Below are 45606 nucleotides of genomic sequence, written 5' to 3'. Positions count from 1 at the left end.
GTGCTGACGCTCGCGCCAGTGCCCGGTCCGCGAGCGTCAGCACGCTGAGCAGCACGCCGACGCCGAGCATCACCCACGCGAGCACGTGCAGGTCCGGCGTGGTCGGGGCCTGCCCGAACACCCCGCCGATCAACGAGGACGCCGCGATCGCGCCGATGTAGATGCTCGTGCGCGAGAGCCCGGCCGCCGTGCCGATGTACTCCGAGGGCACCACCCTGTACAGCGCCGCCTGGTTCGACACCGATGCCAGCGCTTGCGGCACCCCGAACAGCGCCGGTACGACGAGCAGGAGCACGAGCGGCGACCCGGCGTGCAGCAGGAGCAGGAGCCCGGAGCCGAGCAGGGGGACGAGCGCCGCGACGACGAGCGGCCGGCGGACGGCGGTGCGTCGCGCGACCAGGAACGACACCACCCCGGCGACGACGGCGGCCGGCAGCTGCAGGTACCCGGCGACGTCGCTCGGGTAGCCCGCGACGTCCTGCACCCACTGCGAGAACCCGTACGTCATCGTGTACGCGAGCAGGTAGGTCAGGAACAGCCGGGCGTAGGTGCGGGACAGGGCGCCGTTGCGGACGAGCAGCCGGACGTCGACGAAGGGTTTCGTCGCGCGCAGCTCCCACAGCACGAGCGCCACGAGCAGCACGACGGCGACCGCGAGCAGCCACCAGAGTCCGGCGCCGAGGTCGAGCAGGAACACCAGCAGCGCCGACACCGTGCCGGTCATGAGCACCATGCCGAGCGGGTCGAGCGCGGTCAGCACCGGGACGTCCTCGTCGGCACGCGGGCGCAGCCGGTCGGACGGCAGCCAGAGTCCCGCGACGACCAGCCCGAACACGGCGAGCGGCACGTTCACCAGGAAGATCGCGTGCCAGCCGAACGCGGCGATCAGCGCGCCACCGAGCGGCGGCCCGGCAGCGGCGGACACGAGCGACGTGATCGACAGCGCCCCGAGCACGAGCGGCGGCGTCGGCTTCCCGATCCGCAGCGAGTGCTGCCGCAGCGTGGTCAGGGCCGCCGGGTAGGCCGAGGACGTCCCGATGCCGATGAGCACGCGGGCGAACACGGCGCCACCGAAGCCCGTCAGCACCTCGGGCACGACGCCCGCGATCCCGACCAGGACGAGTCCCGCCGTGAAGACCTTCTTCGGGCCGAACCGGTCCGCGAGCTTGCCCATCGTCGGCTGCGCGATCGCACTCGCGAGGTAGAGCGCTGCGACGAGCCAGATCGCCTGCGCGGCCCCGATGCCGAGGTCGCGCGAGATCGGCGCGAGTGCCACCGACACCATCGTCGTGTTGATCGGGTTGAGGAGCGGCCCGACCAGGACGGGGACGAGGAGCTTCGGGCCGAAGCCGCTCCCGCCGGTGGAGGCGGTGTCGGCGGTGGTCGGGACGGGGGAGGTCGAGCTGGACGTGGTGGGGCTTCTTCCGGGGTCAGTCGTCGGTGAGCGGCAGGAGGATCGCGAGGGCACGGGCGACCGTGGCGCGGTCGTCCTCGGGCAGGGCCGCCAGACGGTCCGTGAGCACGCGGGAACGGTTGGCCCATGCGTCCGCGCGGGCCCGGGACCCCGTCTCCGTGGCCCGGACGAGGGTGCGACGGCCGTCCGCCGGGTCCGGACGGCGTTCGACGAGCCCGAGGTCGACGAGCGCCTGCACGGTCGCGCCCATCGACTGCGGGCGGACGCCCTCGGCGCGCGCGAGGTCGGCGACGGTGCTCTCGCCGTGGCGCAGGAGCCGACCGAGCGCGGCGGTCTGGGACGCGGTGACCTCGTCGGCCTTCCCGGCGAGCAGCGTGCGGCGGATGCGACCGTGCAGGGTCAGCAGGTCGTCCGCGAGCGTGTCGATCGGTTCCACGACGGAACAGTACGACCCAGCAGGGCGACTTGCAAGGTTGCCTTCCGATCAGACGACACCGTCGACGGCGGCGGCGATGGTGCCGTCCGTCGTGAACGGCCGCAGCGCGGCCACGAGTCCGTCCACGTCGTCGCCGAACCAGGCGTTGCTCGCCTGCACGCGGGGCCAGGCCTCCGCGAGCAGCTCCCGTCCGTCACGGGTCAGGTGCAGCCGGGAGGCCCGTCCCCGACCCGGCACCGCACCCCGCTCCACGAGTCCCCGCCGCTCGAGTCCGCCCACCAGTGCAGCCATGCTCTGCGGGCGTACCCCCACGGCGCGCGCGAGTTCGGCCTGGTTGTGCTCGCCGCCGGCGGCGAGCTGCACCAGTGCGCCGAACTCGACCGGGCTCAGGTCGAGGGGTTCGAGTTCCTCGGCGAGCCGACGGGCGAGCTCCCGCGCGGCGCGGATCACCGTCCAGGCGGCGACCGCGTCGACGTCGTCGTGGTGCACCGAGAGTTCGCTGGACACGGCCCGATCCTACCGGCGTACGTTCGAGTAACAGGAAACTGATACCGAAGGAGGGGTCCCATGACCGACACGATCGCGATCACGGGCGTCACCGGCGACGTCGGCGGGAAGACGCTCGAGCTGCTGCACGACGCCGGAGCGACGGTGCGCGCCGTCGTCCGTCGACCCGACCAGGCCGAGCGGCTCCGGGCACGGGGCATCGACGCGCGGCTCGCCGACCTCGACGACCTCGACGCCCTGACCCACGCCCTCGACGGGGTCGACCGGTTCTTCCTCGTCACGCCGGTCAGCGAGCGCCAGGCGCAGCAGGGCGAGACCGGTGTCCGTGCGGCGCAGCGGGCGGGCGTCCCCCGGGTGGTGCACCTGTCCGGCGGGGACGCGGCAGAGCACTCGCCGATGCCCTGGGCCGCCGCGGCGTGGCGGACCGACCGGATCCTGCGGGGGAGCGGCCTGGCGTGGACGATCCTGCACCCGTCGGCGTTCATGACGAACCTGCTGCCCTCCGCACCGGCGATCCGTCGCGGCTGGTACCCGCACACCACCGGTCGGGGCCGAGCGGGCTGGATCGACACCGCCGACATCGCCCGGACCGCCGCCGCGGTGCTGACCGAGGACGGCCACGACGGCACCGAACCCGTGCTCACCGGCCCGGACGCCCTCGACGCGCGCGGGATCGCCGCCGGGCTCTCGTCGGGACTCGGGCGCCGGGTGCGTCCCCTGCACCAGCCGAGCCGCGTCTACCGGACCGTCGTCCGCGCCGGCGGTGTCCCGGCGTGGCAGGCGGAGGGGCTCCGGCAGCAGTTCGGTCGGGTGCTCCGCCGCGGACTCGACGGCGTCGACGTGATGAGCGACGACGTGACCCGGATCACCGGACGGCCGCCGCGGTCCCTGGCGGACTGGGCACGCGACCACCGCGAGCAGCTGACGGGCCGGGGGTGACGCGGCGGACGTCCGCGGTGCCTCCCGGCCGTGTCGTCAGCCGGTGGAGGTGAGGGTCGTGACCAGGTGTTCCTGCACGTACCCGATCCAGTCGTAGACGTCGCGCAGGCCGACGCCGGCGTCCCCGGCGTACGAGGCCTCCTCCGACGCGGCGTCGGTGATGCCGAGCCGCTCCGCGATCGTCAACCGCAGGTCGGTGAGGCACCGCAGCCAGGCCTGCTCGTCCTGCGGGGTCATGGCGCCGTCCCGCGCTCCGGTGGTCCAGTCGTGCACGACGTCGGCGTTCGCGGTCTTCTGCGTCAGCAGGTCCGCCTGCGTCCAGCGGCGGAACTCGTCGCTCGCCTCGGTGTCCGACGGGTAGGCGTCCGGGAACATCCGGGCCGTGACGGGGTCCGACGACAGGTCGCCACCGAGTACCTGCTGCAGCTGTTCGGTGAGCGACGCGAGGACGGCGCGCTCGCCCTCGGACATGGCGAGGTGCACGCCGTCGGGGCGTCGGGCGAACGGGATCACGCGTCCGGTCCCGCCGCGCGGTCGACGGTGGCCTGCAGGCCGTAGCCGTGCATCGCCTCGACGTGGCGCTCCATCGCCTCGCGGGCGCCCGTCGCGACGATCGCCCGCCCGTCGTCGTGCACCTGGCGCATGAGCCGCTCGGCGCGGGCGTGCGAGAAGCCGAAGTAGCTCTGGAAGACGTAGGTGACGTACGACATCAGGTTCACCGGGTCGTCCCAGACCACGGTGACCCACGGGACGTCGAACCGGGCGGCGAGGTCGGTGCGCTCCTCGACGTCGGGGCTGGTCAGCGTCATGCGTCGACGGTCATGCGTCGGCGGGGATGCTCGGGTGCATGTCCCCAAGGGTGACACGAACGTGCGCGCTCGGTACGATCGTGGGGTCGCGACTGGCGTTGGATGGGTCACCATCGGGGAGCGACACCTGACACGGAGCGCGGCCGTACGCCTGGGCCGCGCCCACCCGTCCACCTCGTCGCGTCCGCGCGGCGACTCAGACAACGAGGAGTCCCGTGTCCATCACCGATCTGACGCCTGCCACCGCGCAGTCCACGTTCAACGCCCCGCTCGCCGAGGTCGACCCCGAGATCGCCGCCGTGCTGCAGAACGAGCTCGGCCGCCAGCGCGACACCCTCGAGATGATCGCGTCCGAGAACTTCGTCCCGCGTGCCGTCCTCGAGTCGCAGGGCTCCGTCCTGACGAACAAGTACGCCGAGGGCTACCCGGGCAAGCGCTACTACGGCGGCTGCGAGTTCGTCGACGTCGCCGAGCAGCTCGCCATCGACCGGGCCAAGGCCCTGTTCGGCGCGGCCTACGCGAACGTGCAGCCGCACTCCGGTGCCAGCGCGAACGCCGCGGTCCTGCACGCCATCGCCTCCGCGGGTGACACGATCCTCGGCCTCGAGCTCGCCCACGGTGGTCACCTGACCCACGGCATGAAGCTCAACTTCTCCGGCCGCATCTACAACGCGGTGTCGTACGGCGTCGACCCGGAGACCTTCGAGGTCGACTACGACGACATCCGCGCGAAGGCGATCGAGCACCAGCCGAAGGTCCTCATCGCCGGCTGGTCGGCCTACCCGCGTCAGCTCGACTTCGCGAAGTTCCGCGAGATCGCGGACGAGGTCGGCGCGACGCTCTGGGTGGACATGGCGCACTTCGCCGGCCTCGTCGCCGCCGGCCTGCACCCGTCGCCGCTGCCGCACGCCCACGTCGTGTCCTCGACGGTGCACAAGACGCTCGCGGGCCCCCGCTCGGGCATCATCCTGTCCAACGAGGAGTCGCTCTTCAAGAAGCTGAACTCCGCGGTGTTCCCGGGCCAGCAGGGCGGTCCGCTCATGCACGTGATCGCCGCGAAGGCCACCGCGTTCCTGCTCGCCGGCCAGCCGGAGTTCAAGGACCGCCAGGAGCGCACCCTCCGCGGTGCTCGTCTCCTGGCGGACCGGCTCACGCAGCCCGACGCGAAGGCCGCCGGCATCGACGTCCTCACCGGTGGCACCGACGTGCACCTGGTGCTCGTCGACCTCCGTGAGTCCGAGGTCGACGGCAAGCAGGCCGAAGACCTGCTGCACGAGGTCGGCATCACCGTGAACCGCAACTCCGTGCCGTTCGACCCCCGTCCGCCGATGGTCACCTCCGGTGTCCGCATCGGCACCCCGGCGCTGGCGACCCGCGGCTTCGGTGACGCCGAGTTCACCGAGGTGGCCGACATCATCGCGCTGACGCTCATGCCGAACCCGGACATCGCAGCGCTGTCGGCACGGGTCAAGGCCCTGACCGACGCGTTCCCGCTCTACGCGTGAGCGCCGCGTCCTCGCTCGCGCCGATGCCTCGTGAGCGTTGGGTGGGCGAGGGCAGTGCCGTCCGCATCGACGGCACCGCCCTCGCCGCGCGCACGCTCGACGACCTGAAGGTCCGCATCGACCGCCTGCACGACCACGGGTTCCGGCCCGGGCTCGGCACGATCATGGTCGGACAGAACCCCGGGTCGGTGTCGTACGTCGCCGGCAAGCACAAGGACTCGGCGCAGATCGGGCTCGACTCGGTCCGCATCGACCTCCCGGAGACCGCTTCGGCTGCGGACATCCGCGCCGCGATCCTGCAGATGAACGACGACCCCCGGGTCACCGCGTTCATCGTGCAACTCCCGCTGCCGCAGGGCATCGACCCGATCCCGATGCTCGAGCTGATGAACCCGGCGAAGGACGCCGACGGGCTGCACCCGACGAACCTCGGTGAGCTCGTGCTCGCCGTGCCCGGTGGTGCCGGCACGATCGACGCCCCGCTGCCGTGCACCCCGCGCGGCATCGTCGCGATGCTCGAGGCGTACGACGTCCCGATCCGCGGGCAGCACGTCACGATCATCGGGCAGGGGCTGACGGTCGGTCGTCCGCTCGGCCTGCTCCTCACCCGGCTCGAGGCGACCGCGACGCTGACGCACTCGCTGACCGAGGACGTCGCCGCCGAGTGCCGCCGCGCCGACATCATCGTCGCCGCGGCCGGGGTCGCCGGACTCGTGCAGCCGGACTGGGTCAAGCCCGGTGCAGCGGTCATCGACGTGGGCATCAGCCGGATCGTCGACGAGACCACGGGGAAGGCGAAGCTCCGCGGCGACGTCGACCCCGCGGTGGCGTCGGTCGCCGGGTACCTGTCGCCCACGCCGGGTGGCGTCGGACCGATGACCCGCGCGATGCTCATGAAGAACGTGGTCGAGGCCGCCGAGCGCCACCTGCGGTAGCGGCCGGGCCGGCCGGCTGCCTGCCGGTCCTGCCGGGTGCCGCTCCTGCCGGTCAGTTCCGCGAACGCGACAGACCACCGCGGAACGTTCGCGGTGGTCTGTCGCCCTCGCGGAACGGACGGCGGGCCTTCAGACGGCCTGGAGGCGCGGATCGCCCCCGCCCCGCGCCTCCCGCGGTGCTACGGTCGCGTCATGGGGGATGCAGGAGAGCTGACCGAACCGGTGCTGCGGGCACGGCCGGCGCCGTCCCAGCTCACGAAGGACGCCCGCTGGCTGGTCGTCATCGTGGTGCTCTGCATCCTGTTCCAGCAGCCCGGCTCGACGTGGAGCACGACGTTCTTCCACGCCGGCCAGGAGTTCGACTTCCGGTCGTCGCCGGCCCTCGGCACGACGCTCCTGACCATCGGCATCGCCCTCGTCGGGTTCGCCGTCGCGGTCGGCCGCCGAGGCGCGAGCCGCTTCGACGAGCACACCGTGATGGGGCTCACCCTCGCCGGTGTGCTCGTCGTCACCGCGGCGGTCTGGCTGCTGATGCCCGTGCAGATGGCCTGGGTGCAGTGGGCCGTGGAGCACGGTCAGCCGCACCCGTTCGTGCTCGGGGACGTCGTCGAGACGACGCGGTACGCCGACTACCTCGGCTGATCGGTCGCCCTGACGACGGCGTACGGCTCCGAGCTGTCGAACCGGGGGACCGACATCGAACCAGCCGCGCGTGCTGGTTCGATGTCGGAGACGTGGTTCGGAGCGCGCCGCGCGTCAGTCGCGCCGGGCGCCCTGCGCCGCGTGCACCGTGAACACGGTGGGCTCGCGGTACCCGGCCGCGGCGAAGGCGGACGTGACGGCCTCCGCGATGGTGCCACGGGCCTCCCGGTCGACCAGCGCGATCGCCGCACCGCCGAAGCCGCCACCCGTCATGCGTGCGCCCACCGCGCCGTGCGCCATCGCGGTCTCGACCGCCAGGTCGAGCTCCGGCACCGAGATCTCGAAGTCGTCGCGCATGGAGGCGTGCGAGGCGACGAGCAGCTCGCCGATCGCGCGCGGGCCCTGCTCGCGGAGCGTGCGCACGGTGTCGAGGACCCGCTGGTCCTCGGTGACGATGTGCCGGACGCGGCGGAAGGTCTCGTCGTCGAGGAGTTCCTGCGCGCGGGGCAGGTCCTCGACCGCGACGTCACGGAGCGCCTCGACGCCCATGGCTGCGGCACCGCGCTCGCACGAGTCCCGACGGGCCTTGTAGCCGCCGGTGGCGTGGGCGTGCTCGACGCGGGTGTCGATGACCAGCACCTCGAGCCCGTTCGCCTCGAGCGCCAGGTCGACCACCGCGGTGTCGAGCGTGCGGCAGTCGAGGAACACGACCGCGTCCTGCTCGCCGAGCAGCGAGGCGGACTGGTCCATGATGCCGGTCGGGGCGCCGACGGCGTGGTTCTCGGAGTACTGACCGACGCGCGCCAACTGCTTGCGCGAGAGGCCGAGCTCCCACAGATCGGTGAACGCCAGCGCGACACCACACTCGATCGCCGCGCTCGACGACAGGCCCGCGCCCACCGGCACGTCCGACTCGATGAAGACGTCGAACCCGGTCTTGCCGGACAGGTCCGCGCCCGCCTGCTCGCGCAGCGCCCAGGCGATGCCGAAGACGTAGGCCGACCACCCCTGCATGTGCGACGGGTCGAGCTCGTCGAGCGAGAGCTCGTGCACCGCGTCGGGCTCGAACGCCGAGGCGACCCGGATCAGCCGGTCGTCCCGCTGCCCGATCGAGGCGACGGTGCGGCGGTCGATCGCGAAGGGCAGCACGTACCCGTCGTTGTAGTCGGTGTGCTCACCGATCAGGTTGACGCGTCCGGGTGCGGAGTACCGCACCGTCGGCTCGTACCCGTAGACCTGCTGGAACGTCATGCGCGTTCGATCCCTCCTCGGATGAACTCGGCCGCCTTCTCGGGCACGAGGTCCCCGATCCAGGCGCCCATGGCGGCCTCGCTGCCGGCCAGGAACTTGAGCTTGTCGGCCGCGCGGCGCGGCGACGTGATCTGCAGCATGAGCCGCACGGTGTCCCGCGCGGTGTGCACCGGCGCCTGGTGCCATGCGGCGATGTACGGCGTCGGGCTGTCGTAGAGCGCGTCGAGCCCGCGGGTGAGCCGCAGGTGCATGTGCGCGAGTTCGTCCTTCTCGGCGTCGGTCAGGCCGGCGAGGTCGGGGACGTGCCGGTGCGGCAGCATGTGGATCTCGATCGGCCAGCGCGCGGCGAACGGCACGAAGGCGGTGAAGTGCTCGCCCTGCAGCACGACGCGCTCGGAGGCCCGCTCGTTCGCGAGGTGCTGCTCGAACAGGTCCGGACCGAAGCGCTCGATCGACGCGAGCAGTCGCTGCGTGCGGGGGGTGACGTACGGGTACGAGTAGATCTGCCCGTGCGGGTGGTGCAGCGTGACGCCGATCGCCTCGCCGCGGTTCTCGAACGGGAACACCTGCTGGATGCCGGGCATCGCCGACAGTGCAGCGGTGCGGTCCGCCCACGCCTCGACCACGGTGCGGGCGCGCGACTCGCTGATCGAGGCGAACGAGCCGCTCGTCTCGGGGGAGAAGCACACGACCTCGCAGCGGCCGACGCTCCGGAGCTGGCGGTTGAGCCCGACGTCGGACAGGGACTCGAGCGACTCGGGGGCGTCGTCCGCCTCGAGCAGCGGGCCGAACGACGGGGACCGGTTCTCGAACACCGCCACGTCGTAGCGGCTCGGGATCTCGGACGGGTTCGCCGCGGTCTGCGGCGCGAGCGGGTCCTGGTCGGCGGGCGGCAGGAACACGCGGTTCTGCCGGCTCGAGGCGATGGACACCCACTCGCCGGTCAGGACGTCCTGCCGCATCCGGGCCGTCTCCGGCCGAGGATCGAGGACGCGCTGGTCGATGCTGCGCTCGGCGGGCAGCTGGGTGTCGGCGTCGTCGAAGTAGATGAGCTCGCGTCCGTCGGCGAGCGTCGTCACGCGCTTGGTGATCACCGCAGCAGCCTACTCGCCTGGCGAAGCGTTGCGAAAGACTCCGTAAGTGCGCGAAACTCGCCCTGTGCGCGATGACCTCTCCTTCCTCGACGGGTCGCTGCCCGCGCCGCTGCGGCAGGACCGCATCGTCTCCATCGTCGAGGGTGCCCCCGGCCTGGTCCGGACGGCCTCCCTGGCAGCGGCGCTGGGCACCAGCGAGGTGACCGTCCGCCAGGACCTCGCCCTGCTCGACCAGGAGGCCCGCATCCGTCGGGTGCGCGGTGGTGCGGTCCGCCGCGGGGCCGGTTCCCCCGAGCGCCCCTTCGAGGAGACCGCCGTCGAGCACCAGGTCGCCAAGGCCGCCATCGGCCGTGCTGCGGCGGCCATGGTCCGGTCCGGCGAGTGCGTCGTGCTCGACGTCGGCACCACGCCGGCCGCGGTGGCGACGGCACTCGTCGCGCGGGAGGACCTGACCGACCTCACCGTCGTCACCAACTCACTGACGACGGCGCTCGCGCTCGAACCGGCGGTCCCGCGGTTCACCGTGGTCGTCACCGGGGGGACCCTCCGCCCGCTCCAGCACTCCCTCGTCGCGCCCTTCCTCGGCGCGGTGCTCCCGATGATCGCTGCGGACGTGGTGTTCCTCGGCGGCACCGGGCTCGACGTCGAGCACGGCCTGACGAACGTGAACCTGCCCGAGACCGAGGCGAAGCGGATGCTGGCCGACGCAGCCCGGCGTACCGTCGTGGTGGCGGACGGCTCGAAGTTCGGCCGGACCCACCTCGGCGTCGTCCGCCCGCTCGAGGACATCGACGTCGTCGTCACCGCCGAGGTCACGGCGGACGCCGTCGCCCCGGTCCGGGCGGCAGGGGTCCGGGTGATCGTGGCCGACGAGGACGGCGGCACAGCACCAGACGGAAGGAAGTCGCACGCATGACCGCAGCAGCACCCACCGGAGCGCAGTACCACCTCCGCCACGCCGGGCCGGACGGGGTCGTCGAGGCCGTCGTCACCGAGGTCGCCGCGGGCATCCGGGAGCTCCGCGTCGCCGGGTTCGACCTGACCGAGCCGTTCCCCGTGACCTCGCTGCCGCCCGGCGCCGACGGCATCGTGCTCGTCCCGTGGCCGAACCGCGTCGCCGGTGCCGTCTGGGAGCTCGACGGCGGGCGGCAGCAGCTGGACGTCTCCGAGCCGAAGTACGGCAACGCCTCGCACGGGCTGCTGCGGTTCTCGCCGTACCGCGTGGTGACCCAGACCGAGTCGTCGATCGAGCAGCAGGCGACGATCCACCCGCAGCACGGCTGGCCGTTCACGCTCGAGACCCGCGTGCACCACGAGCTCGTCGACGACGGCGTCCGGGTGACCCACACGATCGTGAACCGCTCCGGCGTCCGCGCCCCCTTCGCCGTCGGGGCCCACCCGTACCTGCGTGCGGGTGACACCCCGGCCGAGGACCTCGTCATCACGCTCGACGCCGCCACGGCGTTCACCGTCGACGAGCACAAGATCCCGGACGGCACGGTGTCCGTCGAGGGCACGCCCTACGACCTGCGGTCGGGACAGCGCGCCGGTGACGCCGACCTCGACACCGCGTACCGGGACATCGCCGCCGACGAGCACGGTGTCCGGCACACGACGCTGCACGGCCCGGAGGGCGACGGCGTCGAGCTCTGGCAGGACGAGTCGTTCCCCTACGTGCAGGTCTTCACCTCCCGTGAGTTCCCCCGAGGCGACGGCACCGGGCTGGCCGTGGCGGTCGAACCGATGACGGCGCCCGCCAACGCCCTGAACTCCGGCGAGGGCCTGCGCTGGCTCGAGCCCGACGAGTCCTGGACCGGTACCTGGGGCATCCGCCGCGTCTGGTCCTGACCGCCGGCGGGTGTTCGGGGCCCGAGTCTCGCGTGCAGCGACGGTCCTCGCGCTCCCGGGCCTGCGATCCGTCGCTCAGCGCGAGACTCGGCCCCGCGCCCGTGAGGCACCCGGACACGACGAAGGCCGCCCCGTGTGGGGCGGCCTTCGTCGTGCGTGCTCGTGTGCGTCAGGCGCGGCGCATGCGCAGTGCCTCGACCGCGAGCGACTCGGTGCCGTAGCGGCCGATCTCCTGTGCCCAGGCCGGGTCGTCGCCGCGCAGGGCCGTGTACTCGCTGCCCTGCCGGCACACGTACCCGAGGACGGCGGTGGCGGTGGCGACCTCGACGAAGTCGGTGCGGATGTGCCGGGTCGTGACCTGCGCGTTGCGGCGCAGGGTGTCGAGGAGGAGCTGGTTGCTCATGGTGGTGTTCGTCGCTGCTGCGAGCTCGACGATGCGGCGCGCGTCACCGGTGGTGCTGGTCTGCGTGGCGTCGATGGGCTCGGTCACGGTGTACCCCGTTCGTTCTCTGGTGCTGCGGTGGTTCCGGACCCGCTGATCGGATCCGGGAACGACACTATCGGCGCTGCGCCTGCAAACCGCTGAACGAGGTCTGAACTGTGCACAGGACGCACCATGAACATGCTGAGTCCGGGTTGTACCCCGACAGATGCCTGAACAAGGCTCGGTGACGTCGGAGGTGGAGGAGGTGGGCCCCGTGGGGCTCGAACCCACGACCCTCGGATTAAAAGTCCGGTGCTCTACCAACTGAGCTAGAGGCCCTCACCCGCAAGGCTAGCGGGTGAGGGCCTCCAGTCGGGTACCAGCGCTGTCGCTCAGCTGCGGCGCCCGGTGAGCGTCCGCAGGAGCCACACGATCACCGCGATGACGAGCAGCACGATGCCGACCCACAGCAGGAACTTGAGGCTCGCGGTGAAGCCACCGACGAACAGCAGGATGACCGCGATCACGGCCAGGATGACGAGCAGGGCGTTCATGGAGTCTCCTCTTCTCAACGTCCGGGAGGAGTGCCTCCCTGCCGGAGCACGGTACCCGGGAGTGCCCGGTTGCGTTCGTGGCGAACGGGGGACGTGCACGTCGGCGGCCGCGCCTACACTCGCCGGGTGCCTCGCGATCACCACCGTCCCGTCCACTTCACCGACCAGGAGTTCGCCGCGATCCAGGGCGGTGACGACCCGGCCCTGGTCAACCGTGTGGCGCACGAGACGGCGAACGCGCTGCTCCACCGCGTCCGGCAGGACCCGGACCCGGCGGTGGTCGAGCGGCTCGTGACCTACACGGACGTGCACGGCATCGACGCGATCGCCGAGCTGTGGGCACGCGTCGGTGCGCACACGCTCCCCGGGGCGCTGTGGCGGATCTACCTCGTGCGGGTCGTCATCCGGCAGAACCCGGAGGAGATCGCGTACTTCTTCGAGCGGGGCACCGCGCAGATCGGCACGATCGACGAGGCCGTCGCGGGCGCCGAGCAGCCGACGGGTCCGGCGGAGATCCTGACCCTGGCGGACAGCATCCTGCACGGGCTGTACACGGGCGACCTCGCGGTGGCGCTCGACCGCGGCGCGGCGTTCTGCCGGCTGACCGCCGCGGGGGCGACCTCGGTCGCGGACGATGCCGACCTGACGGCAGGGGAGCGCGCGAGTGAGCTGACGCGTCGGGCGCTCCGATTGACGGAACTCGCGGCCGACCTGACCGAGGCGGCGGCGCTCTGGCGTCGCGACAGCCTGGACTGAGCGAGCGGCGGGGCGGGCCGGCAGCGCGCCTCCAGACCGACTGCCACCCGCGCCCGAGTCGCATCGCGCCCCGGTCCGGACGTCGCGCCCCTGAGCACACGGGTGCGACGTCGGCTCGGGGGCGCGTCAAGGCACCAGCCCACGACGGCGGACGACGAGCCGCGGAAGCCCCCGGACGTGCGAAGACCGGGCCGCAGAAGCGCCTCTCGGCGCGAGGCCGCTCGAAGCGGCGAATTTTGGAGCCCGGGGCTTGCTGCGGCCCGGCGACGTCGAGTCTACGAGAGTCGCCCTGTGCGCGTGACCGTGTTCACTCTCGACGGACACGGAGCGCAGCCGGGCGTGCCCTGGACACGAGCGCGACGCAGCTCTGCCCAATCCGCTCGGGCGACGGTGCCGAACAGAGGGTGTGACGCTCCTCGCGGACGTCACAGCGAGGGCCCGCTCGACCCGGTCCGGTACCCGCCGGTCAATTCCCTGCGGGCCGTGCGGCCCTCGCGCACCCGCTCCACGCCGCGAGGATCCGAACCACCCGAACCCGACCTGCGAAGTGGACGCACATGTCGGAACCGATGCCACCGAGAGGGGGGAAACCTGCAATGCTTGCGCTCGTGGAACACGACACCGAGGCCTGGAGCTCCACCGAGCCCGTACCCGTGTCGCCTGACGATCTGCTCGCTCGTGTCGCCTCCGGCGACCAGGCAGCCTTCTCCGACCTCTACGACGCCCTGTCGGGCCGTGTGCTCGGTCTGGTCACGCGACTCCTCAAGGACCGCGCCCAGTCCGAGGAGGTCACGCAGGAGGTCTTCCTCGAGGTGTGGCAGCAGGCCACCCGCTTCGATCGTTCACGCGGCACCGCCGCCAGCTGGGTCCTCACGATGGCCCACCGTCGAGCGGTCGACCGGATCCGGGCATCGCAGGCGTCGCACGACCGGGACACCAAGATCGGCATCCGCGACCTGGAGTCCGGTTTCGACCAGGTGTCCGAGTCGGTCGAGATCCGGATCGAGCACGAACGCGTCAGCCGCGCGCTCGCCAAGCTCACCGAGTTCCAGCGCCAGGCGGTGCAACTCGCGTACTACGGCGGCTACTCGCACAGCGAGATGGCCGAACGGCTCGGTGTCCCGATCGGCACCGTCAAGACCCGTCTCCGTGACGGGATGATCCGACTCCGAGACGAGATGGGGGTGACGTCATGACCGAACGCCACGACGACCCTGCCCTGCTCACCGGGTCGCACGCCCTGGACGCCCTGTCGGACGACGAGCGCGCGCTCCTCGAGCACGCCCTGACGACGTCGCCGGAGCTGCAGGCGGAGACGGATTCGCTCCGCGAGACCGCGCTGCAGCTCGCGTACGCCGTCGAGCCGATCGAGCCGTCGGCGTCGCTCAAGACGTCGCTGATGGCACAGATCGCCCGCACGCCGCAGGCTGCTCCGCTGGACGCTGCCTCGTCGGGCACCGGTCTGGAGGCTCCGCTCGCCTCCGCCCCGTCGCCCACCCCCGTCGCCGGTGCGGCTCCCGCCCCGGCGCAGGTCGCCGAGACCGAGAACGTCGTCGGGTTCGGCGCGGGTCCTGCCGTCGGCCACGACGAGGGTGCGGCCTCGGCGAAGGCCCGCCGCCGCTGGTTCCAGCGTCCCGCGGCCGCCCTGTCCGCCGCAGCCGCCGTCGCCGTGGTGTTCCTCGGTGTCGGGCTCGGTGTCGGCACGAACTTCGGTCAGACCGAGGGCACCGGCCCGGGGACCACCCAGGCCTCGGGCACGCTCGACTCCATCTACGCCGCGTCCGACTTCCAGCGCACGACCGCGAAGGTCCCCGGTGGGGGCTCGGCGACGGTGGTCTGGTCGCACGACGTCGGCAGGTCCGCGGTCATCCTCGACGGTGTCGAGCAGGCTCCCGCGGGCAAGACCTACGAGCTCTGGTACATCGGGTCCGAGGGCGGCGAGATCGTCCCCGCCGGCCTGGTCGACGGTGCCCGGAACGGCGTGCACACGGCGGTCCTCGACGGCAAGCTCACACCGGGTGCGGCGATCGGCATGACGGTCGAGCCCGAGGGCGGGTCCGACCAGCCGACCTCGACGCCGCTCATGGCCGTCCCCACGACCCAGGCGTAGCACCGACGTTCGTGGTGCGATCGGGGTCCGTCCTCGTCCGCCTCTTTCGTTGATGGAGCAGAAGACGTCGGGTCCCGTGTAGTGACCCGACGTCTTCTGCTCCATCGACGAGCCGGAACCGACGCAGCGAGGCCCGGTGCCGTCCGTGGCGGACGTGCACCGGGCCTCCAGGCCGACCGTCAGGAGACGGACCGGGCGCCGATCACCCGAAGCGACCCGAGACGTAGTCCTCGGTCGCCTGCACGGACGGGTTCGAGAAGATCGTGGCGGTGTCGTCGAACTCGATGAGCTTGCCCGGCGCACCGGTGCCCGCGATGTTGAAGAACGCGGTCTTGTCGCTGACGCGCGACGCCTGCTGCATGTTGTGCGTGACGATCACGATCGTGAAGTCCTTCTTGAGCTCCTCGATCAGGTCCTCGATCGCGAGCGTGGAGATCGGGTCGAGGGCCGAGCACGGCTCGTCCATGAGCAGGACGTCCGGCTGCACGGCGATCGCGCGGGCGATGCAGAGACGCTGCTGCTGCCCACCGGACAGGCCCATGCCCGGCTTCTCGAGGCGGTCCTTGACCTCGTTCCACAGGTTCGCGCCCTGCAGCGAGCGCTCGACGATGTCGTCGGCCTCGGACTTCGAGACGCGCTTGTTGTTGAGCTTCACGCCGGCCAGCACGTTGTCGCGGATCGACATCGTCGGGAACGGGTTCGGACGCTGGAACACCATGCCGACCTGACGGCGGACGAGCACCGGGTCGACGCCCTGGCCGTACAGGTCGTCGCCGTCGATCTTGACGGAGCCCTCGACGTACGCGCCGGGGATGACCTCGTGCATGCGGTTCAGCGTGCGGAGGAAGGTGGACTTGCCGCAGCCCGACGGGCCGATGAAGGCGGTGACGGTGCGGGGCTCGATCGTCATGTCGACGCCCTCGACGGCCTTGAACTTCGAGTAGTAGACGTTGAGGCCGTCGACCTCGATGCGCTTGGACACGTGGTTTCCTCCGGGGTGGATGGTCGTTGCCGTACGGCTGACGCGCTGCGCTGGCGGGCTGGTCGGGTGCACCGACCGGGTGCCGCTCCGCTGGCGGTCGGCGCTAGCGGGGGAGCTTGGGGGCGAAGAGGCGGGTGATGAAGCGGGCGAGCAGGTTGAGCACCATCACGATGAGGATGAGCACGAGCGCCGCGGTCCAGGCCCGGTCGACGAACGGCACCGGGTTGGCGCCCTGCTGCGAGTACTGCGTGTACGCGAAGACCGGCAGGGTCATCATCGGGTTCTTGAACAGGTCGTAGTTCATGCTCGCGGTGAAGCCGGCCGTGACCAGCAGCGGCGCGGTCTCGCCGATGACGCGGGCGATCGACAGCATGACGCCCGTCGTGATGCCGGCCAGGCTGGTCGGCAGCACCACCTTGAGGATCGTCAGGTACTTCGGCACGCCGAGCGCGTACGAGGCCTCGCGGAGCTCCATCGGGACGATCTTCAGGACCTCCTCGGTGGAGCGGACGACCACGGGGATCATCAGGACGCTCAGCGCGATCGAGCCGACGAGGCCGAAGCGGGCGCCCGGGCCGAGGAACAGCGCGAACAGCGAGTAGGCGAAGAGACCGGCGACGATCGACGGGATGCCCGTCATGACGTCCACGAAGAACGTGATGCCCTTCGCCAGCGCGCCCTTGCCGTACTCGACCAGGTAGATCGAGGTGAGCAGGCCGATCGGCACCGAGATGAGCGCGGCGAACAGCGTGATCTCGAGCGTGCCGATGAGGGCGTGCAGGGCGCCGCCGCCGTCGGAGATGACGCCGCGCATCGAGGAGTTGAAGTACTGGGCGTCGAAGCGGGCGAGACCGTCGGCCAGGACGGTCCAGAGCAGCGACACCAGCGGGAGCACCGCGATGACGAACGCCGTGATCACCAGCGAGGTGATGAGCCGGTCGACCGCCTTGCGCCCGCCCTCGACGATGCGCGACACCACGACGATGAGGACGTCGAACAGGACGGTGCCGAGGAACAGGGCGGCGACGACGTTGAAGTCCTTCACCGCACCGCCCGCGTTCAGCAGGGCGAAGACCGCGACCAGGGCGACCCAGGAGCCGACGAGGAGGAGCCACGGCACCGACTTGTGCAGCTTGCCGTTGGCGTAGACGTTGCCGGCGGTGCCGGTCTGACGGAGGGCGAGGGACATCGGGCGTGACCTCTCAGGAGACCCGCTTGCGCACGATGTAGCGCGCCAGCATGTTGATGACCAGGGTGATGACGAAGAGGATCAGGCCCGACGCGACCAGGGCGTTCAGGGCCGTGCCCGACGCCTCGGCGAACTGCAGGGCGATGTTCGCCGCGATCGTCGAGGGGTTGAGCGACGTCAGCATCTGGAAGGTGACGTTGGTCGAGACCGAGAGCACGAGGGCGATCGCCATCGTCTCGCCCAGCGCGCGACCGAGGCCGAGCATGATCGCCGAGACGATGCCGGACTTCGCGAACGGCAGGACCGACAGGCGGATCATCTCCCAGCGCGTCGCGCCGAGGGCGAGTGCGGCCTCCTCGTTGAGGGTCGGGGCCTGCAGGAAGATCTCGCGCATGACCGCGGTCATGATCGGGATCGCCATCACCGCGAGGACGATCGACGCCGTCAGGATGGTGCGGCCCGTGCCGGAGACCTGCCCCGAGAAGAGCGGGAACCAGCCGAGGTACTCGTTGAGGAAGCCGTAGAACGGCTTGAGCAGCGGCGCGAGCACCACGATGCCCCAGAGGCCGTAGACGACCGACGGCACCGCGGCCAGCAGGTCGATGACGTACCCGAGCACCGGCGCGATGCGACGCGGTGCGTAGTGCGAGATGAAGAGCGCGATGCCCAGCGAGAGCGGCACGGCGATGACGAGCGCGATGAGCGCCGAGTAGACGGTGCCGAACACGAGCGGACCGACGTAGTCCCAGAAGCTCGTGGCGTTGTTCGGCAGCTCGCCGACCTTCGCCGTGAAGGCGGGGATGCTCTGCCAGACCAGGAAGGCGGCGACGAGCACGAGCACGAAGAGGATCAGGCTGCCGGCGACCACCGAGGCGGTCGAGAACACCCGGTCGCCGACGCGGACGACGGCCTTCGGCTTGGGGGGGGAGACGGTGGCCCCTGGCTGGGCCGGTGCGGTCGTCATGGGACTCCTGTCGGAGGGGAGGCCGGGCTCCGTCGAGGAGCGGCCGGGGGAGGCGACGGGGTGGAACTGGTGGAGCTGGTGGTGCTGCTGGTGCTGCGTCCGGTCCGGCCGGTGCTGCTGGTGCTGCGTCCGGTCCGGCCGGTGCTGCGTCCGCGCTGGACGGGCGAGAACCCGGACGCCGGTCAGGATGGGTGGGACCGGCGTCCGGGCGCTCAGCGGGCCTTACTTGATGGAGGCGACGGCCTTGGCGGCCTTCTCCGACAGGTCGGAGGAGAGGGCGGCCGACTTGGCCTCCTTCGCGGCGGCCTCCTGCGCGTCCTGCGTGACGACGTAGTCGAGGTAGCCCTTCACGAGCTCACCCTTGGCGGAGTCCTTGTACTCCTGGCAGGCGATCGCGTAGGAGACGAGGACCAGCGGCCAGGCACCCTCGGCGGTGTCCTTACGGTTGATCTCGATGGCGAGATCGTTCTCCGAGCGGCCCGAGACCGTGTCGGAGTCCGCGACGACCTTGGCAGCGCCCTCGGCCGAGATCTCGGTGGCCTTGTCGCCGACCATGAGCTTCGCCTTGTCGAGGTCTCCGGCGCCGGAGTCGTCGATGTAGGTGATGGCGTTGGAGGCGCTGGCCATCGCCGAGGCGACACCCGAGGTGCCCTTGGCCGAGTCACCGACCTGGTACGGGAAGGTCTGGCTGGGGGCCTCGGTCCAGACGTCCGACGCGTTCGCCGAGACGTACTCGGAGAAGTTCTGCGTGGTGCCCGAGTCGTCCGAGCGGTGGATCACGGTGATGTTCGCGTCCGGCAGGTCGACGCCCTTGTTCAGGTCGGCGATCTCGGAGGCGTTCCACTTGGTGATCTTGCCCGAGAAGATGCCCGCGATGGTCTTCGCGTCGAGCGTCAGGTCGGAGACGCCCTCGACCTTGTAGGCGATGGCGATCGGGGAGATGTAGACCGGGATGTCGATGGCCTTGTCCGCGCACAGGCCGAACGAGCCCGAGAGCTCCTCGTCCTTGAGCGCGGCGTCGGAGCCGGCGAAGTCCGCGGCACCCGAGATGAAGTTCTTGCGGCCGGCGCCGGAGCCGTCCGGCGAGTAGTTGACCGTCACGCCGGAGGCGACGTTCTGGAAGTTCGCAGCCCAGGTGGCCTCAGCGGTCTGCTGCGCCGACGAGCCGGAGCCGGTCAGCGTGCCCGAGAGCTTCGAGTAGTCGGTGCCCGAGCTCGAGGTCGGCGCTGCGGTGTCGCCGCTGCCGCTCTCGTTCGCCGCGCAGGAGGACAGCACGACGGCGCCGGCGATCGCGATCGCTGCGATCGAACCGATTCGCTTGATGTTCACAGGGGTCCCTTCGGGAATGTCATTGCAGGCGGGACCGCTGCTGGTCCCTCGGGCCGGTGCTGACCCGGGAGCGACTGTAGGGACGCGAGGTGACGGGGATGACGCTCCTCGGTGAACGGGAGGTGAACGAGGGGTTGTCCCGGCTCGGGCGCCGGGCGCGCGGTTCCCGGAGGGTGCAGGATCGGGTCACCGTGCGCGGGGACGGACGATGCGATCGCATCGGTTCAGCGGTGCGATGCGGGGTCCGGTCTGGAGGCGCGCCACGCCGCCGCCTCGTCGCCTGCGGTCTGGTGGATGCGGACCGGACGACGCGGTGCGGCGGGCGCTGACCGGGGCGGACCGGTGCGAGCGGGCCGGAGCGCTGCGGGGGCGGGCAGGACGGGGCGTCGCGACCGCACCGTGGGTCGTGGGTCGTGGGTCGTGGGTCGTGGGTCGTGCTGGGTCGTGCTGTGCTGTGCTGTGCTGTGCTGTGCTGCGCTGCGTCCCGGTCCGACCGGGCGCCCGGGTCAGGCCGGGATCGTGTTGCGGTGGGTCTCGACGGCGACGAGCTTCTCGCCCGCGATGTGCAGCACCGCGAAGTCCCCGACCGAGAGCATCGCGGCCCGACGGAGGTCGAAGCGACGGCGGTCGTCGGCGGTGGCCGAGGCGATGCGCGCGATGATGTCCGGCAGCACGGGACCGTGGGAGCACAGCACGGCGGACTTCGCCTTCGCGATCCGCTTCTGCACGACGCCCTTGACGTCGGCGGCCCCGCGGTCGTGGGCGTCCTGGCTGATGTCCGTCGTGCTCGAGACCCCGACCTTCGTCCGCGCCGAGAGCGGCTCGACGGTCGCGAGGCACCGAGCCGCCGTGCTGCTGACGATCTTCTTCGGACCGAACGCCGCGACGGGAGCCGCGACGGCCTTGGCCTGGGACCGTCCGACCGGCAGCAGCGGACGGGTGGCATCGGGGCCGTCCCAGTCCGAACCGGGCACGGTCTTCGCGTGCCGGAGGGCGATCAGCGCGAAGGTCCGGTGCTCACCCGCAGCGACACGGTCGGCGAACCGGTCGAGGATCGCGACGTCGCGTTCGTACGTCAGCCGTGCCCGTGCCCGGTCGACGGTCACCCACTCGATCGCGGCGACCTCGTCGTTCGGTCGGAACTTCCCCGCCCGTTCGTACTCCTTCGAGCCGACGCGGGCGGACCAGTAGTGCACGACCTTGTCGCGACCGCTCGGGAGCACGTACTCCGCGGTACCGAGCGGGGCGCCGAGGTGGACGCGGTACCCGGTCTCCTCGTCGATCTCCCGCACGGCGGTCGTCGGGATGCTCTCACCGGGGTCGACCTTGCCCTTCGGCAGGGAGACGTCCTGGTGGTGGTCCCGGTGGACGAGCAGCACCAGCGGCACTCCGTCCCGTTCACGCCAGACGACCGCGCCCGCCGCGACGACGGGCCCCGTGGGGCCGCCGCTCACCGAGCCGAACGCTTCCGGGCCGAGATCTTCCGCATGAGCACATTCTGCACGTCGTCGAGCGGACGGCCGTCCGGGTCCGTGGAGTGGCGCGTCCACTCGCCGTCGGACTCGAGGTGCCACGAGCTCGTCGACTCCGCCATCGCGAGTTCGAACATCTCCTCGACCTCGGTCACGTGGGCCGGGTCGGTGAGCCGGACCAGCGCCTCGACGCGGCGGTCGAGGTTGCGGTGCATCATGTCGGCCGAACCGATGAACACCACCGGGTCGCCGTCGTTGTGGAACGTGAAGGCGCGCGAGTGCTCGAGGTACCGGCCGACGACGCTGCGCACGCGAATCGTCTCGCTGACGCCCTCGATGCCCGGCTTCAGCGAGCAGATGCCGCGCACCCAGACGTCGATCGGCACACCGGCCTGGCTCGCCAGGTAGAGCGCGTCGATGATCTGCTCGTCGACCATCGAGTTGACCTTGATCCGGATGCCGGACGGCTTTCCGGCGCGGGCGTTGGCGGCCTCGGCCTGGATCCGCTTCACGAGCCCCTTGCGCAGGTGCAGCGGCGCGACGAGCAGCCGCTTGAACTTCTTCTCGATCGCGTAGCCGGACAGCTCGTTGAACAGACGGGTGAGGTCCTTGCCCACGGTGTCGTCCGCGGTGAACAGCCCCATGTCCTCGTAGATGCGCGAGGTCTTCGGGTTGTAGTTGCCCGTGCCGATGTGGCTGTAGTGCTTGAGCGTGCCGCCCTCCTGCCGGATGACGAGCACGAGCTTCGAGTGCGTCTTCAGTCCGACCAGGCCGTAGACGACGTGCACCCCGGCCTTCTCGAGCTTGCGCGCCCAGGTGATGTTGTTCTGCTCGTCGAAGCGCGCCTTGATCTCGACGAGAGCCAGGACCTGCTTGCCCGCGGCGGCGGCGTCGATCAGCGCCTCGACGATCGGGCTGTCGCCGGACGTGCGGTAGAGCGTCTGCTTGATCGCCAGGACGTTCGGGTCGGCAGCGGCCTGCTCGAGGAACGCCTGCACGCTCGTCGCGAAGGACTCGTACGGGTGGTGCACGAGGACGTCGCGCGAGCCGATGGCGCGGAACAGGTCGGGCTTCGTGTTCGGCTCGCCCGGCTGGAACTGCACCGGGGTCGTCGGGACGTGGCGCGGGTAGTGGAGGTCCGGGCGGGCGATCTTCGCGATCTCGAACAGGCCGCCGAGGTCGAGCGGCGACGGCAGGCGGTAGACCTCCTGCTCGGTGACGTCGAGCTCGCGCACGAGCAGGTCGAGCGTCACCGGGTCCATGTCCTCGGTGATCTCGAGACGGATCGGCGGACCGAAGCGGCGACGGAGCAGCTCGCGCTCGAGCGCCTGGATGAGGTTCTCGGCCTCGTCCTCCTCGATCTCGACGTCCTCGTTGCGGGTGACGCGGAAGACGTGGTGCTCGAGGACCTCCATCCCGGGGAACAGGTCGTCGAGGTGGTTCGCGATGAGGTCCTCGAGCGGGATGAAGCGCATCCGCCCGGAGCCGTCGTCGGGCAGCGCGATGAAGCGCGAGAAGTTCTGCGGCACCTTGAGGCGCGCGAACTCCTGCCGCTGCGACTTCGGGTTCCGGACCCGGACCGCCAGGTTCAGCGACAGGCCGGAGATGTAGGGGAACGGGTGCGCCGGGTCGACCGCGAGCGGCATGAGCACCGGGAAGATCTGCTCGTTGAAGTACTCCCGCATGCGCAGGCGGTCGGCCTCGTCGAGGTCGGACCAGTGCTCGATGTGGATCCCGGCGGCGTCGAGGTCCGGCTTCAGCGACTCGATGAAGGCAGCCGCGTGCCGGTCCTGCAGCTCGTGCGCCTTCCGCGCGATGTCCCGCAGGACGTCGCTCGGCGCGCGGCCGACGTTGGTCGGGACCGCGATGCCGGTGTCGATGCGACGCTTGAGCCCCGCGACGCGCACCATGAAGAACTCGTCGAGGTTGGACGCGAAGATCGCCAGGAAGTTGGCACGCTCGAGCAGTGGCTGCGTGCGGTCCTCGCCCAGTTCGAGCACGCGCTGGTTGAAGCGCAGCCAGCTCAGCTCGCGGTCGAAGTAGCGGTCCGACGGCAGCGACTCGTGCTCGATCTCGACGACCTCGTCGAAGTCGTCGAGGTCGGGAGCGACGGATTCGCCGTCGAGCTGCGGTTCGGTGTCCATGTCGACATCCTGCCACCAGCCCCCTCTGCTCGGAGGAGCACGGGTGACCGCTGGGGAGAGCGCGCGTGAACGACCAGCCTGTGCAGGAGTGTCACCGACGAGCGCGAACGTGCCCCTCGGACTGGGGAGGAAACGTCACGATATACGGACGGTGACATTGTCGGGCTCCGCGGGTATGGTGGGCGGCGTTCAGGCCTCCGGGGGGATTCCACTGCGCGGGGGTGCAGGTACGAAGAGAATGAGGTTGACCATGTCGCGTGTCCTTTCCACCGAGCAGGCGAAGACCGCCATCCGCCAGATCCAGTCCATCGTGAACGGCGGGTTCACGGACCAGATCTCGCAGCTCGACGCCCAGGGGCGCATCCTGTCCGACTCGAACGTGTGGGACGGCCCGCTCGCCTCGACCTTCCGTGGGTCGACCTGGCCCGAGACCAAGGCGGCCCTCGACAAGGCGAAGACCGAGCTCGAGCAGCTCCGCACGCAGCTCGACAAGATCTCGCAGGACATCTTCACCGCGGGTGGCGGCGCGTAAGCACCCACCCCACACCCGGTCCACCGTCTCGTCTCGGTGGGCCGGGTGTTCGCGGTCGGGGGGCCGACCGCACCACAGCACGACGCGTGCAACTCGCGCGACCAGCACGATCAGCACCACCAGTACGTCCAGCACCAGCTCCGGGGGGAACGACCATGGCCCAGATCCACGCCAACATGGATCCGATCGAGTTCGACGACGCGACGGCCGATGCGTTGCAGAGCGCGATGAAGTCCGCGGCGGGGGCGATCGACGGCCAGCGCGGTTCCCGTCGCTCGTACGTCTCGACCGCGTCGCAGGAGTTCCGCGGCCGCTTCGCCCAGCTGTTCTCGTCGAACGCCGATGTGGCCGACTCGGACGCCGACCGGATCGCGACGGCGCTGGAGAAGGTCGCCGGCTGGGTCGGCCAGATGAAGGAAGCCGCGGCGAAGGAGCGGGACAACCGCAGGCGCGCTCGCGAGTGGCAGGAGCGCGAGGACGAGCGGAACGGCTTGCAGGACTTCTGGAACGACACCTTCCACTACGACCCGATGCCGGACATCAAGAACGACGCGCCGCCGACCTTCGAGGAACCGGACGTGCGCGCGCGGCCCCGTGAGACGCCGAACCCGGGTTCCGGTGGGGGCGGAGGCGGCGGGACGTCGTCGGCGCGTCCGAGCGACCTCCGCTCCTTCGCGACCGGTTCGGTGTCGCTGGACAGCGCCCTCGAAGGACGACCAGCCGCGTTGCGGGGGAAGCTCACCGACTTCGCCGCCAAGTGCTCGTGGGGCCACATCGACGCTGACAGCGTCGTCACCGCCTTCGAGCAGTGGCTCGACGCGAACGCCCAGGACGCGAAGTGGGCCACCACCATCGCGGATGCCTTCACCGCGGCCGGCGGCGAGGGCAACGTATCGACGGTCGCGGACTCCGCGCTCGCCGCGGCCCTCGCAGCCGCCGGTGTCTCCGAGACCCGCCAGGACCTGCAGTTCGAGCCGCCGTCGGCGTACGGCGCCCAGCCCACGACGGGCTTCTCGATGGACCCGGTCAACACCACGACCGGCAACTTCCTCGAACCGGAGCTCGACCTCGGGTTCACCGGTGCCTCGGCCTCGCTCGAGGTCACCCGCATGTACAACTCCCTCGACGAGCACGTCGGGCTCTTCGGCCCGGGTTGGTCGTCGATCCTCGAGACGCGTCTGCTCCTCGACGACGAGGGGGCGACCTTCGTCGGCGCCGATGGCCGACAGATCCGCTTCCCGCGCTCCGGCGAGGGCTGGGACCGCGGTGTCGGCGAGAACCGCTGGCTCGCCGCCGAGGGCGACCTGCTCGTCGTGCGCGACAACGCCGGGGTCCGGATCGACTTCACCCCGTCCGGTCTCTGGACCGGACAGCGCGGCGGGGTCGGGACGGCGGTCCGGGTTGTCCGCGACACCGAGGACCTGGTCGTCCGGCTCGAGCACGAACGCGGCCGCTGGGTCGAGATCGAGCACGTCGACGGACGCGTCGCGGTCCTCCGGGCTTCCGACGGTCGGCGGGTCGAGTACGGGTACGACGACCGCGGGCGACTCGTCAGCGTGACCGACCCCGTCGGTACCCGCCGCTACGGGTGGAACGACGACGACCTCGTCGTCACCGTGACATCGGCTGCCGGGGTCGTCGAGGTCGACAACACCTACGACGACCAGCGCCGTGTGGTCGAACAGGTCAGCCCGCACGGCCGAGCGGTGCGCTTCGCCTACCTGCCCGGTCGCGTCACGGTCGTGTCCGACCACGACGGCTCGCGCGCGAACTCCTACATCGCCGATGCCAAGGGTCGGCTCGTCGGGGTCATCGACTCCGACGACCGGCGACAGTCGATGAGCTACGACCGACACGGCAACCTGGTGTCGGCCACCGAGCGGGACGGCTCCGTCACCGTGCACGCCTACGACGACCGCGGTCGGAAGACCCGGACGGTGACCCCCTCCGGCGGTGACATCACCTACGGCTACGACGACCAGGACCGGGTGACCACCGTCGTCACCGAGGTCGGGGCGGTCGTGTCCTACGAGTACCGCGGCGACGACCGCGACCCGTCCGTCATCGTCGATCCGGTCGGTGGCCGCACCGAGCTCACGTGGACGCACGGCGTCCTCACGCACGTGGTCGACCCGACCGGAGTCGTCCTCGACCTCGAGCACGACGACTTCGGCGAGCTCGTGGCGACCACGAACGCGGTCGGGGACACCGCCCGGATCGAGCGTGACGCTGCCGGTCGTCCGGTCGCCGCGGTCAGCCCGTCCGGCGCACGGACCGAGTACCGCTGGGACGCGGCGGGGCTCCTCGTCGAGCGCCGGGACGCCGACGGTGCCGTCTGGCGGTACGAGCACACGGCCGGTGGGCGCGTCGCATCGATCACCGATCCACTCGGTGCCCGCACCACCTTCGAGTACGCGGCGAGCGGCGAGCTGGCGACCACCGTCGACCCCCTGGGTCGGCGGGTCACGCGGACGTTCGACGACCAGGGGAACGTCGCCGCGCTCGCCCTGCCGGGTGACGCGGTCTGGACGTTCGCGCACGACGGGTTGTCGCGCCTCCAGGCCGTCACCGACCCGACGGGCGCGACCTGGCGACACGAGTACGACGCCAACGGCGGCCTCGCCGCCACCGTCGACCCGACCGGCGTGCGGCAGGAGGTCGCGCGGGACGTCGCGACCGGCGTCGCGACCCTGCGCGATGCGTTCTCCGCCACCACGTTCCGTTTCGACGAGTTCGGGCGACCCGTCGAGCAGACGAGTGACGAGACCGGATCCGAGCTGGTGACGTACGACGCAGCCGGACGGCCCGTCGAGCTCGTCGACGGCGAAGGCGGCCTGACGCGCATCGAGCGCGACCTTGGTGGGCGGGTGACCGCGATCGTCAGCCCGTCCGGCGCCCGCTCGACCTACGAGTACGACGCGTGCGGGCGGCCGTCCGCGGCCGCCGACGCCACGGGAGCGCGGACGACGCTCACCTACGACGTGGATTCCCGCGTCGTCGCCCGGACACTGCCCACCGGCGAGGTCGAGGAGACCACCTACGACGCCGTCGGCCGCGTGGTCGCGCAGACGACGGCGGGATCCGGCACGAGCCGGTACCGCTACGACCGGGCCGGGAGGCTCGTCTCCAGTCACGACGCACGCTTCGGTCACCGACGGTTCCGCTACGACGCTGCAGGGCAGCTGGTCGAGGCCGTCGACGGGCTCGGGGGCACCACCCGCTTCGCCTACGACGAGCGGGGCCGGCTCACCGAGGTCACGGACCCCGCCGGCGGGGTCACGCGGCGCCGGTACGACGGGGCGGACCGCGTGGTCGCGGCCGTCGACCCGCTCGGTCGCGAGACGACGGCGCGGTACGACGCAGCCGGTCGCCAGGTGGAGCAGACCGACCCCGAGGGCCGGACCACCAGCTGGACCTTCGACGCCACCGGCCGCGCGACCGAGGTCCTGGTCGACGGTCGGCTGGTGAGCGAGACCCGACGCGACGCCGTCGACCGCACCATCGTCGTCACCGACCACACCCGTGGTGCGGGCCGGACGGTCGACCACGAGCTCGAGTACGACCGCCGCGGGCTCCTCGTCCGACGGAGCCGGGGTGGACGTTCCGTGCGGTGGGAGTACGACGCCGACGGCAACCGGACTGCGCGAACCGATGCCACGGGTACACGGACCGAGTGGCGCCGTGATGCAGTGGGCCGCGCCGTCGCCGTCGAGCGACAGGGGCTCGCCGCGGCGACCTTCGCCTACGACGCAGCCGGGCGGATCGTCCAGGCGTCCACCGGCGACGTCGTCCAGTCGTGGTCGTACGAGCGGGGTGCGCTGGTCGCCCACACGACGACGACGCCCGATGGCGCGATGGTCACGCGCATCGAACGCGACGACCAGGGCCGGATCGTCGCGCTCGACGGTCCGGGCGGTCGTGTCGAGTACGCGTACGACGACGCCGGGCAGCTCGTCCGTGCCGGGAGCTCCGCGTGGGAGTACGGCGACGGTGGGCGGCTGCTGCGCGAGGTCGTCGACGGTGCTGCGACGACGTTCGAGTACGACGCTGCCGGGCAGCTCACGGCCTCCGTCCGAGGCGAGGAGCGGACGGAGTACCTGTACGACGGGCTCGGTCGACGGATCCGTCGTACCCAGCCCGACGGGTCGACCGAGGAGTACGCCTGGTCCGACCTCGGGTCGCTGACCGCCGTCGTGTCGCGGGACCGTTCGTACGGTGAGACCGGTCGGGCCGAGGTGTGGACCGACGTGCTCGGAGAGCTCGCGGAGGTCGGCGGCGCCGAGGTGTGGTGGGACTCCGCCGCGCCGCTGCCCGCGATGGTGTCGATCGGCGGGGAGAGCGTGCTCGACCTGCCGGGCGGCGCGGTCGCCGTGGGTGATGCCTGGTCGATCGCAGGCTGGCGGAGCGCTCGTTCCACGGACCCTTCGGACCCGTGGGCGGTGCTCGCATCGGTCCAGGGAGCGGCGCTACCCACCGGCGTCTCGCTCACCGCTGACGGCGGGCTGTCGATCGCGGGGCTGGAGTGGCTCGGGGCGCGCGTGTACGACCCGGCGGCGCGGGGCTTCCTGTCGACGGACCCGTTGGCGCCCGTGCTCGGTGCGGCGTGGTCGGCGAACCCGTACTCGTACGCCGGGAACGATCCGATGCACGCGATCGACCCCCTGGGGCTCCGACCGGCGACGGATGAGGACCTGGCGGCGTACCGGGATGCGAACCAGGGCGTCATCGGCGCAGTCCGGAACTGGGCTGACGAGAACTCCGAGCTGATCTCGAACATCGCCATCGGTGTCGGCGTCGTCCTGGCGGTCGGGGCTATGTTCACCCCTCTGGGACCCGTTGTTGCGCTCGCTGTCGCAGCAGGTTCTGGAGCAGCGTTGGCCGGAGGTTTCTCCATCAAGAAGAATCGAGGCCCAGACGGGCGCGTCGACTGGGGCAAGGTTGGTCAGGACACACTCGTCGGCGCAGCGGCCGGTGCCGCCGGTGGCGGCGCGGCGATAGGTCTCGCGAAGGCCGCGCCGGCCGCTTCGCTCGCGCTCGGGTCAGGCGCCAGGGGTGTGGCGTCTCAGGCGTTCTCGTCCGCAGGCCGTGGCGCAATTGCGTCTGGAACGTCAGGCGCTGTCAACAACGTCGGGGACTACTACTTCAACGACGAGATCAAGGACAAGAACCCGCTCGGGTACGCAACGGCAGCCGCGACAGGATTCGGCACCGGAGCAGCCTCCAGCATCGCTACAGGGCGTCTCTCAGGATCACTCGTCAACAGCTTCGGGATCACGTCCACGGTCGGAAGAGAGATAGCAGGCAACGCCGTCTCGAGCGGCGTCGGCGTCGTGTCGTCCGAGGTGAACGAAGCGATCCGGCCTGGCGGAGACCCCTCGCTCGGAAACATCATCCAGACCTTCACGACCGGCGCGGCGCAGGGTGGTGACGGCCCGACTGTCGGGGTCCATCGGAGATGGTGAGAGGCGGGAGGTACGGTGTTCGCATGACCGGGAAGTCGTCCACTGCGGCGAGGAAGAAGCGTCCCGTCGTCGGGATCGCCATAGTATTGCTGCTGTTCGTTGTTCCAGGGCTGCTCTTCTTTGTGATACCCGTCGGGATCACGGCGTACGACGACTCGCATCGGATGTCGATCACGTGCACCGTCCGTAGCGCCGTCACTGGAACGGAATCGAGCGGCTCATTCAAGGGGGGCGGTGCGTCGGGGCCCCAGGTCGTTGTCGTGACCGAGCAGTGTGGCAAGATCCTGCTCCAAGACGGCATCAATTCCTCGAACGCGGATGCCGTCGCGAAGAGAGTATCGACTGCGGACCGTGTCCGTTTCACTGTTGGCGACGCGGCATACCGACTTCGCGCTCAACTTGCAATTTTCGGCGTGTCACCCACTGGCTACAGCTTCGAGGTCGTGAGTGCCAGTTGATCCACACGGGAAGCCCAGCGGTCCGTGATGAAGAAAGCTGCGCCGACCGGGCCTGACGGGGGCGACTGCGAGCCGATAAGAGTGCTGAGCGAATGAGTCCATCAGCAGCGCGATGCATCGTCGGATCTGCGGATCAACCATCCGGGTCAACGAGGCTGGCTCCCCGCGTGCAAGGGAATCGCGCCACCACGTCTGCGTGCGTTTTCCTGTCGGGAGCCGGAGAGGTGAGACAGGCTCGAGTCCCGCAGTGCTCCACGTGGTGAGGAGCACTTCATGTCCAACTCCTCGGTGTGCTGCTGTAGAGATGTTGGACCCTGACGGCGACCGTGGAGGCGAACTCCTTCAAGACGGTATCAACGGCATGATCGACGGCTCGATCGGTTCTACGAAGCCTAAACACTGACGCGGTTCGGCCAGGCGCGCAAGCGTCATCGATGCAAGGAGTCAGAGTCGATGCGGAAAGAGCGCTCGATGCGGTCGAGAAGAATCATTTTCTCCTCATGGCTGATCGGGATGGTGTTGATATTCACCGCGATTTTTGTCGCGCCGGTGACGCTGAAGGCATATGACGCCGCTCACCCGCTCGTGGTGGAATGCCGCATCATCGCGGCGACTGCGGGTGACGGATCATCGAGATCTGTGCGCGGTATTGGTGCATCGTTCAATCAGGTGCGCCTTGATTCTTCAGACTGCGGCGTCCTGTTCATACGCAGAGGGGTGTCGGCAAACAATGCTTCACAAATTGCAGCGGAGTTTCAGGATGGTCGCCGTTACGAGTTGCAGTTCGGTGCCGCTTCGTACCGTTTCCGCGATTCGCTTCGAACCTTGCACCAGGCGGTCGAGGTTCAGCGCTTAGATTAGCGAGAGCTTCTGAGTGCCCGCGTGCAGGCTTGTTTCAAGCGCCGGGAGTCAGCTGAGAGATGGCAGTGTACGAGATTACTTGCGGTGGTGCTCTTCTTCGGGCGGCAAATGAGCTGCTGACATGAGGGTCGAGCAGAGAACGCCGGGCGCTCGGAGTGCGTAGCGGCAGGCGCCGGGTCCTGAGTGCATGAGTGAGGTGCAAGGATGAACGATGCTCGCCGGGGAGTGGTCCAGAGGCGGGTCAAGGTGTTCGCCGTGCTTGCGCTTATCGTGTTTGGGCCTCTCGCCCTCCTGATCGGAGGGCCGTTGGCTCTTGTTGCTTATGACAAGTCGCACCTCATCTCCATTGATTGCACGGTCACGAGTGCAGAGTCAGCTGTTGGCTCTACGCGTTCGTCGAAGGGAATCGGCAGTTCCATGAACCAGGTCTTCATCAAGACGAACTGCGGAGAGTTTGTTCTCGGCGCCGGCGTGACTACTGTCAACCGCGCTGAGATAGCAAACGAGCTTGATCGCGGAGGCCGTTACGAATTTGATATCGGCGGAGGGTCCTGGAGGTTGCGGAGCTTCCTCGAAGCCGTCAGCATCGCTCGCGTGGTGTACGGCTACGAGCCTGTCGGGGGCAGCTGAGCGCCTTCAGCTGCTGTTCCTCGACCGGACCTTCGGCAGTTCGCGGGTACTCGGCGGGCCGATCGGCAGCGTCGAGTGAGATTCATGGACCGTGATCAATTGCTGCGGACGAAGGGATGAAGGCTGGGTGGAGCAGCGATGCAGAGCCTGTGGATCGCGGGGTTGAAGAGGGAGAACGGCGTGAGGGATCGTCGTGCGGAACATACGATTCGTGAGACCGACAGTGGTCCGGTAGCCGGAATGGCGAATTAAGAGCGAGGGGTGTGTGTCGCACAGCAGGCTGAACCGTGGCCACTTCTCACCGAGCCGGCTGTCGGTCGTCAGGGGGCGACTCGTCTTGGCGGCGGCAGTCCTGGTCCTACTCGCGGTGGCGACCTTCTTCTTCGTCGGGCGGCAATCGATCGAGGAATACGACGAGGATCACCGGATCACCTTTGACTGCGTGATCTCGAACGCGAAAGCCTCCACAGTTTCTACGCACTCCGGCCGTGGTGTGGGTTCGTACACCGAGCAGGTGGACCTCCACACGTCCAACTGTGGGCATCTCGTGATCCGGGACGGCGTCACGAGTGAGAACAGTGCCGCTGTCGCATCGACCTTCGAGAGGGGCAAGAGGTACCGGATCACCTTGGGTGAGGCCTCGCTGAGTCTGCGTGCACCATTGTCCGTGCTCGGGGCGGTGCCAGAGGTTCGGGGATGGGAGCGAGGATGAGAAGAGAACGGGTCAGTAAGGCGCAGGTGAGGCGCGCGTCGGGGGCGAAGCGAGGGAACCGATTCGTCTTCGGGATGCTCGGGGTGATCGTCCTCGGAGTCGCTGGACTCCTGGCAGCAGGGGAGGCGTTCAGGCACTACGACCGGGAGCACCCCATCTGGGTGACCTGCGTCGTCGAATCGGCGTCTCCCGCTACGGGTGGATCGACGTCAGGACGTGGAATCGGGGCCACGTACGATCAGGTCGAGATCGCCACTGATGACTGTGGACCACTCGTGCTGCGCCGGGGCGTCGACGAGGCCAACAAGGAGCGTCTGGCTGCAAGCTTCAAGCGAGGCACTGGTCACCGGTTCGCGGTGGGCGCTGCTTCCTACCGGTGGCGTTCGGTGCTGCACTTCTTCCGGACCCCGGTGATCGTATCGGATTCGGCACCACTGCCCGAAGAGGGTCGAGGTTGACAGACAGACAGGTGCTACGCGGACGAGTCTTCGCCGCGCTGCTGCTCGTGGTCTTTCGGCGGAGTCGAACAGCGACTCCTCTGTGCTCGTCGCGAGGCGTCGGAGCCTCGACGCTGGGGATCGCCGTGGTGCTGACGCGGTTGACCGTGCCGGGACGGGAGCAGGGTCGGAGCCACCCCAGCCTGATACGTTGGATGCAGGCGCCGGCCCTGCTGGCGCCTGACATCGAGTACCGCGCACAGGGGGCGCCGGCGCTCGAGGGGGCGTGTGAGACCGGCCGCGTGTCGGCTGGAGCACGGAACTTCGGGGACGTCCGGCGCGCGAGTGCTGACCGCGAAGGACCATCATGACGACGCCGAACAACGGGCAGCCCGGCGACTGGCAGCCGAACAACGGGCAGCCGGACCAGCAGGCGCCCGGCTTCCAGCAGCCGAACCAGCAGGCGCCCGGCTTCGGCCAGCCGAACGGGCAGCAGATGCCCGGCTTCCAGCAGCCGGGCCAGCAGGCGCCCGGGTACCAGCAGCAGCCTTACGCCGGCGCGAGCGGGAGCGTTCCCCCCTGGCAGCCGCCGACCCCGGAGAAGAAGGGGAAGAACGTCGCACTCCGGATCCTCATCCCGGTCGTCGCCGTCATCGCCGCGGTGGGTGCGTCGCTGGGCGTCCGCGCGTTCTTCAACGCCACCGCCGAGCCCTCGCCGTCGGCCCTCGCGACCGAGGCGGCGAAGCAGGTCAACGAGAACTACACCTTCCCGCTCGAGCTCGACGAGGTGACCCGCTGGGACGGCGTGACGGCCGACGGTGCGCAGCTCGAGTACGCCTACACGATCGACTCCTCGGTCGATCCGGCGAGCCTGACCGCGGCGGACCTCAAGTCGTCGGTCGTGTCGAACGTCTGCCAGAAGAAGGAGTCGCGTGACCTGCTGTCGAAGGCGATCGTGATGCGGTACTCGTACGTCTTCGACGGCACGGACCGCACGATCGACTTCTCGGTCACCAGCGCCGACTGCTGACCCCGGGCGGGGGCTGAGGAGCGGTGACTCCTGCACGTCGGGTCTTCCACGCGCTCCTCGCGGCGGTGGCGCTGGCCAGCAGCGGGCTGATCGAACTCGGGCACTTCGGCGTCCAGGGCTGGGCGTTCGCCGTCGTCACCGTCCTCGGACTCGGCTACGGTGCGGCGCTCGTGCGCGTCGGCGCAGCGGGTTGCCTCGTACCGACGGTGCTGTTCCTCGGGAGCTTCGTCGTGCTCGTCGTCCTCGTCGACCACGCGTCGGACTGGGGGCCGCTGCAGTACGGGTGGCTGCCCGCGGTGCTCGTCGGGGCGCTCCTCGCTCGGGTGCTGTTCCCGGACGTCGGGGCGAGGCGGCGCAAGGAGACGGCGGGCCGCGGGCTGCGCACGGCGGGTGGGGAGTGGCTGCGTGAGCTCGGCCCGTTCATGCTGTGCGCGGGCGCGTTCTGCGCCGCCGCGCTGGGGGCGATCCTGCACGGCGAGGGCGACGAGGCACTGCGCTACGACGACGCACTCCGGCGGACCGGTGTGGTCGTCACCGGTGAGGTCGTGCACGTCGAGCGTGTGCACGTCACCGGGTACAAAGGGCGAGGACACAGCGAGTACACGCCGGTGACGCGGCAACGGTACGAGGGTGTGGAGTACGAGACGACGCTCGACGAGTACACGGTGTCGAGCGATCCAAATTTCTACCGGGTCGGACAGCGCCTGCAGATCATGGTCGACCCGGACGATCCGACGACCGCCGGCGTCCGGTCCGAGGAGCTGCACGGGATGTTCGCGCGGAACGTCGACGACGGTCGCAACTACGCATTCACCGCGCTGCCGCTGCTGGCTGTGGGCGCACCGCTCCTCGCGGTGCAGACGGTCGAGGGCATCATCCGGAGGATCCGCACCAGGCACACGCGGCGGTGGGCGAGAGCCAGGCGCCAGGTGCTCGCCGCTCGACGGCGCGCTCGCCGTCTGGCCACCGGTGTCGCGTCAGCCCACCGCGCTGGATCGTTCCCGCCACGCACCCCGACCGAGTGAGCCCGCGACCGCCACCGGAGCAGCACGCGACAGCACGAGGCGACCGCCCGACGGAGCGGGCCGTCCGTCGGACCGGCACCGCGCCTCCAGGCCGGGTCGTGCGGGCCTCCAGGCCGGGTCGTGCGGGATCAGCCGCCGACGGTCAGCGCGGGAGCCCGCTCACCCACGCGCGGAACGTGACGGCATCGCTGTCACGGAGGACGACTGCCGGTGCGTCCTGCGCGTCGTACAGGAGCGCAAGACTCTCCGGCGGCAGACCGGCCAGCTGCCGACCCCCGAGCGACGTCGGGGCGACGAGCGCAGGGCTGGCGAGGAACGCGAGGGGCTGCGAGTCGGACTCGACGACCCCTGTCCTGCCGTCGATGAGAGCGCGGACCTCTCCGGGTTGCAGCGCGACGACGTCGCCGCCGACGAACAGTCGGATGACCGGACGCGGGCGACCGCCGGGACCGAGCGGGACGGTGGTCCAGTCGGCGCTGCACGCGACACCGCGCCAGGGCGGGATCGAGACGCCGTTCGGTCCGAGCGCTGCCGGGGCCGTCGCGCGGGGACGGACGACGCGCTCCTGCAGGTACGCCTCGAGCTCCGCGTAGCCGCGGGCCAGGCCCATCACGGAGAAGAGTCGCTTGCCGGTCACGTCACGTGCCTGCAAGCCGCCGTACTGGTTGGCGATCGGCAGCACCGCAGCGATCTCGCCGAGGTCGACGCGGCGCTCCTGGTGGAGGCCCTGACGGACCAGCAGGTGGTCCTCCATGGCGAGCACCCGTGTCCGGCGCATCGAACGGGACAGCACGATGCCCCCGATGCCGGCCAACAGGAGGACGATCGCCACGACGACGAGGCTGGGTTCGACACCGGTCGAGATCGTCGTGGCGGCGCCGAGCGACAGCAGGGCTCCGACGACGACGAAGACGATCGCCACCAGCCGGATGAGCACCCACTGGAAGGTCCGCAGGCGCACGGTGACGAGCGCGCCGCCCTCGCTCGGCAGCGTCTCCCCACGCTCGCGCCGGCGACGGTCGCTGTGCTTGGTCGCCGCCGTCACGGATCTCGTGATGACGAACGCCGCCACCATCGCGATGCCCACGGACGTGATCGTGATCCACATGTGTCGTCCCCCTCGTGCTGCGGCCCCTGGACCGAGTGGTCGACCGCCATGTGCGGAGGTCGACCACTCGATCATGCATCCCCGACCACCAGGTCGTGTTCGGCGATCCCCCCAGGGTGCGGTGTGCAGAGTATCAATTCCACGGGGGCCTGCAAGTTCGTATGTCGCCGCCCTGTGGCTCGAACGGGGGTGACGGCGACCTGTGGAGAACGGAACCTCACGGTATTTCAGCGGCTAGGATCGACCACGCAGTCGATTCTTGAGGGGGACGATCGTGATGTTGACGCGCGCCGGGGGGACCGGGACTCGGCAGGGGAGCCGCATCGCTGGAGTGGTGGCCGTCACGGGTGCACTCGCGCTGGTGCTCTCCGGCTGCACCGCCGACCAGGACCAGGTGACGGATCCGTCACGTGTGCTGCAGACCGTGGACACGACGCTCACCACGAACGGTGCGGTGAACGCGATCTCGGACACGACGATCTCGGTCGCCGGCAAGCGCTCGTCGTCGAAGACCGTCGACCACGACGTGAAGGACGCGGCCGGAGACCTGCCGCTCCGGATCACCACCCAGTACACGACCGACAAGCGCTCGGGGACCGACCTCGCCGACCTCGACGGGTACTCCGGTCGCGTCGAGATCGACGTGACCGTCGAGAACCTCACGGTCCGGTCGCAGGGCCTCACCTACGACGTCGCGGGAGCCTCCCGTTCGACCCCGGCGCTGGTCGGCGCACCGTTCAGCGTCGCCGCCTCGGCCGTGCTCGACGGGGTCGCTCCGGATCGCATCGTGACCGAGTCGGTCGACGGCGGCGCCGCCACCGACGGCGTCGTGAGCACGAACGCCTCCGGCGACGCGGTCGTCCAGTGGGGCCGGCTGCTGGCGCCGCCGACGTCGGGAGCGAGCAGCACGCTGCACCTCGTCGCCGACGTCCGCGACTTCTCGACGCCCGCGATCGACGTCGCGGCGCAGCCCGGACTGACGACGGACCTGTCGACCAGCGGCGTGATGAACGGGGCGTTCGGCTCCGAGACGGACTCCGAGCTCGCGCTGCAACGCCGGACGATCGACCTCATCGCGCAGGTGAACGAGGTGCTCGCCCGTGCCGGCGGCACCATCACCGAGGTCCGCACGAACCTCGAGTCGACGTCCGAGACCCTTGGTGTGCGGACGGCTGAGCGGCTGCAGGAGAGCAGTGCTTCGCTCGCGAGCACGATGCAGTCGCTGTCGGGCGAGCTCGGTTCGCTGAACGGGGACCTCGGCTCGACCGTGCAGGCGACGCAGTCGACGGTGCTGCAGCAGCTGCAGCAGACCACGGGCAGCCTCGATGCCCTGCTCGGTGACACCTCGGCGTCCGCTCCGGCGCCGGTGCTCGACGGCGAGGGCTGTGCCGCGGTCCCGCAGACGGGCACGGCGGGTTCGAGCGTCTACGGGAACCTGCTGCGCGTGTCCGCGCAGCTCGAGGGCTACGCCGAGGCGAGCGAGGCGTGCAAGCAGCAGGTCAGCGCGCAGCTCGCGTCGTCCGTCGGACCGGCTTCGCCGTCCGCCGAGGCGTGCGCCGCCCTGGAGGCCCGTGGTTCGTTGACCTGCGCGCTCTGGGAATCGTCGGCTGCGGTCAACAGCTCGCTGATCGGCTTGGTCAGCAAGGGGCAGCAGCTCGCCGACGGGTTGAACCCGAACCTCGCGGACACCGCGATCGAGCAGTCCGACGCACTGAACGCGCAACTGCAGGAGATCGCCGGGGAACTCGACGCCCTCGGCAGCGACCAAGACGGCTCCATCGAGCAGGCACTGACGGCGCTGGACGCTCTGGTCACGACCAGCGAGCAGTCGGTACGCCCGGTGCAGGAGGCCGTCGCGAACGTTCGGGGCCGTGCCCAGACTGCGCGCGGACAGCTCGGCACCCTGGACTCCCGCTTCGACGGCTCGATGCAGGCACAGAACCGTGCGCTCGCCGACCGCCTGTGCCAGCTCGCGCAGCCGGGTCTGCTCAGCGATCCCGAACTCGACCAGGACGAGGTGGACACGCTCCGCGGGTACCTCACCGCGACACCGTGCCCGGGGACGGACCAGCCGGAGGGGACGACCCTCCGGCCCGGACTCGGCTTCAGCACCCCGATGGACCAGCGCCTCGACGCGCAGGCCACCGCGTGGGACGCGCTCATCGCCGAGACCGACCCGCGGGCGACGACCGGTGTCGGCGCTGCCGTGAACCAGCTCGCCACCGCCGTGGCTGCGCTGCGTCAGGGCGTCCAGGACGTGCGCACCGCGGTGCAACAGGACGGTGGGTCGGTCGAGGGATCGGTGCAACAGCTCGAGGGGCTCCTCGACGGAGCCGCGAAGTCCGGCGCGGACGTCAACGGTCAGCTGCAGCAGGTGCGCGACCAGCAGAAGAAGCTGCAGGACGCCGTGCGCGAGGCCTTCCAGCAGGCGTCGGACGACTCGGGCAAGCAGGTGCAGGCCCTCATCGACGACCAGGTGCGCAAGGTCAGCGAGACCGCCGGCACGAGCCGCGAGGCCGTCGTCGAGGCGTTCGACAAGTCGATCGCCGGCCTCCGCACCACCTCGGGCGAGGTCACGAGCGACTCGAAGGGCACCATCGACGAGCAGAAGGGTGCGCTCCGTGAACAGAGCAGCAGCCTCGCCTCGGCGGTGGACGCGCAGACCGCCGCGAGTCTGCAGCGCATCGACGCGAGCACCAGCGCCTCGGTGCGCGACGTCGAGGGCGCGAGCACGCTGCTCACCGGCGACCTCAACCGCGTGATGCTCGACCTCGGTGACCGCAAGGTCAACGGCTCCGGCATCCTCGGCGCGATGGCCACGAGCGCGGCGAAGTCCGACTCCGCCGACTACCAGCTCGCCCTCGCGTCGCAGAACGCCTCCGGCTACGCCAACGTCCGGGCCGAGGACGTCGCCGGCATCCTCCTGCAGCAGGAGCAGTTCCGTGCCTCGCTCGACCGGGCCGCGAAGCTCCCCGCCTTCCGTCTCGACGTGCCGTCCAGCGCGACGTCGACGACGCTCTACGCCTTCCGGATCGGAGCCGAGCGATGAGCCACGTGCAGGACCAGCCGACCGAGGCGACTGCTGACGAGCAGGGTGCAGACGACCCGACCACGACCGATGCTGCCCGGACCCGGAAGCGTCGGCGGACCGCGATCATCGTCGCGGTGGCCGTCCTCGTCGTCGCGGCCGTCGTCACCGCGGTGCTCGCGGTGCGCGTCTCGGCGTCGACCCCGGCCGAGGCGGTCTCCGCGACGGCCCCGGTGCCGATCACCGTCGCTCACGTCCCCGACGGCACGAAGATCGGCGTCGTGGTCACGCTCGGCGACGGTGAGGGCGCGCAGTGGGACGACGCCGCGCAGGGCGCCCTCGTGGCGCAGCGTCGCCTGGAGCTCGGCGGCACCGACGTGCAGCTCGTGACGAAGAACGACGGCGGGTCGGCCGACGGCGCCCGGAAGGCCGTCGAAGCACTTGCGGCCGACGGCGTCTCGGGCATCGTGGTGGCGACGTCCGGCGACCACGTCCGTGGTGCCTACACCGCGGCGGCCGACGCCGGCATCCCGGTCGTCGCGCCCTACGCGGCCGGCGGTGACGACGCCTGGTCGACCGCGCCGTCGACGGAGTCCGTCGCTGCGGCACTGCAGGACGCGCTCGGTGACGTTGCGTCGCCGCTGCTCGTGGACCTGGGCGGCGGGGCGCCGTCCGGCGTCCGGTTCGCCCACGTCCTCGATGCGACGAGCGCACCCGACCTCGGCGCGCTCGCCACGACGATCGCGCAGCGCACCGGCGCAGCGGCGGGCTCCACCGACGCCGCGACGACCGACGGCCAGGAGGGAACCGTGCAGGCCGGCACCACGCAGACCGGCACCACGCAGGACGGCGCCCAACAGGCGGCTCCGGACTCCGACGCCGTCGTCGTCAGCGGTCCGGCCGGTCGACAGGGTGCCCTCGTCGCAGCACTCCAGGAGGCGAACGTCACCGCTCCGGTCGTCCTGACCCCCGAGGCCACCAGTCCTGCCTTCGCGGCGGCGCTCGCCCAGGCGGGCGGCAGCCTCAGCGGCACGTTCCGCACCGTCGGTGTCGAGACCGACGACGCCCGCGCCCTGTCCTCGAACGCCGAGGGTCGTGCCATGTCGGCGTTCCTCGGCGGCGTCCGGGTGCTGGCGGACGACGCGGACGCGAAGAACCTGACCGGCGACCGGTCGTTCGCCTCGGTGGCGACCGTGGCCGACGCCCGCAGCCACGACGCCGTCGTCGCCCTGGTGACCGCCGTCGGGTCGGCCCGGAGCACGGACGTGAGCAAGGTCTCCGACGCGCTGGCGGGGCTCGACCTGGGCGCCGACGACGGCCTCGCCGGTCCGGCACTCGACTTCGGCGCGCGGCAGGCCCTCGGCGACCGTGCCGGTGTGCTCGCCGCCTCCGCACAGGGCCTCGGGCTGCGACCCGCGACCGCGGACGACGGCGCGACACCTGCGCTCGTCTGGTTCTCCGACTCGACCGACTGACGCCGTCCCGCCGCACCGCCGCACCGCCGCCGCACCACCCGCACCACCCGCACCGCCGCACCACCCCGAGGGAGGACCGCCCATGCGCCTGCTGATCGAGCTCGACGACCGCCGCGAGACGATCGAGGCCGACGGGTGGGCGGAGTCCTCCACGCTGGGGGACCTCGTGGCGGCGTCGCTCGGCACCCCGCTCGACCCCGGGACACCCCTGGCGGTCGACGGCCACCGGACGAGCTCGGACACCCCGCTGCGCGACCTCGTGCTCCTCGAGGGGTCCCGGGTCGCCCGCACCACCGAGGACCCGCCGCGCACGGTCGACGGCTGGAGCGTGACCCTGGCGGGTGGCCTCGAGGCGGGGCTCGTCGTCCCGGTGCCGCGCAGTCGTCGGCTCGTCGTCGGGCGGGCTCCGCAGGCCGACGTCGTGCTCCCCACCGAGAGCGCCTCGTGGGAGCACTGCACCGTGGAACGCGAGGACGACGGCGTCCGTGTCCGCGACTCCGGTTCCACGAACGGCACCGTGATCGCGGGGGAGCGCATCGACGACGAGGGCGTGCTGCTCACCGGCACCACGAGCGTCATCGTGGGCGGTGCGGTGCTGCTGCTCCGGCCGGAGCTCCCGGAGACGACCGTGCCTGCGGCCGGGACCCTCCCGAACCTCACCCCGGCCGCCACCGCACCCTTCAACCGGCCACCGCGGCCCGGTCGCATCACCGACACCGAGCCGGTGTCCCCGCCGACGCGCCGGGACGTCGCCCCGGCGTCGAAGTTCAGCTGGATCACGGTCGCGGCGCCGCTCGTGCTCGCGGGGGCGATGGTGCTCCTGCTCGGGGACGCCCGCTTCGCACTGTTCGCACTGCTCAGCCCCGTGACGGCGATCGGCATGTGGTTCGAGCAGAAGCACCGCCGGGCCAAGAACCTCAAGGAGGAGGAGACGCGCTTCACCGAGGCGGTCGAGACCTTCCGGGGCGAGATCACCGCTGCCGCAGCCGTCGAGGCGGCCCGCCGACAGGACCTCGTGCCCGACCCGGCGACCGTCGTCCGCCGTGCGCTCCTCCCCACCACCGACCTCTGGCAGCGCCGCTCGGACGACGACGACTTCCTCAGCCTGCACGCCGGCACCGGCGACGCGCCGTGGCGTCCCGAGGTCGACCAGCGTGCGGCGTCGTCGAAGCTCGAGGACGAGGCGAAGGCCGCGATCGCGGACAGCCGCCTCACGGCGGCGCCGGTCGTCGCCGACCTGTCGGACGCCGGCGTCGTGGGCATCGTCGGTGACCGCGACGGCGCGCTCGCCCTCGCCCGCAGTCTGCTCGCGCAGGCGAGCGTGCACTGCGGGCCGGCAGACCTGACGGTCGGCGTGTTCTGCGATGCGGGCCGCGAGGACGACTGGTCCTGGGCCTCCTGGCTGCCGCACACACGCGTCGCGGGCAGCAGTACCGGCGCCCGGTGGATGTCGGCGCAGCGCGACCAGAGCGCCGCCGTCCTGCGCGGACTGCAGGAGTCGCTCGACGAGCTCCCCACTCCGAACCTGCTGGTGGTCGTGGACTCCGACGTGCTCACGGAGGGCCGCGACGCCCCGGCGCGCAGCCTGCTCGGCCAGGGCCGGACGGTCCCCGGTGTCTCGCTGCGCCCGGGGGAACGTCGACAGCGGGTGAGCGGCATCGTCATCGCGACGAACGAGCAGCAGCTGCCGGCCGCCTGCACGTCCATCGTCACGGTCGGGGCGGACGCGGCGGCGACGGTCTACCGCCCCGAGGACCGCACGCGCGTCGAGGACGTCGTGCTCGCCGGTCTCACTCCGGCGACGGCGGAGCGCGCCGCCCGCGCCGTCGCGCACTTCGACGACCCGGAACTCACGGTTCCCGGCGCATCGCTGCCGTCGCTCGTCCGCCTGCCCGACCTGCTCACACGGAGCGCAGCACCCCATGCCGGCACCACCTCCGTCGACACCACCACCGCCGAGGGAATCCGCACCCTGTGGCAGACCAGCACGGGGACCTCGACCCCGGTCGGGTCCTCGGAGTCCGGCGTCCTCGAGATCGACCTGGTGCGCGACGGCCCCCACGGCCTGGTCGGCGGGACCACGGGTTCCGGCAAGAGCGAGTTCCTCCGCTCGTTCGTCGCCGGCCTCGCGGCCCGGAACGACCCCACCCGGCTCAACTTCCTGCTCGTCGACTTCAAGGGCGGCGCCGCCTTCGCCGCCTGCGAACGGCTGCCGCACACCATCGGCACGATCAGCAACCTCGACGAGCAGCTGGCCGACCGAGCGATCCGTGCGCTCGAGGCCGAGCTCGAGCGCCGCCAGCGGGTCTTCGCGACCGCCGGCGCCGACATCGACAACCTCGACGCCTACCTCGCGACGCGGCCGACCGAGCCGATGCCGCGCCTGCTCTTCGTCGTCGACGAGTTCGCCATGCTCGCGAAGGAGTTCCCGGACGTCCTGACCTCGCTCGTCGCGATCGCCGCCGTGGGCCGCACGCTCGGCGTGCACATGGTGCTCGCGACACAGCGCCCCGCGGGCGTCGTGAGCGAGGACATCCTCGCGAACACGAACCTCCGGGTGGCGCTCCGCGTGCAGAGCCGTGAGGACTCGACGAACGTCATCGGCGTCCCGGCCGCCGCGGGCATCGGCCGGCAGCAGACCGGCCGCGCCTACGTGAAGCTCGGGCAGGACGACATCACCCCGGTGCAGACCGCCCTGGTCACCGGCCGCGCGCGCGACGAACGGGTCGAGCAGTCGGTCTCGGTCCGTCCGACCGACGTGTTCGGCGTCCCGGCACCGGCGCCCGCACCCGGGCCGAGCGCGTCGGACGACACCGACCTCGACGTGCTCATCGAGGCGATCCGCGCCGCGAACGACGCCGCCGGGTACGCCGCACCCCGGCCCATCTGGCCCGAGGCGCTGGGAGACCGGGTCGACCTGGCGGAGGTCCCGGAACCGCCCAGCGGCAGCGGCCGCCGTCTCGTGCCCGTCGCGCTCGCCGACGACCCCGACCACCAGCGCCAGGTCGCCGGCGGCTGGGACCTCGACGAGGGCAACCTCGTCCTCATGGGCATCCCGGGCAGCGGCACGAGCACTGCCCTGTCCGCGCTCGCCCTGCGTCTCGCGCGGACGACGAGCCCGGACGACCTCGACCTCCTCGTCCTCGACATGGGTCCCGGGGACCTGGCGCCGCTCGCGCAGCTCCCGCACACGACGGCCTACGTCGGGTCCGGTGCCGGGGCGAGCGAGCTGCAGGCCCGCTTCCTCCGCCACCTGCGCGCGGACCTCGAGCGTCGGCGCGCGAGCCCCGGCGGGCGTCAGGCCGTCGTGCTGATCGACGGCCTCGCGGCGCTCCGCGACGAGTACCAGGACTTCGAGGGCCAGCAGCTGTTGGACGCCCTGTACCGCGTGTACGCGGAAGGGCCGGCGCTCGGCATCTCGTTCGCGGTCTCCACGACCCGCGCGAAGGCCGTGCCGTCGGCGATGGACGAGGTCACCACCCAGAAGTGGCTGTTCCGTCTGGCCGACCCGTACGACTACGCGTCGATCGGGGTCCGCCCGAAGGACGTCCCGCCGCCCGTGCCGGGTCGGTACATCGACTCGACGACGAAGCTGCAGAGCCACGTCGCGACGCCGGCGGTGCCCCTCGCCGAGGCCGTCGCCGAAGTCGCCGCCGCGTGGCCGGACGCGGCACCGAAGTCGAGCGCCGTCGGCCGGCTGCCGGATGCGGTCCGGGTGCAGGACCTCGGTGCCGCGGCACGCTTCGACACCGAGCCGTGGCGCCTGCCGGTCGGCATCGCCGAGGACGACCTCGGCACCGCGGCGCTCGAGGTCTACGACGGCGAGCACGTGCTCGTCGCCGGCCCGGCGCGCTCCGGCAAGTCGACGGTGCTCCTCGCCCTGGCAGACCAGGCACGGTCCGCCGAGGGTGTCCGCCCGGCCGTGTGGGCGATCTGCGACCGCCGGTCACCGCTCGCCGACGGCGTGTTCGACCGCCTCGCCGTCGGGGCCGACGAGGTCCCCGCCCTGCTGGCCGGCCTCCGCCTGGAGCGCGGCCCGGTCCTGCTGCTCGTCGACGACGCCGAACGCTTCGACGACGCCGACCAGGCGATCGCGTCGCTGCTGTCCTCCGAGCGACCGGGCCTGTGCGTGGTCGCCGCCGGCCGGTCCGCCGACCTCCGTTCGCTCTACAGCCACTGGACGCGCGCGGTCCGGAAGTCCCGCTGCGGCGTGCTGCTGCAGCCCGACGTCGACTACGACGGCGAACTGCTCGGGGTCACGCTGCCCCGACGTGCCCCCGTCGCGCTGACGGTGGGTCGCGGCTACGCCGCGTCGGGCGGCGCCGTCCGTCTGGTCCAGACCGCCGCGCCCGGCGCCTGACCCGCGGGACCACCACCGGACGGGAGGCGCGGTGCTCGGCCGCCACGCGCCTCCCGTCCGGCGGGTCCCGGCCGCAACCCGCTCCGATGGAGCAGGATTCGTCGCCTCACGCACCGTGACCCGACGGTTTCTGCTCCACGGAGGAGGACGAGTGACGAACGCCGACGACGCACCACGGGTGAGGCCGCGGGTCTGAGACCGGTCAGTCGCGGGTGGTGATGCCGAAGGGCGAGCTCTCGAGGTCCGTGAAGTTGCCCACCGTCGCCCGGACCGTGCACGAGGGCGCGACTGACAGCGCGGTCACGACGAGGCCGTCCGACGAGACGGCCAGTGCACCCGAGCACCCGTCGGCGAAGCGGACCCCGGACTCCCCGCCGGCGACGTCGGTGAGCATCTCCGAGGGCTTCCCGGTCGAGGGGCTGCGGTAGAGCGGGTTCAGTTCGTCGGCGCCGCTCGGCCACACCGGCACGAGCGTCACCGGCAGCGTGGTCTGGCTGACCGTGCGGTCGGGCGTGCGGACCTCGACGCCCTGCAGCCGCTGCACGGGGTACGACGTCCCGGTCACCGACTGGTCGGAGACGGCCGTCGTGGTCGCGTTCCCGGCGGTGTCGAGCCACTCCTGCAGGCCGGCCTGGTCGGGTACGTCGGACAGTCGCACGGTGGCCTGCACGGTCAGGTCCTCGCCCGCCGGGACCACCACGTCGGAGAGCGTCCACCCGCAGCGGACGTCGACGCCGGTCAGCGACGGCTGGTTCCTGACGCCGGTGACGTCGCCGCCGGTCGCTCCGCCGCCGGTCGCTCCGTCCCCGCTCCAGGTCACCGCGGGGCACTCGGACCGCGACCCGACATCGGGCACCACCTCGAGCAGCGGTCCGCGGAGCGTCGCGGCCTGCGCGGCGTACGTGATCGACAGCGCGACGGTCCCGGCCTGCGGGTCGACGGTCGCCTTGCGGGTCGTCGAGAGCCCGGTCGGCAGCGGACGGTCCTGCTGGTACGCGCTCGCGGCCTGTGCCGTGCGGGCAGCGCTCGGGGTGCCCTTCCCGCCCAGGGCGCCCGGGAGCCAGACGACCCCGCCGACGACGAGCGCCGCGACGAGCACGACACCGAGGGCGCCGAGCCCGAGCATGCGGTTCGTCAGCCAGTCGGGGCGCTGCCACCGGCGGCGAGCGGGGGCCTCGGGTTCA

Annotated in this window: 36 protein-coding genes, 1 tRNA gene, 1 pseudogene and 1 riboswitch; of the genes and pseudogenes, 20 read left to right on the top strand and 18 right to left on the bottom strand. The window is 71.0% G+C overall.

Annotated features, from left to right (window positions below; all coding sequences use genetic code 11):
* From D8M35_RS05215 to D8M35_RS05205, 3 genes are all read right to left on the bottom strand, one after another.
* Nucleotides 1–1468, bottom strand: a 1468-nt coding sequence (locus D8M35_RS05215) for an MFS transporter (RefSeq protein WP_126890897.1), incomplete at its 3' end; no start/stop codon positions are given.
* Nucleotides 1431–1850: a MarR family winged helix-turn-helix transcriptional regulator gene (locus D8M35_RS05210; RefSeq protein ID WP_126890896.1), complete on the bottom strand. Its 420-nt coding sequence runs from the start codon at nt 1848–1850 to the stop codon at nt 1431–1433. The genes D8M35_RS05215 and D8M35_RS05210, both read right to left, overlap by 38 nt.
* Nucleotides 1851–1898: 48 nt before the next feature.
* Nucleotides 1899–2357 carry a MarR family winged helix-turn-helix transcriptional regulator gene (locus tag D8M35_RS05205; protein WP_126890895.1) on the bottom strand — a complete coding sequence of 153 codons (459 nt, stop codon included), beginning with the start codon at nt 2355–2357 and terminating at the stop codon, nt 1899–1901.
* Between the two features lie 60 nt (nt 2358–2417).
* Here D8M35_RS05205 and D8M35_RS05200 point away from each other — a divergent pair, with 60 nt between their 5' ends.
* Nucleotides 2418–3296 (top strand): NAD(P)H-binding protein, encoded by an 879-nt coding sequence (locus D8M35_RS05200; protein ID WP_126890894.1) that lies wholly within the window; start codon nt 2418–2420, stop codon nt 3294–3296.
* A gap of 36 nt (nt 3297–3332) precedes the next feature.
* On the opposite strand, the gene D8M35_RS05195 is transcribed toward D8M35_RS05200, so the two are convergent.
* Both D8M35_RS05195 and clpS read right to left on the bottom strand, forming a co-directional pair.
* Entirely contained in the window at nt 3333–3809 is a 477-nt protein-coding gene (locus D8M35_RS05195; RefSeq protein WP_126890893.1) for a DUF2017 family protein, read from the bottom strand.
* Nucleotides 3806–4105 carry an ATP-dependent Clp protease adapter ClpS gene (clpS, locus tag D8M35_RS05190; protein ID WP_058728592.1) on the bottom strand — a complete coding sequence of 100 codons (300 nt, stop codon included), beginning with the start codon at nt 4103–4105 and terminating at the stop codon, nt 3806–3808. The genes D8M35_RS05195 and clpS overlap by 4 nt, the downstream gene beginning before the upstream one ends.
* 78 nt (nt 4106–4183) lie before the next feature.
* Nucleotides 4184–4269, top strand: a riboswitch (ZMP/ZTP riboswitch).
* Between the two features lie 57 nt (nt 4270–4326).
* Between clpS and glyA the strand changes: the two genes are divergently transcribed.
* The 3 genes from glyA to D8M35_RS05175 all read left to right on the top strand — a co-directional run bounded on the left by glyA (nt 4327) and on the right by D8M35_RS05175 (nt 7187).
* Nucleotides 4327–5610, top strand: a complete 1284-nt coding sequence (gene glyA, locus D8M35_RS05185) for a serine hydroxymethyltransferase (RefSeq protein ID WP_066658740.1) — start codon at nt 4327–4329, stop codon at nt 5608–5610.
* Nucleotides 5611–5633: 23 nt separating this feature from the next.
* Complete coding sequence (locus tag D8M35_RS05180; RefSeq protein WP_126890898.1) at nt 5634–6545, top strand: tetrahydrofolate dehydrogenase/cyclohydrolase catalytic domain-containing protein; 912 nt, start codon at nt 5634–5636, stop codon at nt 6543–6545.
* Between the two features lie 192 nt (nt 6546–6737).
* Complete coding sequence (locus tag D8M35_RS05175; RefSeq protein ID WP_126890891.1) at nt 6738–7187, top strand: hypothetical protein; 450 nt, start codon at nt 6738–6740, stop codon at nt 7185–7187.
* A 114-nt stretch (nt 7188–7301) separates the two neighbouring features.
* Here D8M35_RS05175 and galK read toward each other — a convergent pair whose 3' ends face one another.
* Nucleotides 7302–8438 carry a galactokinase gene (gene galK, locus D8M35_RS05170; RefSeq protein ID WP_126890890.1) on the bottom strand — a complete coding sequence of 379 codons (1137 nt, stop codon included), beginning with the start codon at nt 8436–8438 and terminating at the stop codon, nt 7302–7304.
* Nucleotides 8435–9532 (bottom strand): galactose-1-phosphate uridylyltransferase, encoded by a 1098-nt coding sequence (gene galT, locus D8M35_RS05165; protein ID WP_126890889.1) that lies wholly within the window; start codon nt 9530–9532, stop codon nt 8435–8437. The genes galK and galT overlap by 4 nt, the downstream gene beginning before the upstream one ends.
* A 64-nt stretch (nt 9533–9596) precedes the next feature.
* Here galT and D8M35_RS05160 point away from each other — a divergent pair, with 64 nt between their 5' ends.
* Both D8M35_RS05160 and D8M35_RS05155 read left to right on the top strand, forming a co-directional pair.
* Nucleotides 9597–10448, top strand: coding sequence for a DeoR/GlpR family DNA-binding transcription regulator (locus tag D8M35_RS05160; protein WP_126890888.1), 852 nt, complete (start codon nt 9597–9599; stop codon nt 10446–10448).
* A complete protein-coding gene (locus tag D8M35_RS05155; protein ID WP_126890887.1) occupies nt 10445–11380 on the top strand; it encodes an aldose 1-epimerase family protein in 936 nt (311 codons plus the stop codon). Before D8M35_RS05160 ends, D8M35_RS05155 begins: the two co-directional genes overlap by 4 nt.
* 169 nt (nt 11381–11549) lie before the next feature.
* Here the strand turns inward: D8M35_RS05155 and D8M35_RS05150 are convergent, their stop codons facing one another.
* From D8M35_RS05150 to D8M35_RS16555, 3 genes are all read right to left on the bottom strand, one after another.
* A complete protein-coding gene (locus D8M35_RS05150; protein ID WP_126890886.1) occupies nt 11550–11870 on the bottom strand; it encodes a hypothetical protein in 321 nt (106 codons plus the stop codon).
* 200 nt (nt 11871–12070) lie between these two features.
* A tRNA-Lys gene (locus tag D8M35_RS05145) sits at nt 12071–12143 on the bottom strand.
* Between the two features lie 53 nt (nt 12144–12196).
* Nucleotides 12197–12358 carry a DUF2207 domain-containing protein gene (locus tag D8M35_RS16555; protein WP_148113331.1) on the bottom strand — a complete coding sequence of 54 codons (162 nt, stop codon included), beginning with the start codon at nt 12356–12358 and terminating at the stop codon, nt 12197–12199.
* Between the two features lie 126 nt (nt 12359–12484).
* Here D8M35_RS16555 and D8M35_RS05140 point away from each other — a divergent pair, with 126 nt between their 5' ends.
* The 3 genes from D8M35_RS05140 (at nt 12485) to D8M35_RS05130 (ending at nt 15224) form a co-directional block, all read left to right on the top strand.
* Nucleotides 12485–13114 (top strand): DNA-directed RNA polymerase subunit beta, encoded by a 630-nt coding sequence (locus D8M35_RS05140; RefSeq protein WP_126890885.1) that lies wholly within the window; start codon nt 12485–12487, stop codon nt 13112–13114.
* Between the two features lie 596 nt (nt 13115–13710).
* The gene (locus D8M35_RS05135) at nt 13711–14310 is read left to right on the top strand and encodes a sigma-70 family RNA polymerase sigma factor (protein WP_126890884.1); all 600 of its coding nucleotides are present in this window, start codon (nt 13711–13713) and stop codon (nt 14308–14310) included.
* The gene (locus D8M35_RS05130) at nt 14307–15224 is read left to right on the top strand and encodes an anti-sigma factor (protein WP_126890883.1); all 918 of its coding nucleotides are present in this window, start codon (nt 14307–14309) and stop codon (nt 15222–15224) included. The genes D8M35_RS05135 and D8M35_RS05130 overlap by 4 nt, the downstream gene beginning before the upstream one ends.
* Before the next feature lie 202 nt (nt 15225–15426).
* On the opposite strand, the gene pstB is transcribed toward D8M35_RS05130, so the two are convergent.
* The 6 genes from pstB to D8M35_RS05100 form a co-directional block, all read right to left on the bottom strand.
* A complete protein-coding gene (gene pstB, locus D8M35_RS05125; protein WP_111228243.1) occupies nt 15427–16206 on the bottom strand; it encodes a phosphate ABC transporter ATP-binding protein PstB in 780 nt (259 codons plus the stop codon).
* Nucleotides 16207–16309: 103 nt separating this feature from the next.
* Complete coding sequence (gene pstA / locus D8M35_RS05120; protein WP_126890882.1) at nt 16310–17395, bottom strand: phosphate ABC transporter permease PstA; 1086 nt, start codon at nt 17393–17395, stop codon at nt 16310–16312.
* 13 nt (nt 17396–17408) lie between these two features.
* The gene (pstC, locus tag D8M35_RS05115; RefSeq protein WP_126890881.1) at nt 17409–18359 is read right to left on the bottom strand and encodes a phosphate ABC transporter permease subunit PstC; all 951 of its coding nucleotides are present in this window, start codon (nt 18357–18359) and stop codon (nt 17409–17411) included.
* Between the two features lie 222 nt (nt 18360–18581).
* Nucleotides 18582–19688, bottom strand: a complete 1107-nt coding sequence (locus tag D8M35_RS05110) for a phosphate ABC transporter substrate-binding protein PstS (protein WP_126890880.1) — start codon at nt 19686–19688, stop codon at nt 18582–18584.
* Between the two features lie 506 nt (nt 19689–20194).
* Nucleotides 20195–21142 (bottom strand): NUDIX domain-containing protein, encoded by a 948-nt coding sequence (locus tag D8M35_RS05105; RefSeq protein WP_126890879.1) that lies wholly within the window; start codon nt 21140–21142, stop codon nt 20195–20197.
* Nucleotides 21139–23304, bottom strand: a complete 2166-nt coding sequence (locus D8M35_RS05100; protein ID WP_126890878.1) for an RNA degradosome polyphosphate kinase — start codon at nt 23302–23304, stop codon at nt 21139–21141. Before D8M35_RS05100 ends, D8M35_RS05105 begins: the two co-directional genes overlap by 4 nt.
* 250 nt (nt 23305–23554) lie before the next feature.
* Between D8M35_RS05100 and D8M35_RS05095 the strand changes: the two genes are divergently transcribed.
* From D8M35_RS05095 to D8M35_RS05060, 8 genes are all read left to right on the top strand, one after another.
* Nucleotides 23555–23836, top strand: coding sequence for a hypothetical protein (locus tag D8M35_RS05095; RefSeq protein ID WP_058729289.1), 282 nt, complete (start codon nt 23555–23557; stop codon nt 23834–23836).
* Nucleotides 23837–23991: 155 nt separating this feature from the next.
* Nucleotides 23992–29298: a DUF6531 domain-containing protein gene (locus D8M35_RS05090; protein ID WP_126890877.1), complete on the top strand. Its 5307-nt coding sequence runs from the start codon at nt 23992–23994 to the stop codon at nt 29296–29298.
* 23 nt (nt 29299–29321) lie between these two features.
* On the top strand, nt 29322–29756 hold the full coding sequence (locus D8M35_RS05085) for a hypothetical protein (protein ID WP_126890876.1): 435 nt from the start codon (nt 29322–29324) through the stop codon (nt 29754–29756).
* Between the two features lie 453 nt (nt 29757–30209).
* Nucleotides 30210–30617 carry a hypothetical protein gene (locus tag D8M35_RS05080; RefSeq protein ID WP_126890875.1) on the top strand — a complete coding sequence of 136 codons (408 nt, stop codon included), beginning with the start codon at nt 30210–30212 and terminating at the stop codon, nt 30615–30617.
* A gap of 204 nt (nt 30618–30821) precedes the next feature.
* Entirely contained in the window at nt 30822–31247 is a 426-nt protein-coding gene (locus D8M35_RS05075) for a hypothetical protein (protein WP_126890874.1), read from the top strand.
* A gap of 367 nt (nt 31248–31614) precedes the next feature.
* Nucleotides 31615–31959, top strand: coding sequence for a hypothetical protein (locus tag D8M35_RS05070; RefSeq protein ID WP_161972606.1), 345 nt, complete (start codon nt 31615–31617; stop codon nt 31957–31959).
* A gap of 804 nt (nt 31960–32763) precedes the next feature.
* Nucleotides 32764–33426 carry a hypothetical protein gene (locus tag D8M35_RS05065; RefSeq protein WP_126890872.1) on the top strand — a complete coding sequence of 221 codons (663 nt, stop codon included), beginning with the start codon at nt 32764–32766 and terminating at the stop codon, nt 33424–33426.
* 23 nt (nt 33427–33449) lie between these two features.
* Nucleotides 33450–34451 carry a DUF3592 domain-containing protein gene (locus D8M35_RS05060; protein WP_126890871.1) on the top strand — a complete coding sequence of 334 codons (1002 nt, stop codon included), beginning with the start codon at nt 33450–33452 and terminating at the stop codon, nt 34449–34451.
* A 142-nt stretch (nt 34452–34593) separates the two neighbouring features.
* On the opposite strand, the gene D8M35_RS05055 is transcribed toward D8M35_RS05060, so the two are convergent.
* On the bottom strand, nt 34594–35559 hold the full coding sequence (locus tag D8M35_RS05055; protein ID WP_126890870.1) for a hypothetical protein: 966 nt from the start codon (nt 35557–35559) through the stop codon (nt 34594–34596).
* A 334-nt stretch (nt 35560–35893) separates the two neighbouring features.
* On the opposite strand from D8M35_RS05055, the gene D8M35_RS05050 reads away from it, so the two are divergent.
* The 3 genes from D8M35_RS05050 (at nt 35894) to D8M35_RS05040 (ending at nt 44422) form a co-directional block, all read left to right on the top strand.
* Nucleotides 35894–38608 carry a hypothetical protein gene (locus D8M35_RS05050; RefSeq protein ID WP_126890869.1) on the top strand — a complete coding sequence of 905 codons (2715 nt, stop codon included), beginning with the start codon at nt 35894–35896 and terminating at the stop codon, nt 38606–38608.
* Entirely contained in the window at nt 38605–40062 is a 1458-nt protein-coding gene (locus D8M35_RS05045; RefSeq protein ID WP_126890868.1) for an ABC transporter substrate-binding protein, read from the top strand. The genes D8M35_RS05050 and D8M35_RS05045 overlap by 4 nt, the downstream gene beginning before the upstream one ends.
* Before the next feature lie 82 nt (nt 40063–40144).
* A complete protein-coding gene (locus D8M35_RS05040) occupies nt 40145–44422 on the top strand; it encodes an FtsK/SpoIIIE domain-containing protein (RefSeq protein ID WP_126890867.1) in 4278 nt (1425 codons plus the stop codon).
* A 202-nt stretch (nt 44423–44624) separates the two neighbouring features.
* Here the strand turns inward: D8M35_RS05040 and D8M35_RS16550 are convergent.
* Nucleotides 44625–45606: pseudogene (locus D8M35_RS16550) on the bottom strand (serine/threonine protein kinase); the annotation flags it as partial.

The organism is Curtobacterium sp. HSID17257, from assembly GCF_003989515.1.
Lineage (GTDB): Bacteria > Actinomycetota > Actinomycetes > Actinomycetales > Microbacteriaceae > Curtobacterium.
This window is presented reverse-complemented; position numbering and strand designations above follow the sequence as displayed.

What these genes read in the sequence shown, in the direction of transcription:
- D8M35_RS05200 (WP_126890894.1), top strand. Translation starts at nt 2,418, where the DNA reads ATGACCGACACGATCGCGATCACGGGCGTCACCGGCGACGTCGGCGGG.
- clpS (WP_058728592.1), bottom strand. Translation starts at nt 4,105, where the DNA reads ATGACGCTGACCAGCCCCGACGTCGAGGAGCGCACCGACCTCGCCGCC.
- D8M35_RS05180 (WP_126890898.1), top strand. Translation starts at nt 5,634, where the DNA reads ATGCCTCGTGAGCGTTGGGTGGGCGAGGGCAGTGCCGTCCGCATCGAC.
- D8M35_RS05175 (WP_126890891.1), top strand. Translation starts at nt 6,738, where the DNA reads ATGGGGGATGCAGGAGAGCTGACCGAACCGGTGCTGCGGGCACGGCCG.
- galK (WP_126890890.1), bottom strand. Translation starts at nt 8,438, where the DNA reads ATGACGTTCCAGCAGGTCTACGGGTACGAGCCGACGGTGCGGTACTCC.
- D8M35_RS05155 (WP_126890887.1), top strand. Translation starts at nt 10,445, where the DNA reads ATGACCGCAGCAGCACCCACCGGAGCGCAGTACCACCTCCGCCACGCC.
- D8M35_RS16555 (WP_148113331.1), bottom strand. Translation starts at nt 12,358, where the DNA reads ATGAACGCCCTGCTCGTCATCCTGGCCGTGATCGCGGTCATCCTGCTG.
- D8M35_RS05135 (WP_126890884.1), top strand. Translation starts at nt 13,711, where the DNA reads ATGCTTGCGCTCGTGGAACACGACACCGAGGCCTGGAGCTCCACCGAG.
- D8M35_RS05130 (WP_126890883.1), top strand. Translation starts at nt 14,307, where the DNA reads ATGACCGAACGCCACGACGACCCTGCCCTGCTCACCGGGTCGCACGCC.
- pstA (WP_126890882.1), bottom strand. Translation starts at nt 17,395, where the DNA reads ATGTCCCTCGCCCTCCGTCAGACCGGCACCGCCGGCAACGTCTACGCC.
- pstC (WP_126890881.1), bottom strand. Translation starts at nt 18,359, where the DNA reads ATGACGACCGCACCGGCCCAGCCAGGGGCCACCGTCTCCCCCCCCAAG.
- D8M35_RS05100 (WP_126890878.1), bottom strand. Translation starts at nt 23,304, where the DNA reads ATGGACACCGAACCGCAGCTCGACGGCGAATCCGTCGCTCCCGACCTC.
- D8M35_RS05095 (WP_058729289.1), top strand. Translation starts at nt 23,555, where the DNA reads ATGTCGCGTGTCCTTTCCACCGAGCAGGCGAAGACCGCCATCCGCCAG.
- D8M35_RS05090 (WP_126890877.1), top strand. Translation starts at nt 23,992, where the DNA reads ATGGCCCAGATCCACGCCAACATGGATCCGATCGAGTTCGACGACGCG.
- D8M35_RS05085 (WP_126890876.1), top strand. Translation starts at nt 29,322, where the DNA reads ATGACCGGGAAGTCGTCCACTGCGGCGAGGAAGAAGCGTCCCGTCGTC.
- D8M35_RS05080 (WP_126890875.1), top strand. Translation starts at nt 30,210, where the DNA reads ATGCGGAAAGAGCGCTCGATGCGGTCGAGAAGAATCATTTTCTCCTCA.
- D8M35_RS05075 (WP_126890874.1), top strand. Translation starts at nt 30,822, where the DNA reads ATGAACGATGCTCGCCGGGGAGTGGTCCAGAGGCGGGTCAAGGTGTTC.
- D8M35_RS05065 (WP_126890872.1), top strand. Translation starts at nt 32,764, where the DNA reads ATGACGACGCCGAACAACGGGCAGCCCGGCGACTGGCAGCCGAACAAC.
- D8M35_RS05055 (WP_126890870.1), bottom strand. Translation starts at nt 35,559, where the DNA reads ATGTGGATCACGATCACGTCCGTGGGCATCGCGATGGTGGCGGCGTTC.
- D8M35_RS05045 (WP_126890868.1), top strand. Translation starts at nt 38,605, where the DNA reads ATGAGCCACGTGCAGGACCAGCCGACCGAGGCGACTGCTGACGAGCAG.
- D8M35_RS05040 (WP_126890867.1), top strand. Translation starts at nt 40,145, where the DNA reads ATGCGCCTGCTGATCGAGCTCGACGACCGCCGCGAGACGATCGAGGCC.